Raw genomic sequence first — 55,632 nt, forward strand, 5'->3', positions numbered from 1 at the left:
CAGTCCCAGCCCGACTACGGCCAGCAGCCCCAGTACGGTCAGCAGCAGCAGTCGCAGCCCGACTACGGCCAGGGCTACGGCCAGCAGCCGCAGTACGGTCAGCAGCCGCAGTCCCAGCCTGACTACGGTCAGGGCTACGGCCAGCAGGGCCAGTCCCAGCCGGGCTACGGCCAGCAGCCCCAGTACGGCCAGCAGCCCCAGTACGGTGACCAGCAGTACGGTCAGCAGGGCTACGGTCAGCAGGGCTACGGCCAGCAGCAGGGCTACGGGCAGCCCGGTTACGGCCAGCCGGTCGGCGTCCAGCCGCCCGGAGCGCCCGCCCCGCTCGCCGAGTGGTGGCAGCGCCTGGTGGCAAGGCTGATCGACGGCGTCATCCTGTTCATTGTCAGCTTCGTCGTGGGCCTGATCCTCGGCCTCTTCCTCCTGGCGAGCTACAGCTCGCAGGACGGCAGCTCCAGCGGCATCGCCTCGCCGTTCGTCGTCAGCCTCCTGTCGGCGGTGATCTCGACGGCCCTCTGGGTGGCCTACGACTTCTTCCTCCTGAAGATGAGCGGCCAGACCGTCGGCAAGATGGTGATGGGCATCAAGGCCGTCCCCGTCGGCCAGCCCATCCCCAAGGGCCTGTCGACCGACATGGCGATCAAGCGGGCCGCCGGCACGTGGGGCTACTACGCGCTCAACTTCATCCCGGTGCTCGGCGGGCTGCTCGCCTTCGTGGGCGTGGGTCTCAACGGCGCTTCCCAGCTCTGGGACAAGCCGTTGCAGCAGACGTTCGCCGACAAGTTCGCGCGTACGGTGGTCGTGAAGATCAAGTAGTCCGCGCGGGACGCGAACCTGGGGGCCGGCTTACCGCCGGCCCCTATGTTTTGCCCGCCGGGGCGTACCAGAATGGTGACACCCGCACTCCCCATTCGGGGTCGCCGACGACGCGAGGTGGAGGTTATGGCCGGGACCGCGCCGCGAGCGGACACGCTGCCGGCGGAATGGTGGGAACGCCTCGGCGCCCGGCTGATTGAAGCGCTCGTCCTCGGCGTCTTCTATTACATTCTGTTCATCGCGCTCTGGGGTGTCTTCCGGACTGTCGGGATGTTGGAGCTGTTGGACGGCAGGTTGCCCGGTCTGGGCGCCGCGCTGCTCGCCGGGGCCGGTTATACCGCCTACGACTGGTGGGCCCATTCCCGCGGCGGCCGCACGTTCGGCAAGGCGATCATGCGGATTCGCCTGATCCCCGAGGTCCCGACGTCCGGGGCGGCGCTGAAACGGGCCCTGGTCTATCCGGGCCCGCTCATGCTGATCGGCATTCCGGTGGTCAATCTCCTGGCCGGAATGCTGCTGTTCGCGGTGGGGCTGCTGATCCTGATGGACAAGCCGCTGGAGCGCGGTCCGCACGATCGTCTGGCCGGAACACGCGTGGTAAAAGATCTTCGCTGAGCCTTCCGCACCTGGGCGGATGTCTTTCGCAAAATTTCCGCTTGATCCGGTAAGGACTCTGGAGAGACTGCCATTAGGCTATGGGGCGTCCGGTGTTGCCGGATGTCGGCGCCCCTGAGACTCGCAGGGCATGTGTGTGCCGCTATGGTCAGTTGCGGGCGGTTGTCGCCGTACGCTGCACTGGGGTCACGCTCCTCCGGGCAGCGGCCCCGGGCGCATATAGCGCCCCCCAAACCCCGTCAGCCGTGGAGGCGAGGACGAATGGAAGCCGTAACAGATGTATTGTCAGCGCTCATCCCCCCGGCCGTGGTCGCCGGAGCCTTCATCTTTGGCGTGGTGAAGTTGGTCCGCCACGAGGGCGCCGGGCGGCGGGCTAAGGCTCAGCAGCCTGCCGAAGAGCAGAACTGATCGGCCAGTCAGCCGAATCCCCGCTGTGCTGAATTGTCTCCGCGCCTTTTCGGGTATATGTTTGGGCTGGCGAATGAAACAATGCCCGCGAAAGGATTCGTAGATGGCCAAGCACATCCAGGAGATTCTCATCGATGACCTCGATGGGGGCGAGGCCAATGAGACGGTCAGCTTCGCTATTGACGGCTCCTCCTATGAGATTGACCTCAGCGACCTTAACGCCAAGAAGCTGAGGGACGCGCTCTCGCCTTTCGTGCAGCACGCGCGCCGGGCGGGCGCCACCACCACGCGTCGTCGCACCCGCGGCGGCAGCCGTGCGATGACCCGGGAGAAGAGCTCCGAGATCCGGCAGTGGGCCAAGGCCCACGGTCTGCCGGTCAGCGAGCGCGGCCGCATCGCCTCCACCGTCGTCGAGAAGTACGAGGCGGCTCACTGAAAGAGTCGTCGTCGCTCGACCGTGCGCTTATGCCGTTCGCCTTGGACCCCGGCGGCCGCCATAAGCGCATGATCGTATTCAGGGGCGTCTCAAATGCCGGAACGCCCCGGAGGACGATCTGCTGATGCGCTCACATATGCGGGCGTTTTGGTCGGCTGTCGCGGCCGGTGTCGGCCGTGGATTCGCCGGCCGCGCCCGCATATGTGAAGCGGCGTCCCCGGCCTGCTCCAATGCAGAAAGGCCGCTGTGGCCCGTTCCCTCGGGGCATGCGGGCGGGCTCCTCCGCCGCGTTCCTCGCGGTGTTCCTGAGTAAAAGCTGGGAAGCCCCTGCGAGAGGCGGGGCTAAACCGGCTTGGCGGGGCGGGTGCGCACAATGCCCGGTCCACCCGCGTCCGCGTGATGAGGCCGGTAACCCGGCTGACCGGATGAGCATTAGCGACGGGAGCGGTAGGTGCCGGGTCATGCTCGGGGCGTAGTGACCGCGCTTGGCCATCCACGCCGCACGACATAGGATGATTACGCACGAGAAACGGACGCGGCATCATCGGTGATGCGGCGGGCACGGCCCCTTCGACGGGCGGCAGGCCCGGGCGTCCGGCGGCTGATCCGTGTCGATCTGCATACGTCGCGGCGGCAATTCGGTGTCGTCTCCCCGTAGCGGCCTAAACATCGTTCGCTTGCGGCGTATCGGGAACACGTGACCCCCGAACAGTAGTTGGATAGAGGGTGAACGCCCTGCTCTCGGGGAACGTCTCTGCTATAGAGCGTGTCAGAGGCGAGTGGGCACGGTTCGCCGAGCCAGGGCTAGCATGCGGGAGGACGGGACCGGATTTACCGGCCCTGACTGACCGCTCTGTGAGGAGCGACGAGATGTTCGAGAGGTTCACCGACCGAGCGAGGCGTGTTGTCGTCTTGGCCCAAGAAGAGGCCAGGATGCTCAACCACAACTACATCGGCACTGAGCACATTCTTCTTGGTTTGATCCACGAAGGTGAGGGCGTTGCCGCCAAGGCTCTGGAGAGCCTGGGCATCAGCCTTGAGGGTGTGCGCCAGCAGGTCGAGGAGATCATCGGCCAGGGCCAGTCGGCTCCGTCGGGGCACATTCCCTTCACCCCGCGGGCCAAGAAGGTCCTCGAGCTGTCGCTCCGTGAGGCTCTGCAGCTGGGCCACAACTACATCGGCACCGAGCACATCCTGCTCGGGCTCATCCGTGAGGGTGAGGGTGTGGCTGCCCAGGTGCTGGTCAAGCTTGGAGCTGATCTCAACCGTGTCCGGCAGCAGGTGATCCAGTTGCTGCACGGTTACCAGGGCAAGGAGCCGGCGGCCGCGGGCGGCCCCCAGGAGTCGGCCCCGTCCACGTCCTTGGTGCTCGACCAGTTCGGCCGCAACCTGACCCAGGCGGCCCGTGAGGGCAAGCTGGATCCGGTCATCGGCCGGGAGAAGGAGATCGAGCGGGTCATGCAGGTCCTCTCCCGGAGGACCAAGAACAACCCCGTTCTCATCGGCGAGCCCGGCGTCGGCAAGACCGCCGTCGTCGAGGGCCTGTCGCAGAAGATCGTCAGGGGCGAGGTGCCCGAGACGCTGAAGGACAAGCAGCTCTACACGCTTGACCTCGGCGCCCTGGTCGCCGGCTCCCGTTACCGCGGCGACTTCGAAGAGCGCCTGAAGAAGGTGCTCAAGGAGATCCGCACGCGCGGCGACATCATCCTGTTCATCGACGAGCTGCACACGCTCGTGGGTGCGGGCGCCGCCGAGGGCGCGATCGACGCCGCCAGCATCCTCAAGCCGATGCTGGCCCGCGGCGAGCTGCAGACGATCGGCGCGACCACGCTCGACGAATACCGCAAATACCTTGAGAAGGACGCCGCGCTGGAGCGCCGCTTCCAGCCGATCCAGGTGGCCGAGCCCTCGCTCAGCCACACGATCGAGATCCTCAAGGGTCTGCGTGACCGCTACGAGGCGCACCACCGCGTGTCCATCACGGACGACGCGCTGGTGGCCGCGGCGCAGCTGGCCGACCGCTACATCAGCGACCGCTACCTGCCCGACAAGGCGATCGACCTCATCGACGAGGCCGGCTCCCGGATGCGCATCCGCCGGATGACCGCTCCGCCGGACCTGCGCGAGTACGACGAGAAGATCGCCAACGTGCGTCGCGACAAGGAGTCCGCGATCGACGCGCAGGACTTCGAGAAGGCCGCCGCTCTCCGCGACCAGGAGAAGCAGCTCCAGCTCAAGCGCGAGCGCCGGGAGAAGGAGTGGAAGGCCGGCGACATGGACGTCGTGGCCGAGGTCACCCAGGAGCTCATCGCCGAGGTCCTGGCGACGGCCACCGGCATCCCGGTCTTCAAGCTGACCGAGGAGGAGTCGCAGCGCCTGCTCCGTATGGAGGACGAGCTCCACAAGCGGATCATCGGCCAGGACGACGCCATCAAGGGCCTGTCGCGGTCCATCCGGCGCACCCGCGCCGGGCTGAAGGACCCGCGCCGTCCCGGTGGCTCGTTCATCTTCGCCGGCCCCTCCGGCGTCGGCAAGACCGAGCTGTCCAAGGCTCTGGCGGAGTTCCTCTTCGGTGACGAGGACGCGCTGATCAGCCTGGACATGTCGGAGTTCATGGAGAAGCACACCGTCTCCCGGCTGTTCGGCTCGCCTCCCGGCTACGTCGGCTACGAGGAGGGCGGCCAGCTCACCGAGAAGGTGCGGCGCAAGCCGTTCTCCGTGGTCCTGTTCGACGAGATCGAGAAGGCCCACCCCGACATCTTCAACTCGCTGCTGCAGATCCTGGAGGACGGTCGCCTGACCGACGCCCAGGGTCGTGTGGTCGACTTCAAGAACACGGTCATCATCATGACCACCAACCTCGGCACCCGTGACATCTCCAAGGGCATCGGGGTCGGGTTCGCGAAGTCCAACGACACCGAGTCCAACTACGAGCGGATGAAGGCGAAGGTCCAGGAGGAGCTCAAGCAGCACTTCCGGCCCGAGTTCCTCAACCGTGTCGACGACATCGTGGTCTTCCACCAGCTCACGCCGGTCGAGATCATTCAGATCGTGGATCTGATGCTCGCCCAGGTCGACGCGAGGCTGAAGGACCGCGACATGGGGCTCGAGGTCTCGAAGGAGGCCAAGCAGCTGCTGGCCGACCGCGGCTACGACCCCGTGATGGGCGCCCGGCCGCTGCGCCGGACCATCCAGCGCGAGCTGGAGGACTCCCTGTCGGAGAAGATCCTCTACGGCGAGCTCCGTCCGGGGCAGGTCGTGAAGGTGACGATCGAGGGCGAGGGCGACGAGGCCAAGTTCATCTTCCGGGGCGAGACGTCCTCGAAGGTGCCCGACTCGGCGGCGGCCATCGCGGCTCCGATCCAGCACTGACACCCGGCGCTCCGGCGCCGGCGTGACCGGAGAGCTCCCGTGTGCTTCGTCACACGGGAGCTTTTCGCGTCTCCGGGGTGCGGCGCTCTGTGGCATCGTGTGGCGTTCCAGGTCGCGGACGTGAGGAGTTGGGCGCCAACCAGGTCGGGGAGCGCTCTCCGTGGCTTCTGGGGCCGGTCAGCGCCCTTTTCCGGCGACGGCTCGCCCGTGACGCGCCTGTGGTCACCACTTCGTTGCGTAATTGTTGGATGACCGGGTATCCCGCCACCGGTGGTAGTACTACACTGCGTAGAGTAGAGCCAAGTCTCATCCAAGTGAGCCGCAAGAGCGCGCCCCTAACGTGGGGGCCTGCTCCCCGGGGAGTAGTCAGGAATCAACTCTGGGCGGACGCCGGCGGGACCCGCGAGCAGGCATGCTCGACGAGGTCCGGCACGTCCGAGGCGGGCGACGGACACACATAAGCAAGCCGTGGAGGAAACCGATGCGCCTGCGTCACGATGACGGAACGCTCGTTCACCTCGCCTACAACGCAGGCGTCCATCCCGCTGAAGACCTGGAGAACCTGATCGCCCATCTCACTCGTTACGCCGTGCCGGTGCGCAAGCGGCTCGGCGTGGAGCGGATGGGCATCGGACTGTGGCTGGCGCCGAGCGTCGCCGACCACCTCACCGCCGACCGCATCGAGCTCGTCCGGCTGCGCCGCTCGCTGGAGGAGCGCGGCCTGGAAGTCGTGAGCCTCAACGGCACCGGCGGCCGCAACCAGGAGGTGCCCGGCCCCGACTGGGCCAAGCCCGAGCGCTATCGCTACACGATGGCGCTGGCCCGCATCCTCGCGTTCCTGCTGCCCGAGGACGTACGTTTCGGCAGCATCTCGACGATACCGATCGGCTGGCGGCGTGACTGGCCGGCCGACCTGCACACCATCGCCACCCGCCGCCTGGAGCGGCTGGCCCGCGAGCTGCGCGGCATCCACAGCGTCACCGGCAAGACGATCCGCGTCGGCTTCGAGCCGTGGCCCGGCTGCGTGCTGGAGACCACCGAGCAGGCGCTGGAGCGGGTCGGGGGCATCGACTCCGAGCACCTCGGCGTGTGCCTGGACGCCTGCCACCTCGCCTCCGAGGACGAGGGGCCGGGCGCGGCGCTCAAGAACCTCGCGGCGGCCGGGGCGCCGGTCGTCAAGCTCGGCCACGTGCACAACCACACCGGCCGGACGTCCAGCACCGGCGAGGTGCTGCACGACACGCTGACGGCCATGCTGTCGGGCGCGGTCAGCGGCAGCGCGCACATCGAGGTCGAGACGCACAACCTGGCCGTGCCGGGACGCGCCAAGGGGCCGGGGGCGCTGGTGTCGATGCTGGCCGAGGAGCTGGACTGGGCCCGCAGCAACCTGACCGGCCTGGGCCTCCAACTGGCCGCCTGACCTCCCTCGCCCTGACCTTCCCCGCCTTCACCTCTCTCGCCCTCACCTCTCTCGCCCTCACCTCCCTCGCTCAGAGGGAGGTGAACCAGCCGGGTGTGTCCAGCCGCCACGGATTGGCCGGCGTGACCTTGCGCAGGTCGGCCTCCAGCGCCCGCAGTCGCTCCACGCCCAGCTCGGCGGCCCAGCGGGCGCGGAGGTCGTCGAAGATGCGGGCCGAGCGGTGGAGCGCGTCCATCCCGTACGGCGTCAGCCGTACAATCTTGCGCCGGCTGTCGTGCGGGTCGGTGGCGCGCTCCACGTAGCCGACGCGCTCCAGCGACTCGACGGTCTTGCCGGCCGCCTGTTTGGAGACGCCCAGCGCGCGGCCCAGCTCGACGGCCGTGGTGCCGCCTGGGCCGATGGCCTGCATGACGAATCCGTGCATGGGTCTGATGTCGGGATGTCCCTGCCGGGACAGCTCGGCGTGCAGCTCGTCGATGAGCGCCCGGAACGCCAGCAGCAGGCGCAGCGGCAACTCGAACCCAGGGGCGTCGCTTGACACAATAGACAACCTGATTGACTATGTTGATGGACAACGTGGTTGCCTATCTTAAGGGGTTTCCCGCATGACCGTCATTCGTGCCGCCGACGCGCGGCGTACCGAGACACCCGGCGGGGTCATGACGACCTTCGCCTCGCCCACCCAAGGGGCGGCCGGCCGGTCGCTCTGGCGGGTGGAGGCCAAGCCCGGCGTGGCGGGGCCGCTGCACGACTTCGACGTCGAGCAGGTGTGGAGCTGGCTCGACGGGACGGCGACCGTCGAGCTCGGCGAGGAGAGCTTCGCCGTGGCGGCGGGCGACACCGTCGTCATGCCGGCGCGCACGCCGCGCCGGGTCACCGCCGGGCCGGACGCCGGCTATACCGCCGTCGTCACCGCCCGGGCCGGCGCCCGTGCCATGTCCGCCGACGGGGCCGACCTCGGCACCCCGCCGTGGATCGCGTGAAAGGGAGGACGCACGTGGCTGTCGTGCCGAACGCCGAGTGCCGGCGCACCGAGACGCCCAACGGCGTGATGACCACGCTCGCCTCCCCGACGCAGGGGCGGGCGGAGCAGGCCGTGTGGCGGGTGGACGCCCGTCCCGGCATGGAGGGGCCGGTGCACGCCTTCGACGCCGAGGTGCTGTGGACGTGGCTCGACGGAGCCGCGGTGGTGGAGCTGGGCGAGGGGCGCCACGAGGTCGCGGCGGGGGACACGATGGTGCTGCCCGCGGACGTGAGCCGGCGAATGCTCGCCGATCCGGTGCGCGGCTTCGTCTCGATCGTGACCGCCCCGGCCGGGACGAAGGTCTACAACCCGGACGGCACGTCCGCCCCGGACGCCTGCGACCTCGCCCCCAAGGGCTCCGAACGCCTGGTCCCGCCCTGGGTGAGCTGACCCCCCTCCGGGTCAGGCGTGGGGGAGGCGGTAGGTGTCGTCGTCGAGGGCTTCGGCCAGGCCGTCGGCGATGAGGCCGTCCAGGGCGCGTTCGCGCTGGACCGCGTCGTCCCACACCACGTCCAGCGCCGCCTTCGGCACCGGACCGTGGGCCGCGCGCAGCACCGCCAGCAGCCGCCCCCGGCACTGGCGGTCGGTGCCGGCGTAGGTCTGGCCCTTGCGCGCGGGGCCGGTGTGCGGCGGCTTGCCCGCCAGCCGCCAGGCGCACACGTCCGCGATGGGGCAGTCGGCGCAGCGCGGCGCGCGGGCCGAGCACACCAGGGCGCCCAGCTCCATCACCGCCACACCCCAGCGGGCCGCGCCCAGCTCGGGCAGCAGGGCCTCGGCGAGCCGCCGCTCGGCCGCGGAGGTGGCCGTGGGAGGGTACTCCTCCGCGCGTACGGCCCTGGCGAGCACCCTCCGGACGTTGGTGTCCAGCACCGCGTGCCGTCCGCCGTAGGCGAAGCTGGTGACCGCGGCGGCGGTGTACTCGCCGATGCCCGGCAGGGCCAGCAGTGTCGCGTGATCGGCGGGCACCTCGCCGCCGTGCTCGTCGGTGATGGCCCGGGCGCAGGCGTGCAGGCGCAGCGCCCGCCGCGGGTAGCCCAGCCTTCCCCAGTGCCGGACCGCCTCGCCCGGCTGTGCGGCCGCGAGATCCTTCGGGGTGGGCCAGCGTTCCATCCACTCCTGCCAGATCGGCAGGACGCGGACGACCGGGGTCTGCTGCAACATGATCTCGCTGACCAGCACGCCCCAGGGCGTGGCGTCGGCGGCCCGCCAGGGGAGGTCTCTTGCGTTGTCTTCGTACCAACTGAGGACAGCGTTGTGCAGAAGATGAGGCTCAACCACGCCGACAAGGGTATGCCTATGGGAATGCTCTCGGCGTGTCGTCACCCTGAGTGACCTTCTGGTTACCATGCTAGACCCTATGGATTCGGAGACGATGCGTGGCGACGGCGGTGACGTTTACTGGCGGCGCCGGATGAGCGTGCTGGTGGCGGTGCTCGTCGTGGTGGCCGTCGTGGCATGGGCGTGCTCCAGCGGGGGCAAGGGCGGGCCGGAGCAGAGCTCCTCGGAGGTCAAGGTCTCGCCCAGCGTCTCCCCGGCGGTCGATCCGCTGCTGGCGGGGCTGCGTACGCTCGCCATGGGCACCGCCACCCCCTCGCCCACGCCCAGCGCCCGACGGCCGAGCCCGTCGCCCAGCCGCGTCAGGAAGGCGGGCGCGCCCTGCGCCGACGAGGACCTCGTGCTCAGCCTGCAGGGCGGCAAGGACCAGATCTACGCGGGCGGCTCCCGGCCGTCCTTCATCGTCACGCTCGTCAACACGGGGCCCGTGATGTGCAGGGCCGACGTCGGTCCGCGTGCCATGGAGATCCGCATCATGTCCGGCCAGGACCGCATCTGGTCGACGGCCGACTGCGTGAGCGGGGCCGACGAGGACGTGGCCGAGCTGCAGCGCGGGGTGCCGTACGTGCGGTCGCTGAACTGGGACAGGAAGCGCTCCAGCGCCGACTGCCGCTCCACGGCGCCGGCCGCGCTGCCCGGCACGTACGTCGCCACCGCCCGCTTCGGCAAGCTGCGCAGCCCCAAGGGCGTCTTCCATCTCCGCTGACCCCGTCGCCGAGCCCCTTCGGGCGGTACCGTTTCACGACGGTTCTCCTGATCCGGGGCGCGGAGGTGGCAGGTGCGAGCCGGTACGGAACTGGCCGGCCGCTACCGGCTGGAGCTGCTGCTCGGCCGGGGCGGGATGGGCGGGGTGTGGCGGGGCGTCGACCGGACGCTGGACCGGCCGGTGGCGATCAAGCTGCTGCGGACCGGCCTGCTGGGCGACGACCGCCTGCACGACGCGGCTCTGGCGCGCTTCCGGCGCGAGGGCAGGGCGGCCGCGCGCCTCAACCATCGCAACATCACCGCCGTCCCCGCCTCCGCCGCCGATGTCGCCCACGCCCTGCGGACGGCCGGACGCCGCCCCTCGTCCGGGAGCCGGAGCGTGGGGATCGACCTCGGGACGACCGGCTCCGTCGTCGCGGTCCTCCGGGGTGGCAGGCCCACCGTCGTCGCCGGCGCGGAGGGCTTACGGGCCACGCCGTCCGTGGTCGCCTTCGCCGGGAACGGCGAGGTCCTGGTCGGGGAGGCCGCCAGGCGGCAGGCGGTCACCGATGCCGGGCGGACGATCCGTTCGGTCCCGCGCCACCTGAGCGGGGGAGCGACGATCGAGATCGACGGCAGGACGTTCACCCCGCAGCAGATCAACCGCTTTCGTCCTGCGGAAGCTGGTGCGCGACGCCGAGGCGTACCTCGGTGAGCGGGGCGCTGGCCTACGGCCTGGACCGGGACGAGGAGAACGTGCTCGTGCTCGACCTGGGCGGAGGCACCCTCGACGTGTCGCTGATCGAAGCAGGCGACGGCATGATCGTGGTCAGGGCCACGGCCGGCGACCCCCGCATGCCCGCCGTCATCGACCTGGTCAAGGAGCTCACCGACAAGGAGCCCTACAGGGGCGCCGACCCGGACGAGATCGACGCCAACGGCATCGTCCCCGTCTCCGCCCAGGATCTCGGCACCGGGGAGCGCCGGTCGGTGACGGTGTCGTCCCGCTGTGCCTCGCGCCCTACGGCCGAAGCCCTGCTGCCCGCTCAGACGTAGCGTTCGAGGATCGAGGACTCGGCGAGGCGGGACAGACCCTCGCGGACGCTGCGCGCACGGGACTCGCCGACCCCGCCCACGGCCTGCAGGTCGTCGATGCTGGCCGCGAGCAGCTTCTGCAGCCCGCCGAAGTGGTTGACCAGCCGGTCGACGACGGTGGCGGGCAGGCGGGGGACCTTGGCGAGCAGCCGGAAGCCGCGCGGGCTGACCGGGCTGTCGAGCTTGTCGGCCCCGTGGTGCCCCAGGACGTGGGCGACCGCGGACAGGTCGAGCAGGTCGGTGCCGGAGAGCTGGTCGAGGTCGTGCATGGCCTCGGGCAGCCGCTTGTGGCGCCGGCCCGAGGGCGTGGGGAGGTAGTCGCGCACGACCAGCTCCCGCTCGGAGTCGACCCCGGCCACCAGCTCGTCGAGCTGCAGGGACAGCAGCCGCCCGTCGGTGCCGAGCTCGACGACGTAGCCCTTGATCTCGTCGGAGATGCGCCGCACCATCTCCAGCCGCTGCGCCACGGCGGCGACGTCGCGGACGGTGACGAGGTCCTCGATCTCCAGGGCCGACAGCGTGCCGGAGACCTCGTCGAGGCGGTGCTTGTAGCGTTCGAGCGTGGCCAGGGCCTGGTTGGCCTTGGACAGGATGGCCGCGGACTCCTCCAGGACGTAGCGGATGCCGTCGAGGTAGAGGGCGATGATGCGCATCGACTTGCTGATCGCGATGATGGGCAGCCCGGTCTGCCGGGCCACGCGCTGGGCGGTGCGGTGGCGGGTGCCTGACTCGTCGGTGGGGATGGACGGATCGGGCACGAGGTGCACGGCGGCGCGTACGATCTTGTCGTCGCCGCTGATCACGATGGCGCCGTCCATCTTGGCGAGCTCGCGCAGCCGGGTCGCGGAGAAGTCGACGTCGAGGGTGAACCCGCCGCTGCAGACCGCTTCGACGTCGGCGTTGTAGCCGAGGACGATCAGCCCGCCGGTGGAACCGCGCAGGATGCGCTCCAGGCCGTCGCGCAGGGGCGTGCCCGGCGCCACCGCCGCCAGAGCTTCGCGCCGGCGGTCGTCCAGACTCCTATCCACCTGACCCCCGTGTCGATCGGTCACGCCCAGCTTAGCGGCGCTATGTGACGTGTGTGAGTGCGTCCCAGACGTTCTCCGCCTGAACGACCTCGAACCCGGGGGCGAACGCCACGGGCCCGACGGGGACGAGCGCGCGCTGGCCCTTGTGCCTGCGGGTGCCGTCCTCCAGCGAGCCGGCGGGAACGAGCGCCCGCTTGAAGCCGAGCCGCGCGGCCTCGGTGAGCCGTCTGCGGACGTCCTTGACCGGCCGCAGCTCGCCGGCCAGGCCGACCTCGCCGAGCGCCACCAGCCCGGCGGGCAACGGCTTGTCGCCGGCCGCGCTCGCCACCGCGAGCATGACCGACAGATCGACCGCCGGGTCGGCCAGCTTGATGCCGCCGACGGTGGCGGTGAAGACGTCGCAGCCGCCGAGCCGGGCGTTGAGCCGCCGCTCCAGGACGGCGAGGATCATCTGAACGCGGTAGGTGTCGAGGCCCGAGGAGGTGCGCCGGGGCTGCTGCGCCTCGGTGCGCGCCACCAGGGCCTGCACCTCGGCGGGCAGCGGCCGGGTGCCCTCGACCGTCACGGTGACGCAGGTGCCGGGCACCGGCTCGCTGCGCCGGGAGACGAACAGGCCGCTGGGGTCGGTGATGCCCTCGATGCCGCGCTCGTGCAGGTCGAAGCAGCCGACCTCGTCGGTGGGGCCGAACCTGTTCTTGATCGCGCGGACCATGCGGAGCCGGGAGTAGCGGTCGCCCTCGAAGTTGAGCACGACGTCGACCAGGTGCTCCAGGGTGCGGGGGCCGGCGATGGAGCCTTCCTTGGTGACGTGGCCGACGAGGACGGTGGCCATGTTGCGCTCCTTGGCCAGGCGTACGAGGTTGGCCGCGACCTCGCGGACCTGGGTGACGCCGCCGGGCACGCCGGTGGCCTGCGCGGAGCCGATCGTCTGCACCGAGTCGACGACGAGCAGCGTGGGCTCGACCTTCTCGACGTGGGTGACCAGCGCCGACAGCTCGGTCTCCGCGGCGAGGTAGAGCTGGGGCTGGATGGCGCCGATGCGGTCGGCGCGCAGCCGCACCTGGGCGGCGGACTCCTCGCCGGTGACGTAGAGGACGGTCTCGCGCTCGGCGATGCGGGCGGCGGCCTCCAGCAGCAGCGTGGACTTGCCGATGCCGGGCTCGCCGGCCAGCAGCACGACCGCGCCGGCGACCAGGCCGCCGCCGAGCACCCTGTCGAGCTCGCTCACCCCGGTGGTGCGGGCCGTGGCGATCTCGGCCTTGACCTGGCCGATCGGCAGGGCGGGCGCGGTGGTGGCGCCGCCCTGGACGATGGTGACGCCGGCCCGGCCGCCCTCCGCGTCGACCGTGCCCCATGCCTGGCACTCGCCGCACCGGCCGACCCACTTGGTGGTGCGCCATCCGCACTCGGCGCAGCGGTAACCGGGCTTCGGGGCAGACGTCTTCGCCATGCCGAGCAGGCTAGCGCCGCGCCCCGACAGTCCGCGTCCCGACAGCCCGAGCCTCGGCAGCCCGCGCTAGATCAGGCCGAGGTCGGCCTCCAGGAGGCGCTTCGGCTTGGCGCCGACGACCCGCTTGACCGGCTCGCCGTTCTCGAACAGCAGCAGCGTCGGGATGCCCATGACGCCGTACTTGGCCATGATCTCGGGGTTCTCGTCGGTGTTGAGCTTGCCGATGGTCAGGCCGCGCTCGGCCTCGATCTGCTCCAGCACGGGCGCCACCATCCGGCACGGCCCGCACCATTCGGCCCAGAAGTCGACCAGCACCGGCCGGTCGCTCTTGAGCACCTGCTCCTCGAAGTTCTCGGTGGTCAGCGTGATCATGACTTCATCCCCTCACGAAACATCCTGGGCACGACTGCGCGAGCTGGGCGGCGACCTCGGCGCGGCGGCCGAGCAGGACGCGGATCTCGGCGTCGATCTCGTCGAGCTTGCGCTGGTAAACCTCGACGGACTCGGCGCACGAGCCGCCTGTGCTGTGCCCTCTGCGCAGGCAGTCCACGAACGGCCGGGTGTCCTCCAGGGAGAACCCGACCGCGAGCAGGGCGCGGATCTCGGTGACGAGCTTCACGTCCTGCTCGGTGTACTGCCGGTAGCCGTTGGGGCCGCGCCGGGCCTGGAGCAGGCCGTGCTGCTCGTAGTACCGCAGCGAGCGGGTGCTCGCCCCGGTGCGTTCCGCCAGCTCTCCGATGCGCATGCCCCCACGGTAAACGTTGACACCGGCGTCAAGGGAAGAGGGCCCGCGGCGACCGGACCTTTTCCTGATTTCGCACAAGCTTGAATAACTCCCTTGTCATATATGACCCGCTTTTGCTTTCATGCCCGATAAGTCATACGTGTAAGGATGATCGTCCCCGGGGATGACCGTTCACGCTCATCACTGCGCATTTCGCGAACAGTACGATTCGGGGGAACAATTAAATGCGTGCAAACAGGATCCACCGGGCTGCCGGGGGCGCCATTCTCGCGGCCACGGCGCTCACGGCCGGAATGCCAGCGGCGAACGCGCTGGCGACCGTGCCGTGCTCCGGGAGCGCCCTGGTGAACGCGATCAGCAACGCCGCGGCCGGCGCCACGCTCAATCTGACGCCCGGCTGCACCTACGTCCTGAACAACAACACCTTCGTCCCGATCAACACGACCGGCCTGACCATCAACCGACCCCTCACCATCCATGGGCGCAACAGCACGATCCAGCGGAGCGCGACGGCGAAGTTCCGTCTGTTCACCGTCAACGCCAACTTCACCCTCGACCGCGTGAGGCTCAGGGGAGGCGACGCGACGATCTCTCCTGGCGGATTCGGCGGGGCCGTCGCGGTCAACAGCGGGACCACGAACCTCGACTCGGTGCTCGTCCAGAAAAACACGGCCACCTTCTCCGGTGGCATCGCCGCCGTCGGCGGAACCATCGTGAACGTGTCGAACAGCATCATTCAAGGTAACTCCGCGACCAGGAACGGCGGCGGCGCGGGAAACAACGGGCGAATGACGGTCACCAACACCGTCATCAATGACAACCGCGCCGGGGAGAAAGGCGGCGGAATCGCGAACGACAGCACTCTCTCGGTGGTCCAGAGCATCATCACCCGCAACGAGGCCGGCACCCTCGGCGGAGGCATCGCGAATCTCGCTCCCGGCACCGTGACCGTCACCCGCAGCGTGGTCAACAACAACAAGGCGACCACCGCCCCTGGCGGCATCGACAACGAGAACGGCCGCGCCGCCGCGACGCTGACGGACGCGATCGTGCTGGGCAACACCCCGAGCAACTGTTCACGTACTCCCGTCACCGGGTGCCGGAACTAGTCCCGGCCCGTGGCGAGCGGTCGCGTGGAGCCTCCGTGGGGACGACCCGTCCGCCCGGGGCTCCACGCGCTCAGTAGTGGCGCCAGCGGAGCACGTTCGGGTAGTCGAGCTCCAGGCCCGGGGTCTCGGCGATGGCCTGCTCGGCCACCTGGGGCGCGAACTCGATGCGCAGCACCGCCTCCAGATCGGCCCGGCGCTCGAAGGCCATGCGCAGGTCGAGCGGGCGGCGCTGCCAGCCGTGACGGTCCCAGAACGCCTCGACCTCCCGGGCCGAGTACGTCGGCACGGTCCGCGAGAACCACCGGCCGAACGCGCCACGCGTGGCGTCCAGGTCGATGACGAACGCGGTGCCGCCGCGCCGCAGCACCCGGGACAGCTCACGCAGCCCCGGCTCGCAGCCCGGCCCGAAGAAGTACGCCCACCGCGCGATGGCCACGTCCACGCTCGCGTCCGGCAGCGGCAGATCCTGGGCCGCGGCGGCGTGCACGTCCACGTTGGCGAGCGCGGCGCAGCGGCGGCGGGCCAGCGCGGCGAGGTCGCCGTGCGGCTCCACGCCGATCGCGCGGGCGGCGACCGCGGCGAGACCGGGCAAGTGGTAGCCCGTGCCGCAACCGATGTCGAGCACGGTGGCGCCGTCCCAATGGCGCACCGCGCGCATCGCCGCGTCGGCGGCCCCCTCGGGATCGACGGCGCGGTTCTCCAACTCGTAGACCTGCGGAGTGTTCCAGATGTTCGGGCTCGGAATCGCCCCCCTCGCAATGCGTGGCATGCCCTCAACGCTAGGGCGTCGCGCGCCTTATCGGCTTCTCCGGCTTAGGCTGGCAACGTGGCTGATGTCATCCGCGTGCCCAATGCGAAGATCGCATTGTCCACCGCCTCGGTATATCCGGAACGCACTCCCGACGCGTTCGAGCTGGCCGCGCGCCTGGGCTACGACGGTGTGGAGATCATGGTCGGAGCCGATCCCGTGAGCCAGGACATCGACGTGATCGAGCGGCTCTCCGAGCACTATCAGGTGCCCGTGCTGGCGATCCACGCTCCCTGCCTGCTGGTCACGCAGCGGGTGTGGGGACGCGACCCGTGGGCCAAGCTGCTCAAGGCCCAGAAGGCGGCCGAACGGCTCGGCGCCTCCGCGGTCGTCGTCCACCCGCCGTTCCGCTGGCAGCGCGACTACGCCCGCGAGTTCGAGACCGGGCTCGCGAGGATGCGTGACGAGACGAATGTCACATTCGCGGTGGAGAACATGTTCCCGTTGCGGGCCAGGGGGAGCGACGTGGTGCCGTACGCGCCGGACTGGAACCCCATCGACTACGACTTCCCGCAGATCACGCTCGATCTGTCGCACACGGCCGTGTCGGGCTCCGACGCCATGGAGATGGCGACCAAGCTCGGCGACCGGCTCGCCCACCTGCACCTCGCCGACGGCCTCGGCGTGACCAACAAGGACGAGCACCTGGTGCCCGGCCGGGGCAACCAGCCGTGCGCCCAAGTCCTGGAGCGCCTGGCCAACACCGGCTACTCCGGCCTGGTCGTGCTGGAGATCAACACCCGCAAGGCGGCCAGCCGCACCGAGCGCATCGACGACCTGGCGGAGGGGCTGGCCTTCGCCCGGCTCCATCTGGCGGCCACCACATGAACATCGGTCCGATGCGGGAGCTGGGCGGGGTCTTCGACCGCGTGGCCGACGCCTACGAGGCCGGGCGGCCCAGCTATCCCGACGAGATGTTCCGGGCGGTGTGCGAGCTCACGGGCGTGGACCTCGACGGCGCGACGACGGTCGACGTCGGGGCGGGCACCGGCATCCTCACGCGGGCGCTGCGGGCGCGCGGCTCCCACGTGGTCGCCGTGGACCCGGCCGCGGTGATGCTGGCCCGGCTGCGGGCGCGCTCCGACGGCGGGCCGCCGCTGGTCGCCGCCGTGCAGGGCGACGGCAACGCGCTGCCGGTGGCCGACGGGGTGGCCGACCTCGTGACGTACGGGCAGTCGTGGCACTGGCTCGACCCGGCGGCGTCGATCGCCGAGGCCCGGCGGGTGCTGCGGTCCCACGGGGCGATCGTGGGCTGCTGGAACCTGCACCACGCGGCCCAGGCGGGCTGGCTGGCCGCGTACGAGGCCCGGCTGGCCGAGGAGGTGCCCGCCTACTGGGGGCCGGCGGTGGAGGAGTGGGCGGTGCCGCCGATCGCCGCGGCCTTCGAGGTGATCGCCGAGCGGTGGCTCCCGTGGACCCGCCTGGTCGGCATCGAGGACTTCCTGCTCGACCTGCGCTCGCACTCGTACATGGCGGCGCTGCCGCGGGAGGCGGCCGACGCGCTGGTGGAGCGGCAGCGGACGGAGCTGCGCCGGGAGTTCCCCGAGGGCATGCTCTCGGTCCCGATGCGCGTCTACCTGGCGGTGGGCCGGTGACGGGCGGTCAGGCCATGAGCCGCGGCGTATGGCGACCGAGCCCGCCTCGCGGAGCGAGGCCATGAGCAGAGGCCCGGGTCGGCGGCCCGGGTCGGCGGACACGCGTGGGGAGATCCTGACGGCGGCCCGGCGGGTGTTCGCGGAGAAGGGGTTCGACAAGGCCACCGTGCGTGGCATCGCCAGGGAGGCGAGCGTCGATCCGGCGCTCGTACATCACTATTTCGCCACGAAAGAGGGCATCTTCGCGGCGGCCATGCGGCTGCCGCTGAGCCCGGAGACGATCCTGCCCGAGCTGCTGGAGGGGCCGCGCGAGGAGGTGGGGGAGCGGCTGGTGCGCCTGCTCCTCCGGGTGACGGCCGCGCCGGAGACCCGTGAGCCGATGGTGGCGCTGCTGCGCTCGGCGATGACGAACGAGCGGGCGCAGGGGATGTTCCGCGAGTTCATGACCAACGCGCTGCTGTTCAAGGTGGCCGACCGGCTCGGGGTGCCGCACCTGCGGATCGAGGCCGCCTTCGCGCAGATGTTCGGCGTGGTGATGGCCCGATATGTCCTCAAGCTGGAGCCGATGGCGAGCGCGGACCCGGAGGAGCTCGTGGCGCTGCTCGCCCCGACGCTGCAGAGGTACTTCACAGGCTAGAGCATTGTTCTACAGGGCCTGTAACCTTAGGGTATGTCGCGTACCCTGGATATGTTACCCGCCGGTAGGATCCAGGGTGAGGTCTGTATAACGGCTGCACGTACGCTTGACAGCCAGCGACAGCCAACGTCGTCTGTGGGAGGACCCCGTGCTCTGGGTAGCCGTCATCGGGCTTGTCATGACCGTCCTGGCGGTGGCCGTCGCCGGCCGCCGGGTTCAGTTCCTGTACAAGCTCGCCACCGTGGGGCCGCCCGCGCCCGAGCGTGTCGAGTACGCCAAGGCCAACGCGGGTGAGGAGCTCAAGGCGCAGCTGGTCGAGGTGTTCGGCCAGAAGAAGCTGCTGAAGTGGACGCCCTCGGGCGTGGCGCACTTCTTCGTCATGTGGGCGTTCTTCATCCTGCTGACCGTCTACATCGAGGCGTACGGCGCGATCATCCAAGGGGCGATCACCGGCCGGCCGAACTTCCACATCCCGCTCATCGGGCAGTGGGCGGTCCTGGGGTTCCTGCAGGACTTCATCGCCGTCGCCTGTCTGCTCGGCCTGGTCGCCTTCGCGATCATCCGGGTGAAGAACTCGCCGAAGACGCTGGGCCGCAAGTCCCGCTTCTCCGGCTCGCACCTGGGCGGGGCGTGGCTCGTCCTGTTCATGATCTTCAACATCATCTGGACGCTGTTCCTGGCCCGTGGCGCCGCCGCGGCCAACGGCAACTTGCCCTACTCCTCCGGCGCGTTCGCGTCGCTGGGGCTGGGCGAGGTGCTGCCGGCCAGCGGGCTGCTGGAGGAGATCGCGCTGCTGCTGCACATCGGCTTCATGCTGGTGTTCCTGGTCATCGTGGTGAACTCCAAGCACCTGCACATCTTCACCGCGCCGCTCAACGTGCTGTTCTCGCGCCGCCCCGACGGGCTCGGCGCCGCGCCGGAGATGCGGGTGGACGGCAAGCCGGTCGACTTCGAGGACGAGGACCTCGACCCCGAGCGGCTCGGCCGGGGCAAGATCGGCGACACCACGTGGAAGGGTTTCCTCGACTTCTACTCCTGCACCGAGTGCGGCCGCTGCCAGTCGCAGTGCCCGGCCTGGAACACCGACAAGCCGCTGTCGCCCAAGATGCTCATCCTGGACCAGCGTGACCACGCCTTCCAGGTGGCCCCTTATCTGCTGGCGGCCGCGAACGGCGTCGAGCACAAGGACACCGATGTGCTGGCGCTGCTGGACAAGCCGCTGGTCGGCGAGGACGGCGTGATCCACCCCGACGTGCTGTGGTCGTGCACCAACTGCGGCGCCTGTGTGGAGCAGTGCCCGGTGGACATCGAGCACATCGACCACATTCTCGACATGCGCCGCTACCAGGTGATGGTGGAGTCGTCGTTCCCGTCGGAGGCGGGGGTGATGGTCAAGAACCTGGAGAACAAGGGCAACCCGTGGGGGATGTCCGAGATGAAGCGGGCCGACTGGATCGCCGAGCTCGACTTCGAGGTCGAGATCGTCGAGGACAAGATGCCCGAGGGCACCGAATACCTGTTCTGGGTCGGTTGCGCGGGCGCGCTGGAGGACCGCGCCAAGCGCACCACGAAGGCGGTGGCGGAGCTGCTGCACATCGCGGGCGTGAAGTTCGCGGTGCTCGGCCCGATGGAGGCCTGCTCCGGCGACCCGGCCCGCCGCCTGGGCATGGAGTATCTGTTCAACATGCTCGCGCAGCAGAACATCGAGACGCTGAACGAGGCGGGCGTCAAGAAGATCGTCGCGACCTGCCCGCACTGCTTCAACACGCTGGCCAACGAGTACCCGCAGCTGGGCGGCACGTACGAGGTGGTGCACCACACCCAGCTCCTGGCCAAGCTGGTGGACGAGGGTCTGCTGACCCCGGTCACGCCGATCGAGGAGAAGATCACCTACCACGACCCGTGCTTCCTGGGCCGGCACAACAAGGTCTACTCCCAGCCGCGCGACATCATGGCCAAGGTGCCGGGTGTGCAGACGCAGGAGATGCACCGGCACAAGGACCGTGGTTTCTGCTGCGGCGCGGGTGGCGCGCGCATGTGGATGGAGGAGCGGATCGGCAAGCGCATCAACACCGAGCGGGTTGACGAGGCGCTGACGACGAATCCCGACACGGTCTCGACCGCGTGCCCGTTCTGCATGGTGATGCTCGGTGACGCGATCAACGAGAAGAAGAACAGCGGCGAGGCCAAGGAGTCGCTGGAAGTCGTGGACGTCGCCCAGCTCCTGATCAAATCGGTCAAGGGCGCTTCCTGAGGACGCGAAACGGAGCTCCTCCACACCCCGTGTGGAGGAGTTTCGTGCGTCGACAAGGGTGACCACAAGAAATCTGCCATCCACATAACGGGAAAATCACGGTAACCTCAACGTCGCATGGGTCTATTCGACGGGGAGGGGGCTCGCGATGGGCGTCGTCGTCACCGACGCCGAGGTGACCCTGGCGGACGTGCTCTCCCTGCGACTGGCCATCGACGAACCACTCCGCGAAGGCACCGAGCTCGTCCTGCGGCACCGCACCACGGGGGTGGAGCGCGAAGTGCGCCTCGGCACGCCGGGGGCGCGGGCGCGCGAGGCCACGCTGGCGGTCTCGCTGGCGCCGCTCGACCTCACGGCCGGCCGCTGGGACGCCTACCTGCGCCATGACGGCCGGCGCAGCCGCCTGCAGAGCGTCGATCCTGGCTTCTCGCTCGACCACCTCGACGCGTACGCGCTGTGCCGGCGCACCCTCGCCTACCGCTCCTACCGGACCCGCAACGGCTACCTGGCCCTGAAGATCTCCGGCGCCGAGCCCGGGGCCGAGGTGCGCAGGGTGTGGTTCAGGGAGGGCCGCTTCGAGGTCATGGGGCTGCTCACCTACACCGGGCTGGAGGACGACGACTCCCGCCACGAGGCCACCCTCACCCTCGACCGGCGGCAGGCCGGCGCCAGGGTGTCGGCCACGGCGTACGTCCAGGGCGTGCGCTTCCACGCGGCCGTCTCGCTCGTGGACGTGCTGGCCGCCGACCCCGACGGCGCGGGCACGTGGGAGCCCGCGCTCCAGGTCGCGGGGGTGCCCGCGCCGCTGCGGCTCGGCTCGCGCCTCGACGACGTCGACGGCAAGCGCCGCCGGCTCCACTACCCGGCGGCCGAGGTCGACGGCGTGCCCGTACGGCCCTGCTACACCGCCGACGACGAGTTGCGCATCGAGGTGGGCGTATGAGGATCGCCCTGCTCCTGCCGTCCGCGTACGGCATGCGGGGTGATGTACGCGCGACGCTCAACCTGGCCAACGCCCTGGCGGAGCGGCACGAGGTCGAGGTGATCAGCGTGCGGCGCCAGAAGGAGAAGCCGTTCTTCCCCGTCGGCCCCCGCGTCGTCATGCGCAGCGTCGTGGACGCCCGGCCGGGGGTGCGGCACCTGCTGCCGCGCGGCCAGGTGCGCACCGAGGTCGCGCTCTGGCGGGTGCTGCGCGGGCTCAGGTGCGACGTGCTCGTCACGACCAGGCCGGGGCTCGGCGTCCAGGCCGCCAGGCACGCGCCGCGCGAGCTGCTGAAGCTCGCCAGGGAGTGGGCCAGGCCCGCCGTGCCCGCGCCCGTCAGGCGGTTCTACCCGCGCCTCGACGCCGTCGTGGCGGCCACGGAGGCCGGCCAGGAGGAGTGGGGCAGGCTGCTCGACGACGGGCCCGCCGTGCGCTTCGTGCAGGACGCGCTGCCGGGCGGCCCCTGGCCGCGCTCGCGCATGGACAACAGGATCGTCGCGGCCGGGGGCCGCTGGGTGGCGGCCAAGGGCTACGACCGGCTGATCCGGGCGTTCGCGATCGTGGCCGACAAGCGCCCCGACTGGCAGCTCCGCCTGTACGGCGGCGGCCCGGAGGAGCGCCGGCTGCGCGCCCTGGCGCAGGAGCTCGACCTGCACAACCACGTCTACTTCATGGGCACCACCCCCGACCTCGCGGGCGAGTTCGCCAAGGCGTCGATCGTGGCCAACCCCTCGCGCGGCGACGACCAGGCCATGACCGTGCTGGAGGCCATGGGCTGCGGGGTGCCGGTGGTGGCGTACGAGGGGGCGCGGGCGCCGGCCGAGTTCGTGGCCACGGGCTACAACGGGGTGCTGGTGCCGGAGTCCGGCGCCGACGAGGAGCTGTTCGCGGCGGCGCTGCTGGCCCTGATCGACGACGAGCGCAGGCGGCGCTCGCTCGCGGCGGGCGCGCTCGACACCGCGACCAGGCACGCGGCGGCCGAGGTCGCCGGTCAGTGGGAGAAGCTGATCGCGGATCTCCGCTGATCCCCGCTCCCCATACCGGTTACGGGTACCGTAGAACCATGCATGGGTACAGCGGAGACAAGCAGGCATATCTGACGCGGCTCCGGCGAATCGAGGGCCAGGTCAGGGGCCTGCAGCGCATGGTCGAGGACGACGCCTACTGCATCGACATCCTCACCCAGGTCTCCGCCGCCACGCGGGCACTCCAGGCGGTGGCGCTGGGCCTGCTGGAGGAGCACATCTCCCACTGCGTGGCCGACGCGATCAACACCGGCGGCCCGGAGGCCGAGGCGAAGGTGAAGGAGGCCTCGGCGGCCATCGCGCGCCTCGTCCGGTCCTAGAGATCTTGTGCGGGTCGGCATCCTCCTTTCGTAGGAGGCGGCCCGCGCAAGTGACTAGTTATGCGAAACCCCGGGAACTAGGTCCCCGGGGCTCGGTAATCGTCGTGATGCTTCTTCAGCGGCTCGCCGAAGTCCGCAATCCGAGCGCGTCGTCGAGTTCGTCCAAGGTCAGCCGCCGCTCGCTGACAGCCACGGCGGTGAGCACCTCGGCGTAGAGCGCAATCTCGTCCAACGCGACACGGTCGTGGACCCGAGAGTCCAGGTCGTCGTGCCCCACCGCGTCGTCCTTTCCATCCGCAGCCCACACCCTCTCCGAGGTTACGGGGGGACCCCCTTCGGGCGACATGGCCCATCGGAGTCATTCCTTTCGGCGCCCCGGGGCCCCAGTGGGGTCATTTCCCGAATCGGAGATCACAATTCAGCGAATTTGCTGATCCTTCGGGTGTTAGAACGATACAGGCGAGGTAAGAGGGAAATAGCGGCATTAGTGGTTTAGTTGTGACCAGTGTCGCACACGTGATGATCATCGCGTTCGTGCACCAGCTTGCTCACGAGCGCGGACTGCCCCGCGAGGCCCCGCTCCGGCACCTTGGCGCCCGTCAGTCGCTCCCAGGCCCGCCCCGTCGCGTACGCCGCCCCCAGCACCCCCGCCGCGCTCGTCCGGTCGGGCGGCGCCACCTCCAGCACCGGCGACGGCACGGTCGACACCCCGCCGCGCGGGCCGGCCGCGAACCCCTCGGGCTCGGTCGTGTCGGCGACCGAGGTCTCGGTCATCCCCGCCCGCTCCAGCTCCTCGTACGCCGTCCGCACCCGATGGTCGAGCAGCGGGGGCAGCCGCCGCCGCGAGTCGGCCAGGTCGGCCAGGAACCCCGCAGTGGCCCGCACCGGATCGGGCGTGAACGCCAGCGCCTCCGCCAGGTCGTAGACCGCGTGCAGGAAGTGCGCCGCGACGTCCGTCTCCGGCAGCAGCGCCCGGCCCAGCCGCGCCGGAGTGCGCTCCAGCCACGCCAGGCGCACCTCCTCCGCGCCCGCCAGGCTGTCGTCCAGCCCGGGGTCGCGCAGCGCGGGCTCGACCATGGTGAGCAGCGCCAGCGCCCGCGGCCGGAACCGGGTGTCCGACATCAGGATCTGCGCGGTGTCGGCCATCACGGCGGCCAGCCGGCGCGACTCCCTGACGCGCCCGGCCTCCGCCCGCTCCACCACCATCGTGACGAGGTCCAGCAGCGGCGGCGCGGGCAGCCAGCGCACCCACTCGTCGCCGGGGAGCGGCCGGCGGAGGTATTCGCCGAAGACCGTGAGCAGCCGCTCGTTGCCGTCGAAGGCCGGCGCGTACGAGCACCACATGATCGTGCCCCACACGGCCGCGACCGTGCTCGGCACGTCCCTGGCGAAGATGTCGCCGAAGGCCGTCAGCGGGTAGTCGAATTCGGACTTGCGCCCGCAGGCCCGTACGAGCACGCGCAGCCGCTCGGTGAGGTCGGCGGAGACGTCGGGGCCGATGAAGGCCATCGTGGAGCCGGGCTCGGCGTGGAAGTCGGGGCCGGACGGCACCACGTCAGGCGGCAGGTCGGCGGCGGCGTGCCGGACCTCGCGGGCCCGCTCGCCCCGCGGCGGCGGTGCGAGATGCCAGCGGCCCGAGGCCGGGTCGTGCAGGTGCCAGCGGGCGTGCGCGCCGAACAACCACCGGTCGCCGTCGCGCGTGACGAGGACCCTCGCGGCCAGGACGTGCGCGCGGTCGGGCATCGGGAGCTCCGGCCAGCGCGGGTCGGCGACCATCGCGCGGACCGCCGCCTCGGTGGCGGTGAACGCATCCCAGGGTGGCACGGGCGTCATCGTACTTGCCGGTCGTGGATCACTTGTCGGCGAGACACGGCAGAATGTGGCCTATGAGGGCGAAGGTAGCAGGGACGTTGGCGGTCGCGAGCGTGCTCGCCGGATGCGGCACGACGACCTCGGCCGACCCCACGGTCACCGGGCCCGGCATGCTGACGCTCGACCGGGCCACCCCTCCCGACCCCGGCGGCGAGGTGGGCGAGGCCTCGACCGAGTTCGCGAAGGCGACCGACCTCGCCATGTGGACGAAGCTGAGCGACACCGAGAAGGACGTCGACCGGATCGCCAAGCTGGACGTGAACAAGACCGTGAAGGGCATGCTCTACCTGGAGCCCAGGACCTCGGCCTGGTTCGACGGCTTCCGCGGCCCCTTCCTCTACCAGGACCTCGCCGGCGACATCGTCATGCACGCGCGGGTCAAGGTCGAGGGCAAGAACGGCGGCCGGCCCAAGCGGCAGTTCTCGCTCGGCGGGCTCATGGCCCGCCAGCCCGGCTCGTACGCCACCCCCAACTGGGTCTCCATCACCACCGGCACCGGCGAGAAGAGCGGCCAGATCGAGGTCAAGTGGACCGAGAACGGCAGCTCCAAGCCGAAGGAGATCCCGGTCAAGTCCGGCTGGGTCGACCTCGTCCTGGCCCGCGCCGGGCGCGCCTTCGCGGCGCTCTACAAGGAGGAGGGCGGCACGTGGAAGGTGGGGCAGCGCTGGGCCTCCACCCTCCCCGACGCCCTCCAGTGGGGCGTCACCGCCTACACCGACTGGGACAGCTACGGCGCCGTCAAACAGGACCCGGCGAAGGCCAACGCCCGGCAGGTCAAGGGCCTGCCCGACTTAAAACTGACCGTCGACTTCGTCAGGTTCCTCCGGCCCGAGCTGCCGGACTACGCCGACCCGCTGAACGACCGGTCGGTGCCGGACGACGTGCTCGTCAAAGCCTTGACGCCCGCCGGTGCCTGAGTGCCTTGGCGATGTAGTTGTCAGGGGTGCGGGCGAAGGAGGCCCGGTCGTCGTCGGTGAGCTCGCGTACGATCCGGCCCGGCACCCCGGCGACCAGCACGCCCGACGGGATCTTCTTGCCGGGGCCCACCAGCGCTCCCGCGGCCACCAGCGTGCCCGCGCCGACGCGGGCGCCGCCGAGCACGATCGCGCCGATGCCGATCAGCGCGCCGGACTCGACGTGGGCGCCGTGGACCATGGCCTTGTGGCCGAGACTCACCCGATCCTCCAGGACGGCGGGCTCACCGGGGTCGGAGTGGAGGCAGCACAGGTCCTGTACGTTGCACTCCTCGCCGATCTCGATCCGCTCGTCGTCGCCCCGAAGAACGGAGCCGTACCAGATGCTCGACGCCCGGCCGACGCTGACCCGGCCGACCACGGTCGCGCCTGGGGCGATGAACGCCTCGGGATGGATGTCGGGGGCGGCCCCGGCATCCAATGCTGCTATGTACATTCGACACATCGTAATTCCCGGCCCGGGTATGGCGTTCCGGTTGCGGACGTGGGCAGATGGCAGGAAAGTCGTTTTCTGACGTCTCGCTGTCAGCCCCTCACAACCCGCAGTTCTCCCCGCCTCACGCAATCCACCCTTAGGTATCTCCCATGACGAACCAGCACGACAGCAGCTTCCCCGACCTGATGCAAGAGGACACCTTCGAGGTCGTCATGCGCGGCTACAACCGCCGCCAGGTCCACGACTACATGCTCCGCACCCGCAACCAGATCCGTGACCTGGAGGAGCGGCTGGCGCGGGCCATCGACCAGGCCGAGCAGGGCCGCATCGAGCTGGCGGAGGCCCGGCGGCGCATGGTCGAGACGCCACAGAGCTACGAGGACCTGAGCCCGCGGCTCGCCCAGATACTCAAGCTCGGCGAGGAGGAGGCCGCGGCCAAGAGGGCGGAGGCGGAGGCCGAGGCCGCCCACTTGCGTGAGACGTCCAACGCCGAGGCCGCCCACCTGCGTGAGACGTCGAGGGCCGAGGCCGAGCGGCTGCTGACGACCTCCCGCGAGACCGCCGAGAACATCCTCACCTCCGCCCAGGCGGAGGCGGAGCGCCGGGTGAACGAGGCCACGCAGGCCGCCGAGCGCATGCTGTCCCAGGCGAGCGCCGACGCCGACGAGCAGCTCACCTCGGCCCGCGCGGAGGCGGAGGAGACCGTGCGCGGGGCGCGGAACGAGGCGGAGCGCCTGCTGACCACGGCCCAGGCCGAGTCCGAGCAGCTCATGAAGGACGCCGCCGCCCAGGCGGAGCAGATCCTCATGGGCGCGCAGGCCGAGGGCGAGGCGATGCTGACCGCCGCGCGGCGGCGTACGGCGGCGCTGGACGAGCAGGCGGGCCGGCGGGTGGACTACCTCACCAACACGCACACCGAGGTGGTGCGGCGGCTCAACGAGATCGGCTCGGTGCTCGGCGACCTCATGCGCACCGAGGCGGGCGCCGGGCCGCTGGTGCCTGAGGCCATCGCGCCCCCGCGGCAGCAGCCCCAGCTCGCGGCCCCGTCCGAGGAGGAGCTCCAGGCCCAGGAGCGGCAGCAGCCCCACCCGCAGGACGACGTGCGGGTGATCGTCGACGACGACGACGAGGAGCAGCAGGAGCAGGAGCGGCAGCGGCAGGAACAGCAGCAGCAGGAGCGGCAGCGGCAGGAGCAGCGGCAGGAGCAGCGGCAGGAGCAGCGGCAGCCGCAGGAGGCCGGCGCCGAGGAGCGGCCGGTCTCCGACGACACGCAGGTCACCGTCGTCCGCGTGCCTCCGAAGTAACCCCCTGAGTGACGCGCGCCTCCTGAGGCTCCGGAACGAGCGGCGTCAGGAGCGGAAGCCTCCGCCCCCGATTGGGTCGGAGGCTTCCGCGCTCGTGGCCCCGTCGTTCTGGTGGCCCGGTGCCGGGGCCGCCGAGACGCTGGACCCGGCACCGGGCTGCTCGTGTGCGCCTGCGGCGGGCTGCTCCCGCCGCGGACGCCGGTTTGGACGTCGGGGTGGTGCGGGGCCGGCTCCCCAGTCCTGCGGCTCGCCGGCCCGTCGTTCCTGGTCCCGGAGGTGGTCCCGCAGGCCCTCCGGGTCGTCCGCGTCGATGGTCATCGCGCATCCGGCGTCGCGCTGTTCGGCGCTCAGCGGATGGTGCCTCGTGGCCCACCAGCGGCCCGCGTCGCTCCGCCAGATGGTCCACTGGGGATACTCCCGGGCGATCTCGGCGAGGTGCCGATCAAAGGACATCGCTGTTTGCCTTCCGGGGGCCCCAGGTGAGGTTTCCATCTCCTTAGACGATGAATGACTTCTCTAGAGAATTCAAGGGCAGGTCAACCTAACGCTTGACAGATCGGGTTGAACTAGGCGTCGAAATCGTACTGGAGTACGTATGCCGCCGAGTCCAGCACCATCTCGTTGACCTCGACGGGAAGCCCGCCCGACGTGTACGCCGTGCGCGTGATGGCGATGACGGGGGTGCCGCCTGGCAGGTCGAGCAGCGCGCTCTCGCGCGGTTGCGGCATGCGGGCGCGTACCTCCTCGGTGAAGTGGGCGGGGGCCGCGCCGAGGTCGCCCAGCCGGGCGTAGACGCCGCCCGGACCGGTGTCGGTGAGGGTGATCGCGCTGTCCTGGACCAGGTGCGCGGGGAAGTAGGAGGCCGCGAGCTGCACGGGTCTGGCGTCGACCGAGTAGCGGCGGCGGCGTGCCCACACCTCGGCGCTGTCGAGGATGCCCGCCACGTGCTCGGACGCGCGCTCCCGAGCCACCTCCAGGTGATCGACGGTGAACGGCCGGCCGTGGGTGTCGGCGTCCCAGATGGCCCGGCCCTGACCCCACTGCTCGCGTGACAGCCGGCGTGCGCCGTGCCGCCGGATGGGTTTGAACAGCCGCACGTATACCCCCGAACCTCGTCTGGGCACCGCCAGCCCTTCGTTGATCAGTACGGCAAGCGCCTGCCTGGCGGTGGCTCGTGCGATTGCGTATTCGGCCATCAGCGCGTTCTCGCCCGGTAGTCGGTCCCCGTCACGCAGCTCGCCGGCGAGGATCCGGGCGCGGAGACCGTCGGCGATGCGGCGATAGATAGGGGGCTCATGGGGTACCGGGGATTCAGACAACTTTGATCACCCTCTGTCACCAACCAGGTTGTGGCGTCTCCAGAGAACTTGCCCCGTCTTGTCCACGATCGCACAGATACAAGGGTTGGTCGCGAGCTGTTTTTGAGCTGATCGTGCCCGTGTGGTGAAGTACGCCGCGTTTAAGCGGACCGTTACCGGGCAATCGTCGCGGCCGGTATCCGCCCGGCCCACCAGCGGCGAGTAACCGACGCGGAGATCATCGCGCCCGCCGTGTTGAGCAGGACGTCGTCCACGGACGAGAAACGCCCCAGATCCAGTACGAGTTGCAGCACCTCGACCAGGACCGAAAAGGCCGCCGCGACCGCCGCAACCCGGCCCGCTGAGGCCATCGCCGCGGTGCGTACCGGCAGCAGCGCGCCCAGCGCCGCGAACACCAGCAGATTGCCCCCGACCTGCACGAACACCGTCTGCCACGGAGCCGAGGCGAGGTCGGCCAGGTCCGCGAACGGGACCAGCCCGACGCCGCCGGGACCGTTCGCGGGGGTCAGGATCATCCAGATCCACGGGGCCGTGCCGACCGTGATGACCACGTCGGCGATCGCCGTGCGCAGCGGCGCGGGGTGGCCGGCGCGGGCGCGGCGGCGGAAGAGGAGCACGACCGCGAGCGGGGTCAGGAACAGCGCAAACGTACCAGCAATAATGACGGATCCCCACAATTCCCACGTCTGCGCCATCCGCTCATGATGGACAGCGATCAAGGGGTACCGGAAGATGTCCATTCGGACAGGTCTTCTCCGAGTCCTCTCCTGCCTGGTCGGGGGAGACGATTGCGATCGAGGGGTCCCGTCGTCCCCCAGGGCAACCAGGAGCTCCGGAACCCCCGGAAGGAGGAGACCGCAGTGCTGACCCACTTCATCGGCGGCGAGCCGGTGGCCGCGGGCACGGCCTTCCCGGTCCACGACCCGATGACCGGCGCGGTGATCAGACAGGTCGGCGAGGCCGACCCGGAGGTGGTGGACCGGGCGGTGCGCGCCGCGCGGGAGGCGGCCCGCGACTGGGCCGCGCTGCCGGTGGCCGAACGGGCGGGGTGGCTGCGGCGCCTCGCCGAGGGCATCGAGGAGCGCTTCGACGACCTCGTGGCGGCCGAGATCGCCGACACCGGCAAACCGCTCGACCAGACCCGCACCCTCGACATCCCGCGCGGCATCGCGAACTTCCGAGCCTTCGCCGAGATCGCCGCTCACCGCCCCGACGAGGCGTTCCACCTGTCGGGCGTGCTCTCCTACACCGTGCGCAGGCCGCTCGGCGTGGTCGCGGTGATCGTTCCGTGGAACCTGCCGTTCCTGCTCATGACGTGGAAGCTGGCCCCCGCCCTGGTGTCCGGCAACACGGTCGTGGTCAAGCCGTCGGAGCACACGCCCGGCTCGGCCGCCGTGTTCGCCGAGATCTGCGCCGCAGCCGGGCTGCCGCCGGGCGTGGTCAACATCATCTACGGCCACGGCTCGGCCGGGCAGCTCCTGGTCGAGCACCCCTGGGTGGACGCCGTGACGTTCACCGGCTCGACCGGGACCGGCTCGGCGATCATGAAAGCGGTGGCCGACCGGGTCAAGCCGGTCTCGTTCGAGCTGGGCGGCAAGAACGCGGCCCTGGTCTTCGAGGACTGCGACCTGGATCGCGCGGTCGAGGGCTGCGTCAGGTCCGTCTTCACCAACGGCGGCCAGGTCTGCCTGTGCACCGAGCGCCTCTACGTCCAGCGCCCGATCTTCGAGGAGTTCGGCGCCCGGCTGGCGGCCCGCGCCCAGGAGGTCGTGCCGCAGCCGATGATCTCGGCCGAGCACCGCGAGAAGGTCCTGTCCTACTACGCCTTGGCCCGCTCGGAGGGAGCCAAGGTGCTCGCCGGAGGCGGCACGCCGTCCTTCGGGGACAAGCGCGACTCGGGCTATTTCGTAGATCCCACCGTGGTGACAGGCTTGTCCGAGTGGTCCCGCTTCAACAGGGAGGAGATCTTCGGCCCGGTGTGTCACGTGACCCCCTTCGACACCGAGTCCGAGGCGATCGGCCTGGCCAACAACAGCGAGTACGGCCTGGCCGCGGCGGTCTGGACCGGCGGCCTCGACCGCGCACACCGCGTGGCGCAACGTCTGGAGGCCGGCCTGGTCTGGGTCAACACCTGGTATCTGCGCGACCTGCGCACGCCCTTCGGCGGGCTGCGCCTGTCGGGCATCGGCAGGGAGGGCGGCACCCAGTCGCTGGACTTCTACTCCGAACCCACCACGATCACCATCAAGATGGAGCAACCCGATGCATGACGAATGGTCGCAGGCGGTGGACGCGCGGGCGCATGCCGCCGACCGGCTGGCCGAGGCGGCGCGCACCGGCAAACCGTGCGCGCCGGTCCGTGACCTGATCGGCACGCTCGCCGACGCCTACGCCGTCCAGGACCTCGCCACGGAGACGGCGCTGGCCGAGGGACGGCGGCCGGCCGGCCGCAAGGTCGGCGTCACCAACCCGGACGTCCAGCGGCAGCTCGGCATCGACCATCCGACCTGCGCCCCGCTCTTCGCCGACGCGGCCCACCTCGACGGGCTGCCCATCCCGTACGACCGGCTGCTGCAGCCGCGCGCCGAGGCCGAGATCGCGCTGGTGCTCGGCGCGGACCTCGCGGGCGGCCCGTTCACGGCCGCCGACGTGCTGAGAGCGGTGGACTTCGCGCTGGTCGCCATCGAGATCGCCGACTCCCGCGTGGCCGGCTGGGACATCGGGCTGTTCGACACCGTGGCCGACAACGCCTCCTCCGGCGTGTACGTCCTCGGCAACACCCCGGTCCCGCTGCGCGGCCTCGACCTGCGCGCCGCCGCCATGACGATGACCAGGAACGGCGAGCAGGTGTCCGCCGGGACGGGCGCGGCCTGCCTCGGCCATCCGGTCAACGCCGCCGTCTGGCTGGCCAACCGGCTCGGCCGCACCGAACGGCCGCTGCGGGCGGGCGAGGTCGTGCTGACCGGCACCCTCGGCCCGGTCGTGCCGGTAGGGCCCGGCGACGTGCTGGAGGCCCACGTCGAGGGGCTGGGATCGGTGCGGGCGGTGTTCACGCAGTGAGGACGACCACGTGATGACCAAGGGCATCCGCGTGCCCGGCAAGGCCACGCCGCGAGGCCGGTTCCCGCACGTCAAGCGGGCCGGCGACTTCCTGTACGTCTCAGGCACGAGCTGCCGCCGCCACGACGACACGTTCGTGGGCGTGGAGGTGGACAAGTACGGGGTGACGAACCTGGACATCCGCGCCCAGACCAGGGCGGTCATCGAGAACATCGGCGACATACTCAAGGCCGCCGGCGGCTCGCTCGCCGACCTCGTACAGATCACCACCTATCTGGTGAACATGAACGACTTCAAGGGATACAACGAGGTCTACGCCGAGTTCTTCGACGAGGAGGGCCCGACGCGGACCACGGTGGCGGTGCACCAGCTTCCCCACCCGCACCTGCTCATCGAGATGCAAGCCGTCGCCTACCACCCCCAGGAGCGATCTTGATTCCCCCCGTTGACTTCACCAAGTGGATCGACGAGCATGCCCACCTGCTCAAGCCCCCGGTGGCGAACAAGCTGGTCTTCGAGGAGGCCGGGGACTTCATCGTGATGGTGGTGGGCGGGCCCAACGCGCGCACCGACTTCCACGTGGACCCGTACGAGGAGCTGTTCTACCAGGTGCGGGGCAACATGCACGTCAACGTGATCACCGAGGACGGCCCCGAGACCGTGCACGTCCGCGAGGGCCAGATGTGGCTGCTGCCCGGCGGGATGCCCCACTCCCCGCAGCGACCCGAGGAGGGCTCGGTCGGGCTGGTGATCGAGCGGATCCGGCCGGAGGGCACGCTGGAGCGCTTCCAGTGGTACTGCGCGGAGTGCGGCGGCCTCGTGCACGACGTCGAGCTGCAGGTGCGCGACATCGTCAAGGACCTCCCGCCGGTCTTCGAGGCGTTCTACGCCGACGAGAAGGCCCGCACCTGCGGCCGCTGCGGCGCCCTGCACCCGGGCAAGGGCTGACTTGATCATCGACGTTCACACGCACCACGTGCCCAAGGGCTGGCCCGACCTGGGCCGGCCCGGGGCGCCCCGGCTGCGCGTCGACTCCGAGCGCGAGGCGACCATCCTCGTGGGGGAGCGCGAGTTCCGCCGGATCCAGGACGACTGCTGGGACCCGGACGTCCGGCTGGCCAGGATGGACGCCGACGGCGTGGACCGGCAGGTGGTCTCGCCCACCCCGGTCTTCTTCGGCTACGACCTGCCGGCCGAGGAGGGGATGCGCATCGCGAAGATCTTCAACGACCTGGCGCTGGAGATCTGCGCGCACGAGCGGCTGATCCCGTTCTGCCAGGTGCCGTTGCAGGATCCCGAGCTGGCCTGCGCCGAGCTCGACCGCTGCCTGGCGAACGGCCACCGCGGCGTCGAGATCGGCAACCATGTCGGCGACCGCGACCTCGACGACCCGGGCGTGGTCGCGTTCCTGAAGCACTGCGCCGAACGCGGCGCGCCCGTCTTCGTGCACCCGTGGGACCTGCCCACCGGGCCGCGCGTCGAGCGCTGGATGGCCCAGTGGCTCGTCGGGATGCCCGCCGAGACCCACCTGTCGATCCTCGCCATGATCCTCGGCGGCGTGTTCGACCAGGTGCCCGAGAGCCTGCGGATCTGCTTCGCGCACGGCGGCGGCTCCTTCGCCTTCTGGCTCGGCCGCTTCGAGAACGCCTGGCATCGCCGTCCCGGCGTGGTCGGCGTCTCGGAGCATCCGCCGTCGCACTACCTCGGCAGGTTCGGCGTCGACTCGGCGGTCTTCGACGAGCGGGCGCTACGCCTGCTCGTCGACACCTACGGCGAGGACCACGTGCTGCTCGGCAGCGACTTCCCCTACCCGCTCGGCGAGTCGCCGGCGGGCGAGGTGATCCGGCGGGCCGGGTTCCTGTCCGAGACCGCGCGGGCCAAGCTGCTCGGCGGCAACGCCGAGGTGTTCCTGGGCGCCTGACCGGTCACACCGGCCGCTTGTAGCCCGTGTCGCCGTCGGCCAGCACCAGGGTCTGCGGGGTGCGGACGATGGTGGCGGCGGTGCCCGCGCATCCGTCGTCCGCCCCGGCGGGCGCGGCGGGGACGGTGCTCAGCGCGAGGGCCGCGGCGCAGGCGGCGGCGCAGCGGGCCCAGGTGCGGATGGTCATGGACGCTCCCAACGAGCTCTCGGCGGGGCGAATCAGGGGTGCCGACCCTCAGCATCGGCGTCCCGGGCGCGTCTGTCCAGACGTACCGGGTCACCATTCGCGGCGCGGGACGAGCCGGGTGGGACGAGATCCGGCAGGGACAGGGCCAGCCACAGGCGCAGCCGGTGGCCGGGGTCGGTGAGCGGGCCGCCGGAGACCCGCTCGGCGGCGGCCAGCCGGCGGCGCAGCGTGTTGCGGTGCACGCCGAGCCGGCGCGCGGCGGTCTCCGCGTTGTCACCCGCCTCCAGGTACGCGCGGAGCGTGCCCACGAGGTCGCCGCCGTGCCGGGCCTCGTGCTCGCGCAGCGGGCGCAGCACGGCGGTGGAGAAGCGGCGGGCCGCCTCGGGCACGAAGGCGTCGCGCAGCAGCGCCTGCGGCTCCATGTCGTCCACGTGCGCGTAACCGTCGCCGCCGCCGCGCGCGACCAGCGCGGCCGCGTGCCGCACGGCGGCCGGCACCTCCTCCAGCCCGGCCGCCCGGCACCCACCCCCCGCCACACCGAGCCGAGCACAAAGCCGCACCCCGAGCCGTCCACGCACCTGCTCGCCGAGCCGCCCGCCCGCCGGTTCGCCGGGCCGTCCGCCCGCCTGCCCCCCGGGCCGTCCGCCCGCCTGGTCGCCGGGCAGGCCGGTGTTCTCCGGCAGCACGAAGACCGTGCCCTCCGGCCGTACGCAGACCAGGGCCGTCTCCTCGTCGCCGGCCTCGGTCACCTCCTCCAGCGCCTCGACCGCCGCCTCCAGGCTCACGCCCGGCCGGGCCACCACCACCTCGTACGGCGCCGCCGCCACCGAGCACAGCTCGCCGAGCCGCGCCGCGGGCAGCCGGCCGTCGAGCACGGCGGCCAGCAGCGCCCCCCGCTGGGCGTGCATCCTGGACCGCCCGACCCGCAGCCCGAGCAGCTCGATGGCGAGCAGGCAGGCGGCGTGGCTGGTGAGCATCCGGACGTGCCAGTCGAGCGGTGACGCGGTGCGCACCGCGAGCCAGCCGGTGGCCGCGCCGGAGAAGCCGAGGCTGTGCACCTGGACGGCCTCGATGCCGTCGTCCAGCACCCCGGCGCTGCGCCCGCCGCCGCTCGCCGCCGCGGCCTCGGCGGCGCGGGCGTGCCAGGGCCGCTCCCGCGCGGGCACCGCGTGCTTGTGCTCGCCGTGCGGGCCGAGCAGCAGGGCCTCGCCTGCGGCGTGCTCGGCCAGGGTGCGCAGGATGCCGGCGGTGCCGTGGGCGAGCGCCGCCCGCGCCATGGCCTCCTGCGCCGCGACGACCCGGCGCTCGCCGCGTACGCGCTCGTCGGCGTGCCAGCGCGCGACCGCCTCGGTCACCGAGATGAACGAGGTCAGCACCTCCAGGACGGGCAGCCCGCAGGCGTCGGCGGCGTCGAGGAGGTCGTCCGGCACCTCCTCCATGGCCTCGTGCAGGGCGAAGGCGAGCGCGGCGCAGCCGGCCGCGGCGAGCCGTTCGACGTAGGCCCGGCGGCCGTCCGGCTCGGCGGGCAGCCCCAGCCCGATGGTCATGACGAGCTCGCCGCCGGACAGCCACGGCACCGGGTCGGCCAGCTCCGACACGTGCGCCCAGCGCACGGCCCGCCAGGTGCCGGAGCGCCCGGCCAGCAGCCGCATGCGCATCCCGGGAAGCGCCATCGTCCTGGCGACCGTCAGCGCCATGAGCGCCTCTCCATGTGGTGCATACCGCACTCTAACGCACCCTCCGGAGTGCGTTTTGGCTCGACCCCATCCGGCTGACCTGCGCTTATCGTCGTCGCAGCCCCCAGACACCCCGGAGGAACCAGTGAAACGTGCCACCCGGGCGGCCGGAGCCGCTTTCATCGGGACCACCATTGAGTGGTACGACTTCTACGTCTACGCGACGGCCGCCGCGCTGATCTTCGACGATCTGTTCTTCCCCAACGCGAGCAGTCCGGCCGTCGCGCTCATGGCGTCCTTCGCGACCTACGCGGTCGGTTTCTTCGCCCGGCCGCTCGGCGGCATCGTGTTCGGCCACTTCGGTGACCGGGTGGGCCGCAAGTCGGCGCTGGTGGTCACGCTGCTGATGATGGGCGTGGCGACGTTCGCGGTCGGCGTGCTGCCGACGTACGCGTCGATCGGCGCGCTCGCCCCCGCGCTGCTGGTGCTGCTGCGCTTCGTGCAGGGCCTCGCGGTCGGTGGCGAGTGGGGCGGCGCCGTGCTGATGGCGGTCGAGCACGCCCCCGAGGGCCGCAAGACCTTCTACGGCGGGTTCGCCCAGCTCGGCAACCCCGCCGGCGCGCTGCTCGCGACCGGCGCCTTCAGCCTGATCACGCTGTTCGGCGAGGACGCGCTGATGTCGTGGGGCTGGCGGGTGCCGTTCATCGTCTCGGCCGTGCTGGTGCTGGTCGGCCTGATGATCAGGCTCCGCGTGGAGGAGTCGCCGGTCTTCGCGCGGACCGAGAAGAGCGCGATGCCGATCAAGGCCGTCTTCCGTACGTCCTGGCGCTCGGTGCTGCTCGGCATCGGCACGCTGCCGGTCGCGATCGGCGGCTACTACATCCTCACGACGTTCCTGCTGGCGTACGCCACCGGGCCCTCGGTCGGCGAGTCCGAGCAGCTCATACTCAACGGCCTGAGCTTCGCCGCGTTCGTCGAGCTGGTGGCCACGCTCGGCATCGCCTACATGGGCGACAAGTTCGGCTCGCGGAAGGTCGCGATCTGGTTCCTGGTCGCCACCGCCGTGCTCGCCGTGCCGCAGTTCGCGGTGCTCGGCTCGCACAACACGCTCCTGATCTTCGGGCTGCTCGGCCTCATGAGGCTGGCAACCTCGGGCACCTACGGGCCCATGGCGGCCATCCTGTCCGAGATGTTCCCGCCGCAGGTGCGCTACACGGGCATCTCGCTCGCCTATCAGGGCGCCGGCGCGATCTTCGGCGGCCTGTCGCCGCTGGTCGCCACGGCGCTGGTGGCCGGGGCCGGCGGCGCCGCGTGGCCGGCCGTGGCGCTGCTCGTCGGCATGTGCGTGCTCAGCGTCGTCTGCCTCGCCGTGGCGCCCCGCCACCGCGACCGCGTGCCGACGACCGTCTGACCGCGCCCGCCCGCCCGTACAAGCAAGTCCTCACCGACAAGGAGACCTAGTGTCCACCACCGTCATCACCGGCGCGAAGGTCCTCACCATGGACCCCGCGAACCCCTCCGCCGAGGCCGTCGCCGTCCGCGACGGCCGGATCCTGGCCGTGGGCCGCGAGGCGGACGTGCTGGCCGTCGCCGGGCCGGGCGCCGAGGTCGTGCGGGCGGGCGGGCGCAGCGTGCTGCCGGGCTTCATCGACCCGCACAACCACCTGCTGTCCACGGCCGAGACCCTGGTGGCGGTGGACGCGCGCTACCCGGCGGTGGGCAGCGCGGCCGACCTGGTCGCGGCCGTCGCCGCCGAGGCGGCGCGTACGCCCGCCGGGCAGTGGATCCGCGCGTACGGCATGGACGACGCCAAGTACCCCGGCGGCCGGCCCACCCGAGGGCAGCTCGACGAGGCCACCACCGAGCACCCGGTGATCGTCTACCACGTGTCGGGGCACCAGGCGGTGGTCAACTCGGCGGCGCTCGCCTGGCGCGGCATCGGTGACGACGTGGCCGACCCGGCGGGCGGGTCGTTCCTGCGCGACGAGGGCGGCCGGCTCACCGGCATGGTGCTGGACTCCGCCATGGAGCTGCTGCTGCCGGTGGCCGTGGACATCGGCTGCCACGGCCCGAACTTCCACGTGGACCTGCCGGGCGAGCAGCTTCTGGGCTGGCTGGAGGGGGCGCGGGAGACGTACCTGCGGGCCGGGGTGACGACGGTCTGCGACCCCCAGGTCTCGCGGCGCGAGCTCAAGGTCTACCGGGCGGCGCACGCGGCGGGCACGCTGCCGGTCCGTACGGTCGTCATGCCGCTGTCCCACCTGCTGGACGAGCTGACGGAGGTTGGACTCGCCGGGCCGTTCGGCGACGACCGGCTGCGCTTCGGCGCGATGAAGTTCTACTGCGACGGGACGCTGCTCGGCGGCACCGCCATGTTCGACGAGCCGTACGGCGACAACTTCACCGGCTCGCTCTACCACCACCCCGACGAGCTCACGGACCTGGTGCGCCGGGCCGCCGTCGCGGGCTGGCAGGTCGGCATCCACACCCAGGGCGACCGCGCGATGGGCTACTCGCTGGAGGCGATCAAGGCGGCGGTGGCGGTCTCGGGCGACGACGCCCGCCCCCGGATCGAGCACTGCGGCCACCCGACGCCGGCCCAGGTGAGGGAGTTCGCCTCGCTCGGGGTGATCCCGGTCAACCAGCCGAACTTCCTGTACGACAGCGGCACCGACTTCGTGCGCCGGCTCGGCGAGCGGCGGGCGCACCGGCTCCAGCCGATGCGCGAGGAGATCGACGCCGGGCTGCGGCCGGTGCTGTCCAGCGACTCGTTCGTCTCCTCGCTGCGGCCCATGGAGACGGTCTCCAACGCGGTGCGCCGGCGCACCCGCGAGGACGGGCCGATCGGCGCCGAGCAGGCGGTCACGCTGGAGGAGGCGCTGCGCGCCCACACCATCGACGCGGCGTACGCGCTGCGCATGGAGGACCGGATCGGCTCGCTCACGCCCGGCAAGCTGGCCGACGTGGTGGTGCTGGACGCGGACGTGACCGCCCTCGCCACCGACCAGCTGTCCGGCGTGGACGCGTGGCTGACCATGCTGGACGGCCGCGTCGCCTACCGCAGCCCGTCCGCCTCGCGCTAGCCGCGCGCGCGGGGCCCGCGGAACTCCGCGAGCTTGCCCTCGATACGGTCCTTGATCCGCTCGCGGGCGGTCATGCGCGGCACTCCGGACATCAGCAGCTCGTCGTAGTCGGTGTCCAGATGGCGGATGGACGCGATCACGGCCAGGGTGATCGCGTTCTCGTCGAGCGCCCTGGCCGCCGCCGTACGGCCGACCCGGCCGCTGCCGCGCTGGCCGGCGTGCTCGGCGATGTCCCGCGCCCGCTGCTCGGGGCAGCCGGGGAACAGCCGGGCGATCTCGGCCGCCATCCTGGCCTGGAACTCCACGTCCTGCTCGGCCCGGCGGACCCGGTCGCGTTCGCGGCGGCGCTCGCGCGCCTCCTCGTCGGCCAGGCACCGCTCCTCGGCCGCCTCCAGCGCGGCCTGCTCCACCAGCAGGCCGGCGCGCTGGTAGACCTTGCGCCGCCGGTTGTAGCGCACGACCACGGCGGCGAGGCGGCTCTCCTGCTTGGCCCGGCGGCTCAGCGCCGCGTTCCCCGACGGCAGGAACACCAGGTGGTCGAGGTCGGCGCAGGTCAGGCAGTGGGGACGGTCTTCCTCCATGATCAGGTAGGGGCCGGTGTCGCCGCAGGCCGCGCACGTCCAGGACTCCAGCGGCGCCACCGCCACGAGGTCGGGCGCCTTGCTCTGCCGCTCGGTGAGCCGGCGCACCCGCGCCTCGCTCAGCTCGGGCGAGATCCAGTGGACGCGGAACGGCTCCTGCGGGTGGCCGGCGGTAAAACGCAGCTCGCGGCGGTCGCGGGTGCCGGCCACGTAAGGGGTGTCGACCGGCTTGAGCCCCTTGGCCAGCGCCCAGTCCTTCAGCAGCGCGGCCGTCGCCGCCAGCCGGTCCTCGTCCACCGCCGCCAGGCCGGCCAGCGTGGGCGCCCGGCCCTGCCGCCAGAGGTCGACGTGCCGCGAGTGCAGCCAGCGGAGCCCGGTGACCACGTCGATGAACGTCACGTACTTGCGGGTGGTCAGCGCGATCTCCGCCGCGTCCGCGACCCTCCGCGCCAGGCTGGGCTTGCTCACGTCCACCAGTGTCCCGCGCCTTTGTCGGGAGATGGACGAAGCGCAGGCTTTCCTTGTGCGCCGCGCGGCGAAGAACCTCTCGGATCTTTCGTGTCCTGGAGGAAGACCGTGCGCCTGTTCTGGCCCGCCATCCTGATGCTCGCCACCTCGTGCGGCTCCGCCTCCCACACGGGGGCCGAGGAGGGCGCGCAGCCCGTCGTCAGCGGCGCCTTCGGCAGCAGGCCGGTCGTCTCCGTCCCCGCCGGCCGGCCCGGCCGCCTGCCCCGCGTCACCGTGCTGTCGGCGGGCAGCGGGCGGCGCACCCAGCCGGGGGACGTCGTGCTCGCCGACGTCGAGATCCGCCGCTGGGCCGGCAACCAGCCTTACCTGAGCACCTTCGACTCCGGCCGGCCCACCACGGTCGTCTTCGACGGCCGGCAGGTTACGGAGGTCTGGCGGCGCTCGCTCATCGGCCATCCGGCGGGCAGCCGGGTCATGCTGGTCGGGCCGGCCGCCGACGCGCTCGGGCCCGGCCTGCCGTGGGCCGGGGTGTCGCCCGCGGACACGCTCGTCGTCGTCTTCGACATCCTGGGCGGCTACCCGCCGGACGCGCGGCTGGTGGGGCGCACCCTGCCGGTCGTGCCGGCCGACCTGACGCCCGCCGACCCGCCCCGCGTCCTCATCGACGGCTCCGGCCGGGAGATCCGGGCGGGGGCCAAGGTCATCGTCCAGTACGTCGCCGCCGCCTGGCCGTCACGGGCGATCGTGGACTCGACGTACCGGCGGGGCGGGCCGGGCGCCTTCACCCTGAAACCGGGCGCGGCGCCCCCGGCCTGGCTGGACGCGCTGCCCGGCCGCCACGTCGGCTGCCGTCTCGCGGTCCCGGCGGCGGCGGACGAGCCCAGGATCTACGTCATCGACGTCCTCGACACCATCACCCTGCCGAGCTGACCACCAGGACGGGCTGACCACTAGGACGGGCGGGAGACCAGGCGGCGGACCAGCCGGCCGAGACGGGAGCGCTGGGGCGGCGGCGCGGTCAGCGCCTGCAGCGCCTCGGCCGCGGACGGCCGCTTGGCGGGTGAGTGGTCGAGCATCCGGCGCACCACCTCCGGCACGCCGGGGTCGTCGGCGTCGGCGCTGGTGGGCAGCTCGCCGGTGAGGAGCTGATGGGCGATCACCCCGGCGGAGTAGACGTCGGAGGCCGTGGTCATCCGGTCGGGCCGCTCGTGGCACTCGGGAGCGACGTAGTGGGCGTCGAGCACGTTGCCCAGCTCGTGGGCGACGGTGTAGTTGCGCGGGCCGAGCTTGGCGTAGTCGAACCCGGTGAGCACGGCGTGGCCGTCGTCGGTGACCAGCACGCTGGCCGGGGTGAGCGCGCGGTGCACGACGCCGTTGGCGTGGGCGTGCGCGAGCCCGCTCAGCAGGTCCTGGAGCACGCTCATGCGCGCGCCCCGGGGCGGCGACAGGTGCAGCGACTGGCCGTGCACGTCGTCGAGCACCAGCACGAACCGGCTCTCGTCGTCGATGGCGAAGAAGTCGCGCGAGCGCACCACGCACGGGTGCGGCGGGATGCGGGTCAGGCTCTGGTAGGCGTTGGCGATGCGCTGCCGCTCGGCCGCCCGCGACTCGTGGTCGGCGAGCGGGTCGGCCTGGTAGACCCGCAGCAGCACGGTCTCGCTGCCCGGCAGCGTGGCGTTGAACGCGCGGTATTCGGTGACCTTGGCGTCGCCGCCGAGCTGCTCCTCGACCTCCCAGTTGCCGAAGCGGGGCGGCGCGGTGCTGCGGCGTACGGTCTGGTTGAGCGCGTCGAGCACGGCCGTCATGTAGGGGCGCACGTGCGGGCTGCACCCGCGCCGCACCCGCGAGACGTCGCTCAGCGTGGCCACCAGCTCGGGCACGGTCGTGACGTTGACGGCGTCGCGCCCGGCCGGGTCGATCAGCTCGGCGTCGGGGGAGCTGAGCACGACCAGGGCGTCGACGTAGACCCGTTCGAGCTGGGTGGACCTGGACACCAGCAGGCCCTTCAGCGCCTTGGCGGTGCCCCGCAGCTTGGCCACCGGCGAGCCGAACGCCTCCCGCCGGGGCGGGAACCAGCGCGTGCCGGACACCTCGATGCGTCCCCGCGTGCCCTTGACGTCGACGACCACGAGCGAGTGGCCGGTCAGCACGAGCAGGTCCACCTCGAAGACGTCGTTGCCGCGCGGGACCTCGATGTTGTGCAGCAGCAGCCAGTCGGCGGGCGCGTGGTCGCGCAGATATGCGATGACGCGCCGTTCGGCGTCGTTGACCGGACGTCCACCGCCGACGATCTCTGCCATGCGCCTATCCTCGCACGGGTTGAGATTGACAACATGATGTCCAAATGACAGGATGCTGTCATGAAGCCCATCGTGCACCACGCCGTCTACGACACGCTCGCCGACTGGGAGACCGGTCACGCCACCGCGCACCTGCGCAGCGGCGTCTACCAGCGCGAACCCGGCGGCTACGAGATCGTCACCGTCGGCCTCACCGCCGACCCCGTGGTCACCATGGGCGGCGCCCGGATCGTCCCCGACCTCACGCTCGACCGGCTCTCCCCGGAGGAGAGCGCGCTGCTGATCCTGCCCGGCGCCACGCTGTGGGACGCGGGTGACCGGCTCGCCCCCTTCGCCCGTAAGGCAGGGGAGTTCCTGGCGGCCGGCGTGCCGGTCGCGGCCATCTGCGGCGCCACGGCCGGGCTCGCCAGGGAGGGCCTGCTCGACGACCGCGACCACACCAGCGGCGCCGTCCAGTACCTGGAGGCCCAGCAGGGCTACGCGGGCGCGAAGCGCTACCTCGACCAGGACGCTGTGCTCGACGGCGACCTCGTCACGGCCGGGCCCACGGAGCCGGTGGCCTTCGCCAGGGAGATCTTCCGCCGGCTCGACGCCTACCGTCCCGATATCCTGGACGCCTGGTTCCGGCTGTTCTCGCGGAGCGACCCGAGCGCGTACGAGGTGCTGATGGCTGCATGAGAGACAACGCGCGGCTGGTGTCCGGGCTGGCGCTCGGCGCCTTCCGCCTCAACGGCCAGTTCCTCCACATCGCGGAGGGGCTGGCCCGGCCCGCGGGCATGACGGCGGCCTGGTGGCAGGTGCTCGGGGCGGTGCTCGGCGAGCCGCTGCCGGTCTCCGGGATCGCCCGCGCGATGGGGATGACCAGGCAGGGCGTGCAGCGCATCGCCGACCTGCTGGTGGAGCGCGGCCTCGCCGAATACCGGCCCAACCCCGCGCACCGCAGGGCCAAGCTGCTCCAGCCGACGGCGGCCGGGCGGGAGGCCATCGCCAAGATCAACCCGGGGCACGGTGAGTTCTCCGACGCGCTCGTCGCCGAGCTGGGCCCGGAGGAGGCCGAGCGGTGCCTGGAGGCCGTCCGCCGGCTGTCCGCCGCCCTCGACCGGCTCGGCGACCAAGATCGATGAAACCGCTCCAGGGCCTGGAAGGCGGACAGTCGGGAACGCTAGGTTGAAGATCCCGCGGATCCGACATCACTGGAGCAGCTCCATGACCGGAGAACCGTACGCCGCCGGAGAGGCCGTCTCACCCCGCATCGACACCGGCGTCCCGCACGCCGCCCGCATGTGGAACTACTGGCTCGGCGGCAAGGACCACTACGACGTGGACAGGGAGGCCGGCGACCAGTTCAGCGCCGCCTTCCCCGACATCGTCGAGATCGCGCGCCTGTCCCGGCACCTGCTCGCCCGCATCGTGCGGCACCTGGTCGAGGAGGCGGGGGTGCGGCAGTTCCTCGACGTGGGCACCGGCCTGCCGACCGTGGACAACACGCACGAGGTCGCCCAGCGCGCCGACCCGGCCTGCCGGGTGGTCTACGTCGACAACGACCCCCTGGTGCTCGCCCACGCCCGCGCCCTGCTGGTCGGCACCCCGGAGGGCGCGACCGACTACGTGGACGCCGACCTGCGCGAGCCCGAGAAGATCATCGCCGCCGCGGCGGGCACCCTCGACCTGACAAAGCCGGTCGCGCTCATGCTCATGGGCATCGCCGGCTATGTGAGCGAGGAGGACGGGGCCTACTCGATCGTCGGGCGGCTGATGGATGCCCTGCCGTCCGGCAGCTACCTCGCCATGTGGGACGGCGTCAACGTGGTCACCGGCGAGGCGCTCGACCGGGCCCAGGAAGAGCACAACGAGGGGCCGGGGGCGCCCTACCAGCTGCGCAGCCGCGCGGAGTTCGCCCGCTTCTTCGACGGGCTGGAGCTGGTCGAGCCGGGCGTGGTGTCGATCACGCGCTGGCGGCCCGACCCCGACCCCATGGCCTCGCTCGCCGAGGTGGACGCGCTGTGCGGGGTCGCACGCAAGCCCTGACCACGCCCCCCGTCAGAGGCGCTGGATCATCCCGTGCAGGATCGCCGGGGTCTCGGCCGGGGGCGGGGCGTGCACGCCCAGCTCGTTGAGCAGGTGGCGGTAGTGGCGCACCTCGCTCTCCTTGTTGAGGTATTGGGCGCCGGTGAGGTGTTCGAGGTAGACCACGTCGGGCAGCTCCTCCTGGGCGAAGCGCAGGAGGGTGACCGGGCCGACCCCGCCGAGCGCGGAGCCGTGGGCGAACGGGAACACCTGCAGCGTGACGTTGGGCAGCTCGGCCATGCGGGCGAGGTGTTCGAGCTGGGCCCGCATGATGTCCTCGTCGCCCACCCGGCGGCGCAGCGCGCCTTCGTCCAGCACCGCCCAGAGCCTGCGCGGGACGGGCGGGTCGAGGGCGCGGCGGCGGCGCAGGCGCACCGTGAGCAGGCGCGCGATCCGCGCGTCCGGCTCGCCCCCGTGGTTGCGGGTGATGACCTCGCGGGCGTAGTCCTCGGTCTGCAGCAGGGCGGGGACGTGCTGGACGCCGTAGGTGCGGATGAGCGCGGCGTCCTGCTCCAGCCCGAGGTAGGGCTCGAACCAGTCGGGGACGACGTCGCGGTATTCGTGCCACCAGCTCGGCGCGTTGGCCTGCGCGACCAGGGCGAGCAGGCTGTCACGCTCGGCCCGGTCGCGTACGCCGTAGAGGTCGAGCAGGTCGCTCACGTCGCGCGGCTTGAAGCTGGTGCGGCCGGCCTCCAAGCGGCTGATCTTCGACCGTGAGCCGCGGATGGCGTAGGCGGCGGCCTCGCGGGTGACGTCGGCCGCCTCACGGAGGCGGCGCAGGTGAGCGCCGATGAGCAGGCGCAGCGCGCTCGGTCCGGATTGCAGGGAATCACGATCCGGTATTTCGGTCATGTCGCCCATATTGTGAGCACTCCGCATCTATGCTCCTCAATCGGCATCTCGCCATGGTTCCGGCCCGTGGTCAATCCTGCCACGGCTTCCGCCCCGTGTACTGTATTTCCCTTCGAACGAAAAGCGTCGGCTATTTGTGCATTTACTGTGGATTTGCCTAATTTCTGGCCGTGGCGAGGATGACACCCGAGCCGTGACCGCCCAGCTCGACGGCGGCCAGCCGCTCATGGCCGAGCAGGGTGCGCCGGACCTCCTCCTGCCGGGCCGCGAACCCCGCGTCCCACGTCACGCCGGGCGCCGGCGTCATGTCATCCACCACCAGCACCCCGCGTGGGCCGAGCGCGGCGATGGTCAGCTCCAGCCCCACCTGCTTGCCGGCCTCCGCGTCGGCGAAGATCAGCTCGAAGGCGCCGAGCCCAGGTAGGAGCTCCAGCACGTCACCCGTACGGAGGTCCACGAAGCCCGGCCAGTCACCGGACGCGGCCAGCGCGGCCCGCTCCGGATCCAGCTCGACGCTCGTCACCGTCACGTCCCGCCGCGGCAGCAGCCCGCTCACCAGCCAGGCGGTGCCCACACCCGTGCCCGTGCCGAGCTCCAGGACCCGCCCGCGCTCGGGCACCCCCGCCGCCAGCACGGCGAGCAGGCGGCCGACGGCCGGGTCGCAGGAGAAGGCGAACCCGGCGGCACGCGCCCGCTCGACCGCCGCCCCGACGAGTTCCGGCGTTTCAGTATTCATGACTGATTACTATCCCACCGGCGCCGAATCCGGGAAGGGGCCTGGGGTTGCCTCCGGCGGTGCTGGATCATCCCAAGTTTGGGGTGATCATCCTTCATCCCGAGGTGATAGCCGATCGCGCATTTCCCGCCCCCGGCTAAAACGCCCGCCTTTCGGCGGCCCGGGCGGGCGAAATATATGTAGTACCTCGCCGAAGCGAATCAAAACCTAACGCCAAGAAACCGAGGCGTCCGCTTGACCCTTGGAATGGCAATACGAGTTGCGGAACCAGCGACCTGCCGCGATTGTTATTCCCGGCACCTCACAGCCCTGCACAAACGACTATGGCGTCGGGAATTCCGCGCCGATCCATGGAGGAAACAATCATGATCCGTCGTATCCTCGCGGGTGCAGCGATCGCGGCCGTCGCTTTCGGCTTCTCGGCCTCTGCTGCCACCGCCAACGTCGACCCCCGCCCCAACAACAGCGGCCAGGCCGTCCTGAGCCAGTGGCAGATCGTCGACGACGTCCTGAACGACGTGGCCAACCACTCGCTCAACAACCTCGACGTCAACATCATCCAGCTCGCCGACGAGATCGACCTCGACGTGCTGAACAACAACCAGCCCGAGGTCGGCGACGGCAACCGGAACGTCGACCTGCACAACGCCGGCACCTACATCAGCTGAGGACGGCGCAAGCAGGAAGGTTGATCGCGGCTCCCGTACGCGGAGCCGCTCGGCCAGTCGCCTTCCTGGTGCCCAGGTGAGCGACCGGGGCTCGGCGTGGTGATTCGCGAGACCACGAGGAGCCCGGTCGGCCGCCGCATCCGTACGGGCGTCGTGCGGCTCCGGGCCGGCCCTTTCGCGAGGGGCCGGCCGGGGGCCGCACTGCTCGTTTCCTGGCCCCTGTCCTCACAGATCCGCGCGGCCGACCCCCGGCCGTACCGCTCCCAGGAAGTCGGGCCGGTCGAGCGGGTCCGTCCGCACGAACGCCCCCGTGTACGGCGCGTGCACCATCGTCGTCGCGTCCACCGCGATCCCCACGTGCTCCGGCCCGGGACTGTCCCGGTCGTTGTCGAAGAACACCAGGTCACCGGGCTCGATCGACTCCTTCGGCACCCGCGTCCCCGAGCGCCACTGCTCCTGCGACGTGGTCCCGATGGCCGTCCCGACCTGCGCGTAGGCGTACTCGGTGAGCCCCGAGCAGTCGAAGCCCTTCGTGCCGGCGCCTTTCCCGATGCCGAAGCCGGGCCCGTGCACCCCGCCGCCGCCCCACGAGTAGGGCACGCCGATCATCTCCAGCGCCGCGCGCAGCGCGATGCTTCCGGCGGCGGCCGAGCGCGCCTTCCGTGCGGCCAGCGCCGCGTCCGCCTGAAGAACGGACGCCAGTACGCACGCCAGCCCGCACGCGAGCACCCGCGCCGCCGATCCTTTCCCGGTCACTTGTCTTCACCATCCCCGCATAGCCCGTTTGTGAGCGTTGTCTGCTGTGTGGCTTCTATACCGCCGAATTTCGCGGCAAGTCTTCCGACATAAACGGACGAGTCGCGAAATTTCCGGGACGGGAAGATCCATGGCAAAACGGGCAGATGGGGCATCTAACTCCGGCCCACACGGCACTGCCGGGTCGCGGATCACGCGAGAAAAGACCGCCGGGAGCACCCCTTCAGGATTCCGCGCCAATTCGGTCATATTCTCGCGAAGATTACATAGTGAAACATACTTCGTGTAGCCTTGGTTCTGGCTGACGGCGCCGAACCGGGCGCCCGGCCACAAACCCCCGGGGAGCCTGCGTGTAGGGGGGTGCGAAGAGCGTGAACCGTCTCGAAGAGCGGCTGCTCTACCAGGACGAGCAGCTCAAGGCCACAGTATGCGCGGCGGCCGAGGGGCCGGCCGTCACGCTGGTCGGCCAGGTCGACGCCTCCAACAGCTACGCCCTGGCCGTCGCCCTGACGGGCTGCAGCCAGGGCCGGCAGGTCGTCGTCGACACCGGCGGACTGACCTTCATCGACGTCTCGGGACTGCGCGTGCTGGCCCTGCCCGGCCTGCCGCCGGAGCAGCGCTGGATCAGGCTGCGCAACCTGACGTCGTACCAGCTCCGGCTGTTGCGGCTGATGGGCTGGCACCACGAGTCCCGAGCCCATCACCTGCCCATCTAAGGAGCGTTGTCACCTGCCGGGCAGCGTCACCTGCCGGGCAGCGCGGCGAAGGCGAGCGCCGCCGAGGTGCCGAGCCCGGTGGGGCCGCCGAGCGTGAAAGCCGGCGGCCGGTGGTGCCGGCGCAGGCTCTCCTCGTCGTAGCGGAAGCAGCCCCGGTGCCAGTTGAGTATGGCGGCGAGCCAGTCGCGCAGCCCGCTCAGGAAGCCGTCGAGGTCGGCGCGCGCCTCGGCGTCGAGCCCGAAGTCCGCGCAGACGATCGGCAGCTCGTTCGCCACGATGTGCTCGAACTGCCGGACCCGCGCGGCCAGCAGGTCGGTGACGATCCGCAGCGCGGCCGGATAGCCGCAGTCGAAGAAGCTCTGGACGACGAGCACGCAGTTGTGCACCTCGCCGTCGAACTCGATCTCCTTCTGGTAGGAGAAGATGTCGTTGATCAGGCAGCCCGCGTCCATTACGGCGTTCTCCAGCGCCCGCATCGGACCGCTGGCATGGACCTCGTCCGGGACGCCCCGGCTGTGGCGCAGCCGGCGGAGGTTCATGGTCAGGTCGGAGCCGAAGGTCAGCCGGCGCATCTCCAGATAGTCGACCGGGTCCGGCACGCGATGCGCGACTTCGCCCGCCAGCTCCCACAGCCACCCCTGGCACATCTTCTCCACCGCCTCGCGCAGCCTGCGGCGATGCCCGGGCGGCATGGGGCCGGCCGTACGGGCCCAGACGTCGGCGAGACCGCGCTCCAGCGCGTTCGCGGGCGGCGGCGCCGGTGAGCCGTCGAGCGGCATGCATGCCGAGAACCGGTCCACCGTGATCTTGGCGGCGGCCAGGTTGGCGGTGCGGCCGAAGACCGCGGGGAAGTAGTCGTCGCCGTACGTCCCCCAGGCCAGCCAGAACGAGGCGAGGTCCAGCTCTTCGGGGGTCGCGTCGGGGTGCAGCCCGGCGGCGCACAGCGCCAGGTCGTAGTCGACCAGCTTGCGCTCGTCCCACACCGCCGAGCCGGCCACCCCCGGCTGGGCCTCCAGGATGCCCATCGCCGCGCACCACTCGACGATGTGCCGCCGGGCGTCGTCGAGATGCGGCGACAGCCGCAGCGGGAACGGCACGTAGAGATCGTCGGGGATGACGCTCGGCCCCACCCGCTCGTACGGCACCCGCGTGAAGTTCCTGACCCGTTTGGCGCCCAGCAGGTCGATCACCGACGACATGCCGAGCGGCCGGCTCGCCCCCGCCTGCTGGTTCATGTAGCGGCTGGAACGCAGGTGCCACTCGTGCCCGCCCGACTGCCAGTCCTGCAGCCCCTTGACGTAGGCCAGCACCCCGGCCGCCGAGACCGGATCGACGCCGTGCTCGGCGAACAGCGGCCCGAGCTCGGTCACCGCCGTGTGCTCGAACTGCTGCAGCCGCGAGGTCAGCAGGTCGTTGACCGCGTTCGCGGCCTCCTGGGTGGTGCAGCCGAGGAAGGTCTCCAGCACCAGCACGCCGTTGCTCAGCTCGCCCTCGTCACCGACCTCCCGCTCGTAGGAGAACAGGTCGTTGCGCAGGTGGACGGCGTCGGAGAAGGCGTCCTTGAGCACCCGCAGCGGCCGGGTCGCGGCCAGCCGGGCCGGCACCTCGGCCCCCACGGCGTGCTCCACCAGCCCCGCCGACCAGGGGGCGCCGCCGACCTTGCGGCGCATCTCGATGTACTCGACCGGGTTGGAGATCCGGCCCTTGTTGATGTTGGCCAGCTCCCACAGCGACTCGTTCAGCAGGTTGCGGGTGCTCTCGGCGAACCGTTCGCGCCAGTCCCGCGACATGCCGGGCACCGTGCGCACCCACAGGTCGGCCAGCCCGGCCTCCACCGGGTTGGCCGGCTCCGGCATGGACAGGTCATCGCCCATCGGCATGAACGCCCCCAGCCGGGCCAGGTAGCCCCGGCTGCCCTCCAGGTCGCCGGAGCGTTTGAACACCTCCAGGAAGTGGTCGTCGAAGAAGAACACCCACACGTACCAGTCGGTTATCAGGCACAGCTCGTCGGCGTCGCAGTCGGGATGGGTGTAGGCGCACATCAGCGGGTAGTCGTGGGCGTCGAGGTCGGACTCCTCCCACACCCCCGAGCCCTCCAGCATGCCCATGTCGCGCGCCCACCGCTTGGAGTGCGTGTTCGCGGCCTCCAGATGGGGGTTGAGCCGGGCCGGGTACGGGACGTAGAAGTCCGGCAGTTGGAACGGTTGGCTCATCGAAGCTCCTTCAAAGCGTTCAGCCGGCCACCTCGACGTGCTCCAGCGCGCCGAGCGCGTCCGGCACCAGGACCGCCCCCGAGTAGTAGGCGCTGACCAGGTAGGAGGCGATGCCCCGCGCGTCGATGCCGGTGAAGCGGACGCTCAGCCCCGGCTCGCGCTGGTCGGGGACGGCGGCGGGACGCAGCCCGACCACGCCCTGATCGTCCTCGCCGGTGCGCAGGACGAGGATCGTGCTGGTGCCGCGCCGGGTGACCGGGATCTTGTCGCAGGGGAGGATCGGCACGCCCCGCCAGGCGGTCAGCCGCGTCCCGTGCAGCTCGACGCTGTCGGGGTAGACGCCGCGGGCGCTGCACTGCCGGTGGAAGGCGGCGATCGCCCGCGGGTGGGCGAGGAAGAGACGGGACTTCTTCCTGCGGCACAGCAGCTCGTCGAGGTCGTCGGGGCCGGGCGGCCCCGACCGGGTGTAGAGCCGCTGCCGGGGATCGACGTTGTGCAGCAGCCCGAACTCGCGGTTGTTGAGCAGCTCGTGCTCCTGGGACTCGCGCAGTGCCTCGACCGTGAGGCGGAGCTGCTGCTCGGTCTGGTCCATCGGGTCGCCGTAGAGGTCGGCGACGCGGGTGTGGACGCGCAGCACGGTCTGCGACAGGCTCATGGGGTATTCGCGCGGCCCCGGGTCGTAGTCGACGAACGTGCCGGGCAGCGGGTGCTCGCCCCGGTGCCCGGCGGCCAGGGCGATCGCCGCCTCGCCGTGTTTGTTCTGCGGCCTGGCCAGGCGGTCGCGGTGCCGCTCGATCTGGGCGAGCAGCGCCGGAGTGCGCGCGGCCAGGGCGTCCAGCTCCTCGCGCGGCAGGGCCAGCACCGTGCACGGGGTGCTGGTCTCCAGCGTGAACTCCCACGCCGCGCCCGGCAGGCCGCCGCCGGCATGGTCGCCGTCGGCGAGGGCGCCGCGCACCAGCCGGTCGCCGTGGCCGCCGGCCTGGAGCTGGGTGACCTTGCCGTGCGCGATCAGCAGGATCTCGTCCGCCGGGCGGCCGGCGCGGGCGATCGTGTCGCCCGCGCCGTACTCCCGCTGCCGGAACGACCGGGCGAGCAGCTCCAGCTCCTCGCCGCCGGCCATCCCGTGCAGCAGGGGCAGCTCCGTCAGGCTCGGTGGGATCACCTGGAGCCGGGCCCCGGTGCGGTAGAAGCTCACCCGGCCGCCCCCGACCGGGTAGGTGAGCCGCCGGTTCACCCGGTAGGTGCCGGCCGCCACGTCGACCCACGGCAACATCCGCAGCAGCCAGCGCGGGGTGATCTCCCGCGCCTGCGGAGGCGTCTTGGTCGTCGTGGCGAGCCTGCGCGCCGCCTGGGTGTCGAGGCTGAGCCTCTGGTCCGACTCCGTCACGTGTGAAACACCACCAATCCCCCGGCGGATCAGGTCCGGGCTAGTCGTTCCTGCCGAGCTCGACGTCCTCCAGGACGCCCAGCGCGTCGGGCACCAGGACCGCGCACGAGTAGTAGGCGCTGACCAGGTAGGACACCACGGCCTTCTCGTTGATGTTCATGAAGCGGACCGACAGGCTCGGTTGGTACTCGTCGGGGATGCCGGTCTGGTGCAGGCCCACCACGCCCTGGTTCTCCTGGCCGGTCCGCATGAGCAGGAACGACGTCGTACGGCTGCCGGAGACCGGGATCTTGTTGCAGGGGAAGATCGGCACGCCCCGCCAGGCCGGCACCCGGTGCCCGCTGACCTCACTGGCCTGCGGGTAGACGCCGCGCTTGCTGCACTCCCTGCCGAACGCGGCGATGGCCTGCGGATGGGCGAGGAAGAACGCCGGCTCCTTCCACACGGTGGCGAGCAGGTCGTCGAGGTCGTCGGGGGTCGGCGGGCCGGAACGGGTGCGGATGCGCTGGCTGAAGTCGGCGTTGTGGAGCAGGCCGAACTCCCTGTTGTTGATCAGCTCGTGCTCCTGGCGCTCGCGCAGCGCCTCGATCGTGAGGCGGAGCTGCTGGTCGAGCTGGCTCATCGGCTGGTTGTACAGGTCGGAGACGCGGCTGTGGACGCGCAGGATGGTCTGGGCGACGCTCAGTTCGTACTCGCGGGGGCTCAGCTCGTAGTCGACGAAGGTGCCGGGCAGCGTGGCCTCGCCCGTGTGGCCCGAGGACATGTCGATGGCGGCCTCGCCGTAGTCGTTCTGGGCCTGGGCGCCGCTGCTGGCCAGGCTCTCCAGGTGGGCGCGGAGCGCGGGCGACTGCTCGGCGACCTGCTCGAAGTCCTGCCGTGACAGCGTCAGCAGGGTGGTGGCGGTCTTGGCCCGCGCGCTGAACTCGAACGGGGCGCCGTCGGTGAGCGCCTGCTCGCCGAAGTGGTCGCCGTCGGCCAGCACGCCGAGGTCCTGCTCGTCGCCGTACGCGCCGCGGGCCAGCTTGCCCACCCGGCCGTGCGCGATGAGGACGAGCCGGTCACCTTCGGCGCCCTCGGTGACGATCTGCTCGCCGGCCTCCACCTCCCGCTGGGTGAAGCGGCCGGCCAGCGCCTCCAGCACCTCCATGTCGTCGAAGCCGCGCAGCACGGGCAGCTCGGTCAGCTCCGCGGGGATGACGCGAACCTCCGAGCCGGTGGTGCTGAAGGTGATGCGGCCGTCCCCGAGGGTGTAGGTCAGCCGCCGGTTCACCCGGAAAACGCCGCCCGAGCACTGCACCCAAGGCAGCAGCCGCAGCAGCCACCGCGAGGTGATCTCCTGCATCTGCGGCGGCGTCTTGGTGGTGGTGGAGAGCTGCCTCGCGGCCTCGGTGCTCAGGCTGAGCTGGCCGTTGCCGTTCTCGGGGGCGGCGGACTGGGTGGTTTCTGTCATCTCTTACCTGCCTGTTCCGTGCTGGATTAGCCGGGGTTGCGGGTCGGTCGTAGTTCGGGGGGAAGAGAGAAGGTCAGGGTCTCCTCGGTGAGGGTCACCTGAGTGACGTCGGCGAAGCCGCGGGCCGCGAGCCAGTCGAGCAGCCCGCTGACCAGCCGCTCCGGCGCCGACGCGCCGGAGGTGACGCCGACCGTGCGTACGCCGCGCAGCCACCGCTCGTCGGCCTCGGCGGCGCTGTCCACCAGATGGGCGGCCCGCGCCCCCGCCTCCAGTGCCACCTCGACCAGGCGCTGGGAGTTGGAGGAGTTGGCCGAGCCGACGACGAGGACCAGCTCGCACTCGGGCGCGATCCTGGTCACCGCCTCCTGGCGGTTCTGGCTGGCGTAGCAGATGTCGTCGCTGGGCGGGTCGGCGAGGTGCGGGAAGCGCTCGCGCAACGCGCTGACCGCGCGCATGGTCTCGTCCACCGACAGGGTGGTCTGGGACAGCCAGCTCACCGGGCCGTCGCCGGTGACGCTCACCTCCTCGGGACGGGCCGGGTCGACGACGTGGATGTGGCCGGGGGCCTCGCCGACGGTGCCCTCGACCTCCTCGTGCTCGGCATGGCCGATGAGCACGATCTCGTGGCCGTCGGCGGCGAGCCTGACCGCCTCCTTGTGGACCTTGGTGACCAGCGGGCAGGTGGCGTCGATGGTGCGCAGCCCGCGCCGCTCGGCCTCGGCCTTGACCTCCGGCGACACCCCGTGGGCGCTGAAGATCACCAGTGCGCCGTCGGGGACCTCGTCGAGCTCGTCGACGAAGACCGCGCCACGCCGGGTCAGCTCGCCGACCACGGAGGTGTTGTGGACGATCTGTTTGCGTACGTGGACGGGCGGGCCGAAGCGCTCCAGCGCCTGCTCCACCGTCACGATCGCGCGATCGACGCCCGCGCAGTAGCCGCGCGGGGCCGCGAGAAGTACGCGTCCCATCGGGAAAAACCCTTCTACCTGGTGCGGTGTGCGAGCCGGTCGGCGAGCACGGTGAGCGCGGCGGCGGCGTCCGGCTTGATCTCGGCCTCGGCCAGCGCCGCGACCGCCTCCCGCACCCGGCTCTCGATCATGTCTTCGACCTCGGCGACCGCTCCGGTGTCGAGCAGGATCTGGCGCAGCTCGGCGGCGCGCTCCTCGCTCAGCCCGGGATCGCCGTGCCAGCGCCGCAGGTGCTCGCGCTGGGCGGCCGAGGCACGGCGCAGGGCCTGCGCGATGAGCACGGTGTGCTTGCCCTCGCGCAGGTCGTCGAGCGCCGACTTGCCGGTCTCGGCGGCCGAGCCGAAGGTGCCGAGCACGTCGTCGCGGAGCTGGAACGCCTCGCCCAGCGGCACCCCGAACCGGGAGTAGGACGCCAGCAGCTCCGCGTCGGCCCCGGCGAGCGCGCCGCCGATCTGCAGCGGCCGCTCCACGGTGTATTTGGCCGTCTTGTAGCGGATCACGGTCAGCGCCTCTTCGACGCTCGCCCCGGCCCGCAGTTGCGCGAGCATGTCGAGGTATTGGCCGCTGATCACCTCGGTGCGCATGGTGTCGAAGAGGTGGTGCGCGGCGCGCAGCCGGTGCGGCTGGATCCCGCAGGACGACAGCATGGCGTCGGACCAGGCCAGGCTCAGTGTGCCGAGCAGGATGCCGCCCGCCTGGCCGAAGACCTCCGCGCCCGGCCCCGCGTGCAGCCGCTCCAGGCTCTTGTGCACGGTGGCGCGGCCCCGGCGCAGCTCGCTGCCGTCCATGATGTCGTCGTGGATGAGCAGGCCCGCGTGGCACAGCTCCAGCGCGGCGGCGGCCGTGATGATCTCGTCGCAGTCGTCGCCACCGGCGCCGCGCCACCCCCAGTAGCACAGCTGCGGCCGGATGCGCTTGCCGCCGCCCAGCACGAACTCGCGCAGCACGTTGTAGGCGACCGCGACGTCCGGGTCGGAGAGTGGCGCCCGCCAGGTTTCCAGGAACGCGCTCAGGTGGTGGTCGATGCGCGAGCCGAGGCAAGGCTCAGTGAAGCCCAATGGCATGCGCGCGCTCCTTCGGTCGATCGGATATCACCAATAGTTACTCACCCAACACTGAGCGTGTAAAGAGTCTGGGACTGCTCATGACTTCATCCGTCTCATCAGTCACACGCGGTCTGCCCGTCCGTTCAGCGGCTTTTGTGGGGGTGTGCGCGGTCGGCCGGACCGGTTGCGGCCCTGATGGGCGTTTCACCGGCAGGACAGCGGGCAGCGGTGCCTCCATGAGAGTCGTCGTGGTGGGAGCAACCGGGAACGTCGGCACCAGCCTGGTGCGCGCGCTGAGCACCGACGAGCGCGTGACCTCGATCGTCGGGGTCGCGCGGCGGCTTCCCGGCTGGCGCGTCGACCGCACGGAATGGCGGCAGGCCGACGTGGCATCCGGCGATCTGGCCCGGATCTTCGACGGTGCGGACGCCGTG

Annotated in this window: 56 protein-coding genes and 1 pseudogene (1 of these 57 cut by a window edge); 33 read left to right on the plus strand and 24 right to left on the minus strand. The window is 71.1% G+C overall.

The annotated features are described in order from the left end of the window. From BMW85_RS49550 to BMW85_RS13960, 5 genes are all read left to right on the plus strand, one after another. On the plus strand, positions 1–816 hold an 816-nt coding region (locus tag BMW85_RS49550), incomplete at its 5' end, for an RDD family protein (protein ID WP_091081337.1). 126 nt (positions 817–942) lie between these two features. Continuing rightward, a complete protein-coding gene (locus BMW85_RS13945; RefSeq protein ID WP_177240671.1) occupies positions 943–1,431 on the plus strand; it encodes an RDD family protein in 489 nt (162 codons plus the stop codon). 511 nt (positions 1,432–1,942) lie between these two features. Beyond that, on the plus strand, positions 1,943–2,275 hold the full coding sequence (locus BMW85_RS13950; protein ID WP_091081341.1) for a histone-like nucleoid-structuring protein Lsr2: 333 nt from the start codon (positions 1,943–1,945) through the stop codon (positions 2,273–2,275). Positions 2,276–3,145: 870 nt separating this feature from the next. Next, positions 3,146–5,647, plus strand: a complete 2,502-nt coding sequence (locus tag BMW85_RS13955) for an ATP-dependent Clp protease ATP-binding subunit (RefSeq protein WP_091081343.1) — start codon at positions 3,146–3,148, stop codon at positions 5,645–5,647. A gap of 481 nt (positions 5,648–6,128) precedes the next feature. Further along, positions 6,129–7,067: a TIM barrel protein gene (locus BMW85_RS13960; RefSeq protein ID WP_091081345.1), complete on the plus strand. Its 939-nt coding sequence runs from the start codon at positions 6,129–6,131 to the stop codon at positions 7,065–7,067. Between the two features lie 70 nt (positions 7,068–7,137). Here BMW85_RS13960 and BMW85_RS13965 read toward each other — a convergent pair whose 3' ends face one another. Then, positions 7,138–7,608 carry a MarR family winged helix-turn-helix transcriptional regulator gene (locus tag BMW85_RS13965; RefSeq protein WP_177240672.1) on the minus strand — a complete coding sequence of 157 codons (471 nt, stop codon included), beginning with the start codon at positions 7,606–7,608 and terminating at the stop codon, positions 7,138–7,140. 64 nt (positions 7,609–7,672) lie between these two features. On the opposite strand from BMW85_RS13965, the gene BMW85_RS13970 reads away from it, so the two are divergent. Together BMW85_RS13970 and BMW85_RS13975 are read left to right on the plus strand one after the other, a co-directional pair. After that, complete coding sequence (locus BMW85_RS13970) at positions 7,673–8,050, plus strand: cupin domain-containing protein (RefSeq protein WP_091081346.1); 378 nt, start codon at positions 7,673–7,675, stop codon at positions 8,048–8,050. A gap of 14 nt (positions 8,051–8,064) precedes the next feature. Continuing rightward, entirely contained in the window at positions 8,065–8,481 is a 417-nt protein-coding gene (locus BMW85_RS13975) for a cupin domain-containing protein (protein ID WP_245774784.1), read from the plus strand. 12 nt (positions 8,482–8,493) lie between these two features. Here BMW85_RS13975 and BMW85_RS13980 read toward each other — a convergent pair whose 3' ends face one another. Beyond that, complete coding sequence (locus tag BMW85_RS13980) at positions 8,494–9,252, minus strand: HhH-GPD family protein (protein WP_425434333.1); 759 nt, start codon at positions 9,250–9,252, stop codon at positions 8,494–8,496. A 196-nt stretch (positions 9,253–9,448) separates the two neighbouring features. Between BMW85_RS13980 and BMW85_RS13985 the strand changes: the two genes are divergently transcribed. Both BMW85_RS13985 and BMW85_RS51025 read left to right on the plus strand, forming a co-directional pair. Continuing rightward, positions 9,449–10,132, plus strand: a complete 684-nt coding sequence (locus tag BMW85_RS13985) for a hypothetical protein (RefSeq protein WP_245774786.1) — start codon at positions 9,449–9,451, stop codon at positions 10,130–10,132. Between the two features lie 336 nt (positions 10,133–10,468). Further along, a pseudogene (locus tag BMW85_RS51025) lies at positions 10,469–10,995 on the plus strand (Hsp70 family protein); the annotation flags it as partial. Positions 10,996–11,156: 161 nt separating this feature from the next. Here the strand turns inward: BMW85_RS51025 and disA are convergent. From disA to BMW85_RS14010, 4 genes are all read right to left on the minus strand, one after another. Next, on the minus strand, positions 11,157–12,233 hold the full coding sequence (gene disA / locus BMW85_RS13995) for a DNA integrity scanning diadenylate cyclase DisA (RefSeq protein ID WP_218155771.1): 1,077 nt from the start codon (positions 12,231–12,233) through the stop codon (positions 11,157–11,159). 40 nt (positions 12,234–12,273) lie between these two features. Further along, positions 12,274–13,683 (minus strand): DNA repair protein RadA, encoded by a 1,410-nt coding sequence (radA, locus tag BMW85_RS14000; RefSeq protein ID WP_091081351.1) that lies wholly within the window; start codon positions 13,681–13,683, stop codon positions 12,274–12,276. A 66-nt stretch (positions 13,684–13,749) separates the two neighbouring features. Continuing rightward, the gene (gene trxA, locus BMW85_RS14005; protein ID WP_091081352.1) at positions 13,750–14,055 is read right to left on the minus strand and encodes a thioredoxin; all 306 of its coding nucleotides are present in this window, start codon (positions 14,053–14,055) and stop codon (positions 13,750–13,752) included. 4 nt (positions 14,056–14,059) lie between these two features. Next, the gene (locus BMW85_RS14010; protein WP_091081354.1) at positions 14,060–14,428 is read right to left on the minus strand and encodes a MerR family transcriptional regulator; all 369 of its coding nucleotides are present in this window, start codon (positions 14,426–14,428) and stop codon (positions 14,060–14,062) included. Positions 14,429–14,772: 344 nt separating this feature from the next. On the opposite strand from BMW85_RS14010, the gene BMW85_RS14015 reads away from it, so the two are divergent. Next, complete coding sequence (locus BMW85_RS14015) at positions 14,773–15,537, plus strand: hypothetical protein (protein WP_091081355.1); 765 nt, start codon at positions 14,773–14,775, stop codon at positions 15,535–15,537. Between the two features lie 70 nt (positions 15,538–15,607). Here the strand turns inward: BMW85_RS14015 and BMW85_RS14020 are convergent, their stop codons facing one another. After that, positions 15,608–16,306 carry a class I SAM-dependent methyltransferase gene (locus BMW85_RS14020; protein ID WP_091081357.1) on the minus strand — a complete coding sequence of 233 codons (699 nt, stop codon included), beginning with the start codon at positions 16,304–16,306 and terminating at the stop codon, positions 15,608–15,610. A 57-nt stretch (positions 16,307–16,363) separates the two neighbouring features. Between BMW85_RS14020 and BMW85_RS14025 the strand changes: the two genes are divergently transcribed. From BMW85_RS14025 to BMW85_RS14055, 7 genes are all read left to right on the plus strand, one after another. Further along, positions 16,364–17,173, plus strand: a complete 810-nt coding sequence (locus BMW85_RS14025) for a sugar phosphate isomerase/epimerase family protein (RefSeq protein ID WP_091081358.1) — start codon at positions 16,364–16,366, stop codon at positions 17,171–17,173. Continuing rightward, positions 17,170–17,940, plus strand: a complete 771-nt coding sequence (locus BMW85_RS14030; RefSeq protein ID WP_245774787.1) for a class I SAM-dependent methyltransferase — start codon at positions 17,170–17,172, stop codon at positions 17,938–17,940. The genes BMW85_RS14025 and BMW85_RS14030 overlap by 4 nt, the downstream gene beginning before the upstream one ends. 61 nt (positions 17,941–18,001) lie before the next feature. Further along, entirely contained in the window at positions 18,002–18,577 is a 576-nt protein-coding gene (locus tag BMW85_RS14035) for a TetR/AcrR family transcriptional regulator (RefSeq protein ID WP_091081906.1), read from the plus strand. 148 nt (positions 18,578–18,725) lie between these two features. Beyond that, the gene (locus tag BMW85_RS14040; RefSeq protein ID WP_091081362.1) at positions 18,726–20,831 is read left to right on the plus strand and encodes a (Fe-S)-binding protein; all 2,106 of its coding nucleotides are present in this window, start codon (positions 18,726–18,728) and stop codon (positions 20,829–20,831) included. Between the two features lie 148 nt (positions 20,832–20,979). Then, entirely contained in the window at positions 20,980–21,774 is a 795-nt protein-coding gene (locus BMW85_RS14045; protein WP_091081363.1) for a hypothetical protein, read from the plus strand. Further along, on the plus strand, positions 21,771–22,838 hold the full coding sequence (locus BMW85_RS14050; RefSeq protein WP_091081365.1) for a glycosyltransferase: 1,068 nt from the start codon (positions 21,771–21,773) through the stop codon (positions 22,836–22,838). Before BMW85_RS14045 ends, BMW85_RS14050 begins: the two co-directional genes overlap by 4 nt. A gap of 38 nt (positions 22,839–22,876) precedes the next feature. Further along, a complete protein-coding gene (locus tag BMW85_RS14055; RefSeq protein WP_026213852.1) occupies positions 22,877–23,158 on the plus strand; it encodes a metal-sensitive transcriptional regulator in 282 nt (93 codons plus the stop codon). Positions 23,159–23,273: 115 nt separating this feature from the next. Here BMW85_RS14055 and BMW85_RS49555 read toward each other — a convergent pair whose 3' ends face one another. Both BMW85_RS49555 and BMW85_RS14065 read right to left on the minus strand, forming a co-directional pair. Beyond that, positions 23,274–23,435 (minus strand): hypothetical protein, encoded by a 162-nt coding sequence (locus BMW85_RS49555; RefSeq protein ID WP_020540796.1) that lies wholly within the window; start codon positions 23,433–23,435, stop codon positions 23,274–23,276. Positions 23,436–23,650: 215 nt separating this feature from the next. Further along, a complete protein-coding gene (locus tag BMW85_RS14065) occupies positions 23,651–24,991 on the minus strand; it encodes a hypothetical protein (RefSeq protein ID WP_091081368.1) in 1,341 nt (446 codons plus the stop codon). A gap of 53 nt (positions 24,992–25,044) precedes the next feature. Here BMW85_RS14065 and BMW85_RS14070 point away from each other — a divergent pair, with 53 nt between their 5' ends. Then, a complete protein-coding gene (locus tag BMW85_RS14070; RefSeq protein WP_143082274.1) occupies positions 25,045–25,947 on the plus strand; it encodes a DUF1349 domain-containing protein in 903 nt (300 codons plus the stop codon). Here the strand turns inward: BMW85_RS14070 and BMW85_RS14075 are convergent. Next, positions 25,919–26,440: a gamma carbonic anhydrase family protein gene (locus BMW85_RS14075; protein WP_177240673.1), complete on the minus strand. Its 522-nt coding sequence runs from the start codon at positions 26,438–26,440 to the stop codon at positions 25,919–25,921. The two genes, BMW85_RS14070 and BMW85_RS14075, sit on opposite strands and share 29 nt — an antisense overlap. Positions 26,441–26,589: 149 nt before the next feature. On the opposite strand from BMW85_RS14075, the gene BMW85_RS14080 reads away from it, so the two are divergent. Beyond that, positions 26,590–27,744 (plus strand): coiled-coil domain-containing protein, encoded by a 1,155-nt coding sequence (locus BMW85_RS14080; RefSeq protein WP_091081372.1) that lies wholly within the window; start codon positions 26,590–26,592, stop codon positions 27,742–27,744. A 566-nt stretch (positions 27,745–28,310) separates the two neighbouring features. Here the strand turns inward: BMW85_RS14080 and BMW85_RS14090 are convergent. Continuing rightward, a complete protein-coding gene (locus tag BMW85_RS14090; protein WP_091081375.1) occupies positions 28,311–29,063 on the minus strand; it encodes a GntR family transcriptional regulator in 753 nt (250 codons plus the stop codon). Between the two features lie 152 nt (positions 29,064–29,215). Next, entirely contained in the window at positions 29,216–29,803 is a 588-nt protein-coding gene (locus BMW85_RS14095; protein ID WP_218155772.1) for a VanZ family protein, read from the minus strand. Positions 29,804–29,923: 120 nt separating this feature from the next. Here BMW85_RS14095 and BMW85_RS14100 point away from each other — a divergent pair, with 120 nt between their 5' ends. Genes BMW85_RS14100 through BMW85_RS14120 form a run of 5 tightly spaced genes read left to right on the plus strand, consistent with a single transcriptional unit; the run spans position 29,924 to position 34,044 of the window. After that, a complete protein-coding gene (locus BMW85_RS14100) occupies positions 29,924–31,333 on the plus strand; it encodes an aldehyde dehydrogenase family protein (RefSeq protein WP_091081378.1) in 1,410 nt (469 codons plus the stop codon). Continuing rightward, on the plus strand, positions 31,326–32,123 hold the full coding sequence (locus BMW85_RS14105) for a 2-keto-4-pentenoate hydratase (protein ID WP_091081379.1): 798 nt from the start codon (positions 31,326–31,328) through the stop codon (positions 32,121–32,123). The genes BMW85_RS14100 and BMW85_RS14105 overlap by 8 nt, the downstream gene beginning before the upstream one ends. A gap of 13 nt (positions 32,124–32,136) precedes the next feature. Continuing rightward, positions 32,137–32,559 carry a RidA family protein gene (locus BMW85_RS14110; protein ID WP_091081381.1) on the plus strand — a complete coding sequence of 141 codons (423 nt, stop codon included), beginning with the start codon at positions 32,137–32,139 and terminating at the stop codon, positions 32,557–32,559. Continuing rightward, entirely contained in the window at positions 32,556–33,071 is a 516-nt protein-coding gene (locus BMW85_RS14115) for a 3-hydroxyanthranilate 3,4-dioxygenase (RefSeq protein WP_020540785.1), read from the plus strand. Before BMW85_RS14110 ends, BMW85_RS14115 begins: the two co-directional genes overlap by 4 nt. A gap of 1 nt (position 33,072) precedes the next feature. Next, the gene (locus BMW85_RS14120) at positions 33,073–34,044 is read left to right on the plus strand and encodes an amidohydrolase family protein (RefSeq protein ID WP_091081383.1); all 972 of its coding nucleotides are present in this window, start codon (positions 33,073–33,075) and stop codon (positions 34,042–34,044) included. A gap of 4 nt (positions 34,045–34,048) precedes the next feature. Here the strand turns inward: BMW85_RS14120 and BMW85_RS14125 are convergent, their stop codons facing one another. Both BMW85_RS14125 and BMW85_RS48435 read right to left on the minus strand, forming a co-directional pair. Beyond that, positions 34,049–34,231: a hypothetical protein gene (locus tag BMW85_RS14125; protein ID WP_091081385.1), complete on the minus strand. Its 183-nt coding sequence runs from the start codon at positions 34,229–34,231 to the stop codon at positions 34,049–34,051. A gap of 32 nt (positions 34,232–34,263) precedes the next feature. Next, complete coding sequence (locus tag BMW85_RS48435; protein WP_177240674.1) at positions 34,264–35,928, minus strand: PucR family transcriptional regulator; 1,665 nt, start codon at positions 35,926–35,928, stop codon at positions 34,264–34,266. Positions 35,929–36,052: 124 nt separating this feature from the next. Here BMW85_RS48435 and BMW85_RS14140 point away from each other — a divergent pair, with 124 nt between their 5' ends. Together BMW85_RS14140 and BMW85_RS14145 are read left to right on the plus strand one after the other, a co-directional pair. Beyond that, positions 36,053–37,318: an MFS transporter gene (locus BMW85_RS14140; protein ID WP_245774788.1), complete on the plus strand. Its 1,266-nt coding sequence runs from the start codon at positions 36,053–36,055 to the stop codon at positions 37,316–37,318. Between the two features lie 49 nt (positions 37,319–37,367). Further along, entirely contained in the window at positions 37,368–38,990 is a 1,623-nt protein-coding gene (locus BMW85_RS14145; RefSeq protein ID WP_091081386.1) for an amidohydrolase, read from the plus strand. Here BMW85_RS14145 and BMW85_RS14150 read toward each other — a convergent pair. Next, complete coding sequence (locus BMW85_RS14150) at positions 38,987–40,039, minus strand: DUF2293 domain-containing protein (RefSeq protein ID WP_342743406.1); 1,053 nt, start codon at positions 40,037–40,039, stop codon at positions 38,987–38,989. The genes BMW85_RS14145 and BMW85_RS14150 overlap by 4 nt on opposite strands. Before the next feature lie 90 nt (positions 40,040–40,129). On the opposite strand from BMW85_RS14150, the gene BMW85_RS14155 reads away from it, so the two are divergent. Next, positions 40,130–40,969: an FKBP-type peptidyl-prolyl cis-trans isomerase gene (locus BMW85_RS14155; RefSeq protein WP_143082276.1), complete on the plus strand. Its 840-nt coding sequence runs from the start codon at positions 40,130–40,132 to the stop codon at positions 40,967–40,969. 20 nt (positions 40,970–40,989) lie between these two features. Here BMW85_RS14155 and mads6 read toward each other — a convergent pair whose 3' ends face one another. After that, entirely contained in the window at positions 40,990–42,339 is a 1,350-nt protein-coding gene (gene mads6 / locus BMW85_RS14160) for a methylation-associated defense system protein kinase MAD6 (RefSeq protein WP_091081391.1), read from the minus strand. Positions 42,340–42,399: 60 nt separating this feature from the next. Here mads6 and BMW85_RS14165 point away from each other — a divergent pair, with 60 nt between their 5' ends. The 3 genes from BMW85_RS14165 to BMW85_RS14175 all read left to right on the plus strand — a co-directional run bounded on the left by BMW85_RS14165 (position 42,400) and on the right by BMW85_RS14175 (position 44,367). Then, complete coding sequence (locus tag BMW85_RS14165) at positions 42,400–43,017, plus strand: DJ-1/PfpI family protein (RefSeq protein ID WP_091081393.1); 618 nt, start codon at positions 42,400–42,402, stop codon at positions 43,015–43,017. Next, positions 43,014–43,463: a MarR family winged helix-turn-helix transcriptional regulator gene (locus tag BMW85_RS14170; protein ID WP_091081394.1), complete on the plus strand. Its 450-nt coding sequence runs from the start codon at positions 43,014–43,016 to the stop codon at positions 43,461–43,463. Before BMW85_RS14165 ends, BMW85_RS14170 begins: the two co-directional genes overlap by 4 nt. A gap of 82 nt (positions 43,464–43,545) precedes the next feature. Beyond that, entirely contained in the window at positions 43,546–44,367 is an 822-nt protein-coding gene (locus BMW85_RS14175; RefSeq protein WP_091081396.1) for an SAM-dependent methyltransferase, read from the plus strand. 12 nt (positions 44,368–44,379) lie between these two features. Here the strand turns inward: BMW85_RS14175 and BMW85_RS14180 are convergent, their stop codons facing one another. Further along, complete coding sequence (locus BMW85_RS14180; protein WP_342743407.1) at positions 44,380–45,258, minus strand: helix-turn-helix domain-containing protein; 879 nt, start codon at positions 45,256–45,258, stop codon at positions 44,380–44,382. A gap of 157 nt (positions 45,259–45,415) precedes the next feature. Then, on the minus strand, positions 45,416–45,994 hold the full coding sequence (locus BMW85_RS14185) for an O-methyltransferase (protein ID WP_091081398.1): 579 nt from the start codon (positions 45,992–45,994) through the stop codon (positions 45,416–45,418). 365 nt (positions 45,995–46,359) lie between these two features. Here BMW85_RS14185 and BMW85_RS14190 point away from each other — a divergent pair, with 365 nt between their 5' ends. After that, positions 46,360–46,662 (plus strand): hypothetical protein, encoded by a 303-nt coding sequence (locus BMW85_RS14190; protein ID WP_091081400.1) that lies wholly within the window; start codon positions 46,360–46,362, stop codon positions 46,660–46,662. A 225-nt stretch (positions 46,663–46,887) separates the two neighbouring features. Here BMW85_RS14190 and BMW85_RS14195 read toward each other — a convergent pair whose 3' ends face one another. Then, entirely contained in the window at positions 46,888–47,418 is a 531-nt protein-coding gene (locus BMW85_RS14195; RefSeq protein ID WP_143082277.1) for a C40 family peptidase, read from the minus strand. A 371-nt stretch (positions 47,419–47,789) separates the two neighbouring features. On the opposite strand from BMW85_RS14195, the gene BMW85_RS14200 reads away from it, so the two are divergent. Beyond that, the gene (locus tag BMW85_RS14200; RefSeq protein WP_091081404.1) at positions 47,790–48,134 is read left to right on the plus strand and encodes an STAS domain-containing protein; all 345 of its coding nucleotides are present in this window, start codon (positions 47,790–47,792) and stop codon (positions 48,132–48,134) included. A 26-nt stretch (positions 48,135–48,160) separates the two neighbouring features. Here BMW85_RS14200 and BMW85_RS14205 read toward each other — a convergent pair whose 3' ends face one another. From BMW85_RS14205 to BMW85_RS14225, 5 genes are read right to left on the minus strand one after another with little or no spacing between them, the layout of a single operon-like run. Then, a complete protein-coding gene (locus BMW85_RS14205; protein ID WP_091081405.1) occupies positions 48,161–50,347 on the minus strand; it encodes a terpene synthase family protein in 2,187 nt (728 codons plus the stop codon). A gap of 19 nt (positions 50,348–50,366) precedes the next feature. Further along, positions 50,367–51,734, minus strand: a complete 1,368-nt coding sequence (locus tag BMW85_RS14210) for a family 2B encapsulin nanocompartment shell protein (RefSeq protein WP_091081407.1) — start codon at positions 51,732–51,734, stop codon at positions 50,367–50,369. Positions 51,735–51,774: 40 nt separating this feature from the next. Further along, the gene (locus tag BMW85_RS14215) at positions 51,775–53,184 is read right to left on the minus strand and encodes a family 2B encapsulin nanocompartment shell protein (protein WP_091081409.1); all 1,410 of its coding nucleotides are present in this window, start codon (positions 53,182–53,184) and stop codon (positions 51,775–51,777) included. 26 nt (positions 53,185–53,210) lie between these two features. Continuing rightward, positions 53,211–54,152: a 4-hydroxy-3-methylbut-2-enyl diphosphate reductase gene (locus tag BMW85_RS14220; protein WP_091081411.1), complete on the minus strand. Its 942-nt coding sequence runs from the start codon at positions 54,150–54,152 to the stop codon at positions 53,211–53,213. A 14-nt stretch (positions 54,153–54,166) separates the two neighbouring features. Beyond that, entirely contained in the window at positions 54,167–55,216 is a 1,050-nt protein-coding gene (locus tag BMW85_RS14225; protein WP_091081412.1) for a polyprenyl synthetase family protein, read from the minus strand. Positions 55,217–55,434: 218 nt separating this feature from the next. Here BMW85_RS14225 and BMW85_RS14230 point away from each other — a divergent pair, with 218 nt between their 5' ends. After that, on the plus strand, positions 55,435–55,632 hold the start of the coding sequence (locus BMW85_RS14230; protein WP_177240675.1) for an NAD-dependent epimerase/dehydratase family protein. It continues 852 nt past the right edge of the window; 198 of the gene's 1,050 nt are visible here — the first part of the coding sequence; the start codon lies at positions 55,435–55,437; its stop codon lies beyond the right edge, outside the window.

This window comes from Nonomuraea wenchangensis, assembly GCF_900111685.1.
GTDB lineage: Bacteria > Actinomycetota > Actinomycetes > Streptosporangiales > Streptosporangiaceae > Nonomuraea > Nonomuraea wenchangensis.

Bases quoted from the DNA above. Each gene is read 5' to 3' on its own strand.
- BMW85_RS13945 (WP_177240671.1), top strand. From the start codon at position 943: ATGGCCGGGACCGCGCCGCGAGCGGACACGCTGCCGGCGGAATGGTGG.
- BMW85_RS13950 (WP_091081341.1), top strand. From the start codon at position 1,943: ATGGCCAAGCACATCCAGGAGATTCTCATCGATGACCTCGATGGGGGC.
- BMW85_RS13955 (WP_091081343.1), top strand. From the start codon at position 3,146: ATGTTCGAGAGGTTCACCGACCGAGCGAGGCGTGTTGTCGTCTTGGCC.
- BMW85_RS13960 (WP_091081345.1), top strand. From the start codon at position 6,129: ATGCGCCTGCGTCACGATGACGGAACGCTCGTTCACCTCGCCTACAAC.
- BMW85_RS13970 (WP_091081346.1), top strand. From the start codon at position 7,673: ATGACCGTCATTCGTGCCGCCGACGCGCGGCGTACCGAGACACCCGGC.
- BMW85_RS13980 (WP_425434333.1), bottom strand. From the start codon at position 9,252: ATGTTGCAGCAGACCCCGGTCGTCCGCGTCCTGCCGATCTGGCAGGAG.
- BMW85_RS13985 (WP_245774786.1), top strand. From the start codon at position 9,449: ATGGATTCGGAGACGATGCGTGGCGACGGCGGTGACGTTTACTGGCGG.
- radA (WP_091081351.1), bottom strand. From the start codon at position 13,683: ATGGCGAAGACGTCTGCCCCGAAGCCCGGTTACCGCTGCGCCGAGTGC.
- trxA (WP_091081352.1), bottom strand. From the start codon at position 14,055: ATGATCACGCTGACCACCGAGAACTTCGAGGAGCAGGTGCTCAAGAGC.
- BMW85_RS14010 (WP_091081354.1), bottom strand. From the start codon at position 14,428: ATGCGCATCGGAGAGCTGGCGGAACGCACCGGGGCGAGCACCCGCTCG.
- BMW85_RS14020 (WP_091081357.1), bottom strand. From the start codon at position 16,306: ATGCCACGCATTGCGAGGGGGGCGATTCCGAGCCCGAACATCTGGAAC.
- BMW85_RS14030 (WP_245774787.1), top strand. From the start codon at position 17,170: ATGAACATCGGTCCGATGCGGGAGCTGGGCGGGGTCTTCGACCGCGTG.
- BMW85_RS14035 (WP_091081906.1), top strand. From the start codon at position 18,002: ATGAGCAGAGGCCCGGGTCGGCGGCCCGGGTCGGCGGACACGCGTGGG.
- BMW85_RS14045 (WP_091081363.1), top strand. From the start codon at position 20,980: ATGGGCGTCGTCGTCACCGACGCCGAGGTGACCCTGGCGGACGTGCTC.
- BMW85_RS14050 (WP_091081365.1), top strand. From the start codon at position 21,771: ATGAGGATCGCCCTGCTCCTGCCGTCCGCGTACGGCATGCGGGGTGAT.
- BMW85_RS14055 (WP_026213852.1), top strand. From the start codon at position 22,877: ATGCATGGGTACAGCGGAGACAAGCAGGCATATCTGACGCGGCTCCGG.
- BMW85_RS14065 (WP_091081368.1), bottom strand. From the start codon at position 24,991: ATGACGCCCGTGCCACCCTGGGATGCGTTCACCGCCACCGAGGCGGCG.
- BMW85_RS14070 (WP_143082274.1), top strand. From the start codon at position 25,045: ATGAGGGCGAAGGTAGCAGGGACGTTGGCGGTCGCGAGCGTGCTCGCC.
- BMW85_RS14075 (WP_177240673.1), bottom strand. From the start codon at position 26,440: ATGTACATAGCAGCATTGGATGCCGGGGCCGCCCCCGACATCCATCCC.
- BMW85_RS14080 (WP_091081372.1), top strand. From the start codon at position 26,590: ATGACGAACCAGCACGACAGCAGCTTCCCCGACCTGATGCAAGAGGAC.
- BMW85_RS14095 (WP_218155772.1), bottom strand. From the start codon at position 29,803: ATGGACATCTTCCGGTACCCCTTGATCGCTGTCCATCATGAGCGGATG.
- BMW85_RS14105 (WP_091081379.1), top strand. From the start codon at position 31,326: ATGCATGACGAATGGTCGCAGGCGGTGGACGCGCGGGCGCATGCCGCC.
- BMW85_RS14110 (WP_091081381.1), top strand. From the start codon at position 32,137: ATGACCAAGGGCATCCGCGTGCCCGGCAAGGCCACGCCGCGAGGCCGG.
- BMW85_RS14125 (WP_091081385.1), bottom strand. From the start codon at position 34,231: ATGACCATCCGCACCTGGGCCCGCTGCGCCGCCGCCTGCGCCGCGGCC.
- BMW85_RS48435 (WP_177240674.1), bottom strand. From the start codon at position 35,928: ATGGCGCTGACGGTCGCCAGGACGATGGCGCTTCCCGGGATGCGCATG.
- mads6 (WP_091081391.1), bottom strand. From the start codon at position 42,339: ATGGCAGAGATCGTCGGCGGTGGACGTCCGGTCAACGACGCCGAACGG.
- BMW85_RS14165 (WP_091081393.1), top strand. From the start codon at position 42,400: ATGAAGCCCATCGTGCACCACGCCGTCTACGACACGCTCGCCGACTGG.
- BMW85_RS14170 (WP_091081394.1), top strand. From the start codon at position 43,014: ATGAGAGACAACGCGCGGCTGGTGTCCGGGCTGGCGCTCGGCGCCTTC.
- BMW85_RS14175 (WP_091081396.1), top strand. From the start codon at position 43,546: ATGACCGGAGAACCGTACGCCGCCGGAGAGGCCGTCTCACCCCGCATC.
- BMW85_RS14180 (WP_342743407.1), bottom strand. From the start codon at position 45,258: ATGACCGAAATACCGGATCGTGATTCCCTGCAATCCGGACCGAGCGCG.
- BMW85_RS14185 (WP_091081398.1), bottom strand. From the start codon at position 45,994: ATGAATACTGAAACGCCGGAACTCGTCGGGGCGGCGGTCGAGCGGGCG.
- BMW85_RS14190 (WP_091081400.1), top strand. From the start codon at position 46,360: ATGATCCGTCGTATCCTCGCGGGTGCAGCGATCGCGGCCGTCGCTTTC.
- BMW85_RS14205 (WP_091081405.1), bottom strand. From the start codon at position 50,347: ATGAGCCAACCGTTCCAACTGCCGGACTTCTACGTCCCGTACCCGGCC.
- BMW85_RS14215 (WP_091081409.1), bottom strand. From the start codon at position 53,184: ATGACAGAAACCACCCAGTCCGCCGCCCCCGAGAACGGCAACGGCCAG.
- BMW85_RS14220 (WP_091081411.1), bottom strand. From the start codon at position 54,152: ATGGGACGCGTACTTCTCGCGGCCCCGCGCGGCTACTGCGCGGGCGTC.
- BMW85_RS14225 (WP_091081412.1), bottom strand. From the start codon at position 55,216: ATGCCATTGGGCTTCACTGAGCCTTGCCTCGGCTCGCGCATCGACCAC.